Origin of the sequence: Puerhibacterium puerhi, assembly GCF_009846865.1 — a bacterium.
Classification (GTDB): Bacteria; Actinomycetota; Actinomycetes; order Actinomycetales; family Cellulomonadaceae; genus Puerhibacterium; species Puerhibacterium puerhi.
Genome location: NZ_WUWN01000019.1, coordinates 1 through 55,748 on the forward strand (window position 1 = coordinate 1; position 55,748 = coordinate 55,748).

At 74.2% G+C, this 55,748-nt stretch carries 50 protein-coding genes, 6 tRNA genes, 2 pseudogenes and 3 riboswitches (1 of these 61 running past the window's edge); of the genes and pseudogenes, 23 read left to right on the forward strand and 35 right to left on the reverse strand.

Going from position 1 to position 55,748, the window contains the following annotated elements:
• Together GSF02_RS11365 and GSF02_RS11370 are read left to right on the forward strand one after the other, a co-directional pair.
• Window positions 1-284 (forward strand): annotated as a pseudogene (locus GSF02_RS11365) (epoxyalkane--coenzyme M transferase); the annotation flags it as partial.
• A gap of 48 nt (window positions 285-332) precedes the next feature.
• Window positions 333-1,412 carry an LLM class flavin-dependent oxidoreductase gene (locus GSF02_RS11370; RefSeq protein WP_159796212.1) on the forward strand — a complete coding sequence of 360 codons (1,080 nt, stop codon included), beginning with the start codon at window positions 333-335 and terminating at the stop codon, window positions 1,410-1,412.
• A 192-nt stretch (window positions 1,413-1,604) separates the two neighbouring features.
• Here GSF02_RS11370 and GSF02_RS18880 read toward each other — a convergent pair whose 3' ends face one another.
• The 14 genes and pseudogenes from GSF02_RS18880 to GSF02_RS11435 all read right to left on the reverse strand — a co-directional run bounded on the left by GSF02_RS18880 (window position 1,605) and on the right by GSF02_RS11435 (window position 17,553).
• The gene (locus GSF02_RS18880) at window positions 1,605-2,126 is read right to left on the reverse strand and encodes a M20/M25/M40 family metallo-hydrolase (RefSeq protein ID WP_328799023.1); all 522 of its coding nucleotides are present in this window, start codon (window positions 2,124-2,126) and stop codon (window positions 1,605-1,607) included.
• 332 nt (window positions 2,127-2,458) lie between these two features.
• Window positions 2,459-3,001, reverse strand: a pseudogene (locus tag GSF02_RS18885) (M20/M25/M40 family metallo-hydrolase); the annotation flags it as partial.
• Window positions 2,998-4,707, reverse strand: a complete 1,710-nt coding sequence (locus GSF02_RS11380; protein ID WP_159796215.1) for a dipeptide ABC transporter ATP-binding protein — start codon at window positions 4,705-4,707, stop codon at window positions 2,998-3,000. The gene GSF02_RS11380 and the pseudogene GSF02_RS18885, both read right to left, overlap by 4 nt.
• Complete coding sequence (locus tag GSF02_RS11385; protein WP_159796218.1) at window positions 4,704-5,666, reverse strand: ABC transporter permease; 963 nt, start codon at window positions 5,664-5,666, stop codon at window positions 4,704-4,706. The genes GSF02_RS11380 and GSF02_RS11385 overlap by 4 nt, the downstream gene beginning before the upstream one ends.
• Entirely contained in the window at window positions 5,663-6,616 is a 954-nt protein-coding gene (locus GSF02_RS11390) for an ABC transporter permease (protein ID WP_235915508.1), read from the reverse strand. Before GSF02_RS11390 ends, GSF02_RS11385 begins: the two co-directional genes overlap by 4 nt.
• Window positions 6,617-6,705: 89 nt before the next feature.
• A complete protein-coding gene (locus GSF02_RS11395) occupies window positions 6,706-8,343 on the reverse strand; it encodes an ABC transporter substrate-binding protein (RefSeq protein ID WP_159796224.1) in 1,638 nt (545 codons plus the stop codon).
• 83 nt (window positions 8,344-8,426) lie between these two features.
• Window positions 8,427-8,540: riboswitch (SAM riboswitch) on the reverse strand.
• Window positions 8,541-8,623: 83 nt separating this feature from the next.
• Window positions 8,624-9,763: an LLM class flavin-dependent oxidoreductase gene (locus GSF02_RS11400; protein ID WP_159796227.1), complete on the reverse strand. Its 1,140-nt coding sequence runs from the start codon at window positions 9,761-9,763 to the stop codon at window positions 8,624-8,626.
• A 3-nt stretch (window positions 9,764-9,766) separates the two neighbouring features.
• Window positions 9,767-10,903, reverse strand: coding sequence for an LLM class flavin-dependent oxidoreductase (locus tag GSF02_RS11405; RefSeq protein ID WP_159796230.1), 1,137 nt, complete (start codon window positions 10,901-10,903; stop codon window positions 9,767-9,769).
• Between the two features lie 42 nt (window positions 10,904-10,945).
• Window positions 10,946-12,616, reverse strand: coding sequence for an LLM class flavin-dependent oxidoreductase (locus GSF02_RS11410; RefSeq protein ID WP_159796233.1), 1,671 nt, complete (start codon window positions 12,614-12,616; stop codon window positions 10,946-10,948).
• Entirely contained in the window at window positions 12,613-12,789 is a 177-nt protein-coding gene (locus tag GSF02_RS11415; RefSeq protein WP_159796236.1) for a hypothetical protein, read from the reverse strand. The genes GSF02_RS11410 and GSF02_RS11415 overlap by 4 nt, the downstream gene beginning before the upstream one ends.
• Window positions 12,786-13,436: a GNAT family N-acetyltransferase gene (locus tag GSF02_RS11420; RefSeq protein ID WP_159796239.1), complete on the reverse strand. Its 651-nt coding sequence runs from the start codon at window positions 13,434-13,436 to the stop codon at window positions 12,786-12,788. The genes GSF02_RS11415 and GSF02_RS11420 overlap by 4 nt, the downstream gene beginning before the upstream one ends.
• Entirely contained in the window at window positions 13,433-14,341 is a 909-nt protein-coding gene (locus tag GSF02_RS11425) for a DUF1684 domain-containing protein (RefSeq protein WP_159796241.1), read from the reverse strand. The genes GSF02_RS11420 and GSF02_RS11425 overlap by 4 nt, the downstream gene beginning before the upstream one ends.
• Before the next feature lie 34 nt (window positions 14,342-14,375).
• A complete protein-coding gene (locus GSF02_RS11430; RefSeq protein ID WP_159796244.1) occupies window positions 14,376-15,521 on the reverse strand; it encodes an LLM class flavin-dependent oxidoreductase in 1,146 nt (381 codons plus the stop codon).
• Between the two features lie 287 nt (window positions 15,522-15,808).
• A riboswitch (SAM riboswitch) is annotated at window positions 15,809-15,921 on the reverse strand.
• A 153-nt stretch (window positions 15,922-16,074) separates the two neighbouring features.
• Window positions 16,075-17,553, reverse strand: a complete 1,479-nt coding sequence (locus tag GSF02_RS11435; protein WP_159796247.1) for an aminotransferase class V-fold PLP-dependent enzyme — start codon at window positions 17,551-17,553, stop codon at window positions 16,075-16,077.
• Between the two features lie 37 nt (window positions 17,554-17,590).
• Window positions 17,591-17,709, reverse strand: a riboswitch (SAM riboswitch).
• 238 nt (window positions 17,710-17,947) lie between these two features.
• Between GSF02_RS11435 and GSF02_RS11440 the strand changes: the two genes are divergently transcribed.
• The 3 genes from GSF02_RS11440 to GSF02_RS11450 all read left to right on the forward strand — a co-directional run bounded on the left by GSF02_RS11440 (window position 17,948) and on the right by GSF02_RS11450 (window position 20,327).
• Complete coding sequence (locus GSF02_RS11440; RefSeq protein ID WP_159796250.1) at window positions 17,948-18,433, forward strand: rhodanese-like domain-containing protein; 486 nt, start codon at window positions 17,948-17,950, stop codon at window positions 18,431-18,433.
• Window positions 18,430-19,707, forward strand: coding sequence for an O-succinylhomoserine sulfhydrylase (locus GSF02_RS11445; protein ID WP_159796253.1), 1,278 nt, complete (start codon window positions 18,430-18,432; stop codon window positions 19,705-19,707). The genes GSF02_RS11440 and GSF02_RS11445 overlap by 4 nt, the downstream gene beginning before the upstream one ends.
• 422 nt (window positions 19,708-20,129) lie before the next feature.
• Complete coding sequence (locus GSF02_RS11450) at window positions 20,130-20,327, forward strand: hypothetical protein (RefSeq protein ID WP_159796256.1); 198 nt, start codon at window positions 20,130-20,132, stop codon at window positions 20,325-20,327.
• A gap of 37 nt (window positions 20,328-20,364) precedes the next feature.
• On the opposite strand, the gene GSF02_RS11455 is transcribed toward GSF02_RS11450, so the two are convergent.
• From GSF02_RS11455 to GSF02_RS11495, 9 genes are all read right to left on the reverse strand, one after another.
• Window positions 20,365-21,726, reverse strand: coding sequence for an AMP-binding protein (locus GSF02_RS11455; RefSeq protein ID WP_159796259.1), 1,362 nt, complete (start codon window positions 21,724-21,726; stop codon window positions 20,365-20,367).
• A 22-nt stretch (window positions 21,727-21,748) separates the two neighbouring features.
• On the reverse strand, window positions 21,749-22,930 hold the full coding sequence (locus tag GSF02_RS11460; protein WP_159796262.1) for an MSMEG_0565 family glycosyltransferase: 1,182 nt from the start codon (window positions 22,928-22,930) through the stop codon (window positions 21,749-21,751).
• A gap of 17 nt (window positions 22,931-22,947) precedes the next feature.
• Window positions 22,948-23,817, reverse strand: coding sequence for a carbon-nitrogen hydrolase family protein (locus GSF02_RS11465; protein WP_159796265.1), 870 nt, complete (start codon window positions 23,815-23,817; stop codon window positions 22,948-22,950).
• A 25-nt stretch (window positions 23,818-23,842) separates the two neighbouring features.
• Window positions 23,843-25,162, reverse strand: a complete 1,320-nt coding sequence (locus GSF02_RS11470) for an MSMEG_0569 family flavin-dependent oxidoreductase (RefSeq protein ID WP_159796268.1) — start codon at window positions 25,160-25,162, stop codon at window positions 23,843-23,845.
• Window positions 25,159-25,488, reverse strand: coding sequence for an MSMEG_0570 family nitrogen starvation response protein (locus tag GSF02_RS11475; RefSeq protein ID WP_159796271.1), 330 nt, complete (start codon window positions 25,486-25,488; stop codon window positions 25,159-25,161). Before GSF02_RS11475 ends, GSF02_RS11470 begins: the two co-directional genes overlap by 4 nt.
• Window positions 25,481-26,383, reverse strand: a complete 903-nt coding sequence (locus GSF02_RS11480) for a carbon-nitrogen hydrolase family protein (RefSeq protein ID WP_159796274.1) — start codon at window positions 26,381-26,383, stop codon at window positions 25,481-25,483. Before GSF02_RS11480 ends, GSF02_RS11475 begins: the two co-directional genes overlap by 8 nt.
• A 10-nt stretch (window positions 26,384-26,393) precedes the next feature.
• A complete protein-coding gene (locus GSF02_RS11485) occupies window positions 26,394-26,915 on the reverse strand; it encodes an MSMEG_0572/Sll0783 family nitrogen starvation response protein (RefSeq protein WP_159796277.1) in 522 nt (173 codons plus the stop codon).
• Window positions 26,916-26,994: 79 nt separating this feature from the next.
• The gene (locus GSF02_RS11490; protein WP_159796280.1) at window positions 26,995-28,455 is read right to left on the reverse strand and encodes an MSMEG_0567/sll0787 family protein; all 1,461 of its coding nucleotides are present in this window, start codon (window positions 28,453-28,455) and stop codon (window positions 26,995-26,997) included.
• Between the two features lies 1 nt (window position 28,456).
• Window positions 28,457-29,524, reverse strand: a complete 1,068-nt coding sequence (locus GSF02_RS11495) for an MSMEG_0568 family radical SAM protein (protein WP_159796283.1) — start codon at window positions 29,522-29,524, stop codon at window positions 28,457-28,459.
• Window positions 29,525-29,918: 394 nt separating this feature from the next.
• On the opposite strand from GSF02_RS11495, the gene GSF02_RS19160 reads away from it, so the two are divergent.
• The 5 genes from GSF02_RS19160 to GSF02_RS11520 all read left to right on the forward strand — a co-directional run bounded on the left by GSF02_RS19160 (window position 29,919) and on the right by GSF02_RS11520 (window position 34,224).
• A complete protein-coding gene (locus GSF02_RS19160) occupies window positions 29,919-30,518 on the forward strand; it encodes a TSUP family transporter (RefSeq protein ID WP_408003889.1) in 600 nt (199 codons plus the stop codon).
• 268 nt (window positions 30,519-30,786) lie between these two features.
• The gene (locus GSF02_RS11505) at window positions 30,787-31,809 is read left to right on the forward strand and encodes a cyclic nucleotide-binding domain-containing protein (RefSeq protein WP_159796289.1); all 1,023 of its coding nucleotides are present in this window, start codon (window positions 30,787-30,789) and stop codon (window positions 31,807-31,809) included.
• 24 nt (window positions 31,810-31,833) lie between these two features.
• Complete coding sequence (locus GSF02_RS11510; RefSeq protein WP_159796292.1) at window positions 31,834-32,364, forward strand: alpha/beta fold hydrolase; 531 nt, start codon at window positions 31,834-31,836, stop codon at window positions 32,362-32,364.
• 57 nt (window positions 32,365-32,421) lie between these two features.
• Entirely contained in the window at window positions 32,422-33,156 is a 735-nt protein-coding gene (locus GSF02_RS11515) for an adenylate/guanylate cyclase domain-containing protein (protein WP_159796295.1), read from the forward strand.
• A 684-nt stretch (window positions 33,157-33,840) separates the two neighbouring features.
• Complete coding sequence (locus GSF02_RS11520; RefSeq protein WP_159796298.1) at window positions 33,841-34,224, forward strand: DUF1801 domain-containing protein; 384 nt, start codon at window positions 33,841-33,843, stop codon at window positions 34,222-34,224.
• A 211-nt stretch (window positions 34,225-34,435) separates the two neighbouring features.
• Here the strand turns inward: GSF02_RS11520 and GSF02_RS11525 are convergent, their stop codons facing one another.
• Entirely contained in the window at window positions 34,436-35,323 is an 888-nt protein-coding gene (locus GSF02_RS11525) for an SDR family oxidoreductase (protein ID WP_159796301.1), read from the reverse strand.
• Window positions 35,324-35,407: 84 nt separating this feature from the next.
• On the opposite strand from GSF02_RS11525, the gene GSF02_RS11530 reads away from it, so the two are divergent.
• Window positions 35,408-38,020 carry a helix-turn-helix transcriptional regulator gene (locus tag GSF02_RS11530; RefSeq protein WP_159796304.1) on the forward strand — a complete coding sequence of 871 codons (2,613 nt, stop codon included), beginning with the start codon at window positions 35,408-35,410 and terminating at the stop codon, window positions 38,018-38,020.
• Window positions 38,021-38,459: 439 nt separating this feature from the next.
• Here the strand turns inward: GSF02_RS11530 and GSF02_RS11535 are convergent.
• From GSF02_RS11535 to GSF02_RS11550, 4 genes are all read right to left on the reverse strand, one after another.
• A tRNA-Val gene (locus GSF02_RS11535) sits at window positions 38,460-38,531 on the reverse strand.
• A gap of 134 nt (window positions 38,532-38,665) precedes the next feature.
• Complete coding sequence (locus GSF02_RS11540) at window positions 38,666-39,523, reverse strand: aminotransferase class IV (protein ID WP_159796307.1); 858 nt, start codon at window positions 39,521-39,523, stop codon at window positions 38,666-38,668.
• A gap of 22 nt (window positions 39,524-39,545) precedes the next feature.
• Window positions 39,546-40,139, reverse strand: coding sequence for a dihydrofolate reductase family protein (locus tag GSF02_RS11545; protein WP_159796310.1), 594 nt, complete (start codon window positions 40,137-40,139; stop codon window positions 39,546-39,548).
• A gap of 48 nt (window positions 40,140-40,187) precedes the next feature.
• Window positions 40,188-41,297 (reverse strand): chorismate-binding protein, encoded by a 1,110-nt coding sequence (locus tag GSF02_RS11550; protein WP_235915509.1) that lies wholly within the window; start codon window positions 41,295-41,297, stop codon window positions 40,188-40,190.
• Window positions 41,298-41,451: 154 nt separating this feature from the next.
• On the opposite strand from GSF02_RS11550, the gene GSF02_RS11555 reads away from it, so the two are divergent.
• From GSF02_RS11555 to GSF02_RS11565, 3 genes are all read left to right on the forward strand, one after another.
• Window positions 41,452-41,524 (forward strand) — tRNA-Gly (locus GSF02_RS11555).
• A 72-nt stretch (window positions 41,525-41,596) separates the two neighbouring features.
• Window positions 41,597-41,667 (forward strand) — tRNA-Cys (locus GSF02_RS11560).
• Window positions 41,668-41,691: 24 nt separating this feature from the next.
• Window positions 41,692-41,763, forward strand: a tRNA-Val gene (locus tag GSF02_RS11565).
• Between the two features lie 118 nt (window positions 41,764-41,881).
• Here GSF02_RS11565 and GSF02_RS11570 read toward each other — a convergent pair.
• Window positions 41,882-42,352 carry an ester cyclase gene (locus tag GSF02_RS11570; RefSeq protein ID WP_159796313.1) on the reverse strand — a complete coding sequence of 157 codons (471 nt, stop codon included), beginning with the start codon at window positions 42,350-42,352 and terminating at the stop codon, window positions 41,882-41,884.
• 214 nt (window positions 42,353-42,566) lie between these two features.
• Here GSF02_RS11570 and GSF02_RS11575 point away from each other — a divergent pair.
• The 4 genes from GSF02_RS11575 to GSF02_RS11590 all read left to right on the forward strand — a co-directional run bounded on the left by GSF02_RS11575 (window position 42,567) and on the right by GSF02_RS11590 (window position 43,500).
• A tRNA-Gly gene (locus GSF02_RS11575) sits at window positions 42,567-42,639 on the forward strand.
• Window positions 42,640-42,679: 40 nt separating this feature from the next.
• A tRNA-Val gene (locus GSF02_RS11580) sits at window positions 42,680-42,754 on the forward strand.
• Between the two features lie 73 nt (window positions 42,755-42,827).
• Window positions 42,828-43,154, forward strand: a complete 327-nt coding sequence (locus tag GSF02_RS11585) for a DUF2277 domain-containing protein (protein WP_159796316.1) — start codon at window positions 42,828-42,830, stop codon at window positions 43,152-43,154.
• Window positions 43,155-43,221: 67 nt separating this feature from the next.
• On the forward strand, window positions 43,222-43,500 hold the full coding sequence (locus GSF02_RS11590; RefSeq protein WP_235915510.1) for a hypothetical protein: 279 nt from the start codon (window positions 43,222-43,224) through the stop codon (window positions 43,498-43,500).
• A gap of 21 nt (window positions 43,501-43,521) precedes the next feature.
• On the opposite strand, the gene GSF02_RS11595 is transcribed toward GSF02_RS11590, so the two are convergent.
• Entirely contained in the window at window positions 43,522-43,830 is a 309-nt protein-coding gene (locus GSF02_RS11595; protein ID WP_159796319.1) for a hypothetical protein, read from the reverse strand.
• A gap of 137 nt (window positions 43,831-43,967) precedes the next feature.
• Between GSF02_RS11595 and glgX the strand changes: the two genes are divergently transcribed.
• The 3 genes from glgX to GSF02_RS11610 are packed head-to-tail and all read left to right on the forward strand — an operon-like array spanning window position 43,968 to window position 48,674.
• On the forward strand, window positions 43,968-46,145 hold the full coding sequence (gene glgX / locus GSF02_RS11600) for a glycogen debranching protein GlgX (protein WP_159796322.1): 2,178 nt from the start codon (window positions 43,968-43,970) through the stop codon (window positions 46,143-46,145).
• Window positions 46,142-47,710: an alpha-amylase family protein gene (locus GSF02_RS11605; RefSeq protein WP_159796325.1), complete on the forward strand. Its 1,569-nt coding sequence runs from the start codon at window positions 46,142-46,144 to the stop codon at window positions 47,708-47,710. The genes glgX and GSF02_RS11605 overlap by 4 nt, the downstream gene beginning before the upstream one ends.
• 55 nt (window positions 47,711-47,765) lie before the next feature.
• Window positions 47,766-48,674 carry a PPK2 family polyphosphate kinase gene (locus GSF02_RS11610; RefSeq protein WP_159796328.1) on the forward strand — a complete coding sequence of 303 codons (909 nt, stop codon included), beginning with the start codon at window positions 47,766-47,768 and terminating at the stop codon, window positions 48,672-48,674.
• Window positions 48,675-48,720: 46 nt separating this feature from the next.
• Here the strand turns inward: GSF02_RS11610 and zapE are convergent, their stop codons facing one another.
• Window positions 48,721-49,785, reverse strand: a complete 1,065-nt coding sequence (gene zapE / locus GSF02_RS11615; RefSeq protein ID WP_159796331.1) for a cell division protein ZapE — start codon at window positions 49,783-49,785, stop codon at window positions 48,721-48,723.
• An 89-nt stretch (window positions 49,786-49,874) separates the two neighbouring features.
• On the opposite strand from zapE, the gene GSF02_RS19030 reads away from it, so the two are divergent.
• Window positions 49,875-50,783 carry a dihydrofolate reductase family protein gene (locus GSF02_RS19030; RefSeq protein WP_159796334.1) on the forward strand — a complete coding sequence of 303 codons (909 nt, stop codon included), beginning with the start codon at window positions 49,875-49,877 and terminating at the stop codon, window positions 50,781-50,783.
• A gap of 9 nt (window positions 50,784-50,792) precedes the next feature.
• Window positions 50,793-51,344 (forward strand): hypothetical protein, encoded by a 552-nt coding sequence (locus GSF02_RS11625; protein ID WP_159796337.1) that lies wholly within the window; start codon window positions 50,793-50,795, stop codon window positions 51,342-51,344.
• 3 nt (window positions 51,345-51,347) lie between these two features.
• Here GSF02_RS11625 and cuyB read toward each other — a convergent pair whose 3' ends face one another.
• The 4 genes in view from cuyB to gndA are tightly spaced (at most 8 nt apart) and all read right to left on the reverse strand, a layout consistent with a single transcriptional unit that may run on beyond the window.
• A complete protein-coding gene (gene cuyB, locus GSF02_RS11630) occupies window positions 51,348-52,091 on the reverse strand; it encodes a cysteate racemase (RefSeq protein WP_159796340.1) in 744 nt (247 codons plus the stop codon).
• A complete protein-coding gene (locus tag GSF02_RS11635) occupies window positions 52,091-53,392 on the reverse strand; it encodes a carboxylate--amine ligase (RefSeq protein ID WP_159796343.1) in 1,302 nt (433 codons plus the stop codon). Before GSF02_RS11635 ends, cuyB begins: the two co-directional genes overlap by 1 nt.
• Window positions 53,389-54,675: a carboxylate--amine ligase gene (locus GSF02_RS11640; RefSeq protein WP_235915511.1), complete on the reverse strand. Its 1,287-nt coding sequence runs from the start codon at window positions 54,673-54,675 to the stop codon at window positions 53,389-53,391. The genes GSF02_RS11635 and GSF02_RS11640 overlap by 4 nt, the downstream gene beginning before the upstream one ends.
• Window positions 54,676-54,683: 8 nt before the next feature.
• Window positions 54,684-55,748, reverse strand: partial view of an NADP-dependent phosphogluconate dehydrogenase gene (gene gndA, locus GSF02_RS11645; RefSeq protein WP_159796349.1) — the 3' portion only. Its footprint extends 390 nt past the window's final position; only the last 1,065 of its 1,455 coding nucleotides appear in the window; the start codon falls outside the window, past its right edge; the stop codon is at window positions 54,684-54,686.

Here is a 55,748-nt window from a genome sequence, read left to right on the forward strand (position 1 = left end):
GCAACGTGCGCCACGAGCACGAGTGGCGCGTGTGGGCCGAGCGCACCCTGCCCGAGGGCAAGGTCATCCTGCCCGGCGTGGTCTCCCACGCGACCAACGTCGTGGAGCACCCCGAGCTGGTGGCCGACCGCATCGAGCGGTTCGCCCGCCTGGTCGGCCGCGAGAACGTCATCGCCTCCACCGACTGCGGCCTGGGCGGGCGCGTCCACCCCCAGATCGCCTGGGCCAAGCTCGAGACCCTCGCCCGCGGCGCCCAGATCGCCTCGCGCCGCCTGTGGGGCTGAGCGCGCCACCGGCCCGAACGGGCGGACGAGGCGCGAGGAGGCGGCCACGTGACCGACATCCTGTGGTACATCCCCAACCAGGCCCGCCCGGGGCACCGCGGCGAGGACGTCGTCGAGCACCACAACAGCCTCGACACCCTCACCGAGCACGCGCTCGAGCTCGAGCGCCTGGGGTGGGAGGGCGCGCTGCTGGGTACCGGGTGGGGGCGCCCGGACACCCTGACCGTGGCGACCGCCCTCACCGCGCGCACGACGACGTTCCAGCCGCTGGTCGCGACCCGCCCGGGGTACTGGCACCCGGCGAACTTCGCCTCGGCGGCCGCGACCCTCGACCGCCTCTCCGACGGCCGCGTCCGGGTGAACGTCGTCTCGGGCCAGGACGGCGGCGCGCAGTACGGGGACACCGCGACCGACCGCGGTGCCCGCTACCGCCGCACCCGGGAGTTCCTGCACCTCGTCCGTCGCCTGTGGACCGAGGACGACGTGACCCACCACGGCGAGCACTACCACGTCACCGGTGCCACGCTCCCCCTGCGCCCCGTGCCACGCGATGGCCGCCCCCACCCGACGCTCTACTTCGGGGGCGCCTCGCCCGAGGCCGAGGAGGTGGCGGCGGCCGAGGCCGACGTGCAGCTCTTCTGGGGCGAGCCGCTGGACGACGTCGCCGAGCGCATCGACAGACTGACCGCGCTGAGCGAGAAGGTCGGCCGCGGGCACCCACCGCTGCGGTTCGGGCTGCGGGTGACGACGTTCGTCCGCGCCACCACCGAGGAGGCATGGCGCGACGCCGAGGCCAAGGTCGCCCGGCTGGCTCGGACCGCAGGGCGCGACGGCTGGTTTCGCGACGCCGACCCCCGCACGAGCGCCCATCCCGTCGCGGTCGGGCAGCAGCGGCTGCTCGACCTCGCCGAGCGCGGCGTCGTGCTCGACGAGAACCTGTACACCGCTCCGGTGCGCGTCGGGGGCGGGGGCGCGGGCAGCACCTGGCTCGTGGGGTCGCCCGAGGACGTCGCCGGGGCTCTGCGCCGCTACCGGGAGCTGGGGATCACCCACTTCGTGCTCTCGGACACCCCGTACCTGTCGGAGATCCGCCGTCAGGGCGAGCACCTTCTCCCGCTGCTGCGCTGATCACCCCTTCCGAACCGACCGCGCACCCCGCGGGCAGGCGCGTCGTCGGGGCCGCGGGCGGACTGCCGCCAGACGTTCTGGCTGCGCCGCGGCCTGTCGCCGGCCCGCAGGGACGGCCGGGCCGCCTCGTGGCCGACCACGTCGGCCGCCCGGTCGAGGCGGCGCCAATGCCCGCGCAGGTGCGCCGGCACCTCAGCCCAGGAACGTGGTGACCACGTCGTGCAGTGCGGCCGTGGTCAGCCCCAGGGATGCCACGTCCACGCGCTCGTCGTTGCCGTGGAACAGCCCACGCCAGGTGCCCGGGTCCCAGCCCGAGGTCAGCAGCCCGAATCCGTAGGCGGGGATACCGCGGCGCCGGTAGAAGCGCCCGTCGGTGCCACCGGTGCCGAGCGTGGGCAGCAGCGGCGCCCCGCCGGCGTGCCGCGCGACCGCTTCCTCGATGACGCGGAACAGGTGGGTGTCGGTGGGCGACAGCGAGGGCTCGCCGAACCGGTCCCCCACCACCTCGACGTCCTCGGCCAGATCGCCCAGCGCCTCGGCGAGCAACGCCTCGACGTCGGCGGGCCGGGTGCCGGGCAGCACGCGGATGTCGAGCGTGACCTCGGCCAGGCCGGGGATGACGTTGGGCTTGGACCCGCCCGCGATGACGGTCGGCGCGAGCGTGGTGTGCGTGGTGGCGTGCGCGACCGCGCCCAGGGCGCCCAGCTGGGGCAGCGCGTCATCGAGGCGGTCCGGTCGAGCAGCGCCTCACGCAGCTCCGGGGCCGGGCCGAGCGCCTCGACGTAGCGCCGCCACAGGTCGCCGACGACGACGGGACCCCGCGCGGCGGCGATGCGCCGCACCGCCTCGGCGGCGATGACCACGGCGTTCTTCGCGCCCCACGGGCCGGACCCGTGGCCCGGCGTGCCGTGCACGCGCAGCAGCCTCCCGGCGCCGCCCTTCTCCCCGACCGCGAGGGTCCGGGCCCCGCGCGGGCCGATGGGCACCCCGCCGGACTCGGTCAGCACGTTATCGACGGCGACGAGGTCCCAGCGGTGGGTGGTCAGCCAGTCGACGCCCCACACCGAGCCGTGCTCCTCGTCCGCGACCGCGGCGAGCAGCAGGTCGCCGCGCGGCGGGCGGCCCGACGTCGCCATGGCCCGGGTCACCACGGCGTACGCGGCGGTCAGGCCCAGCATGTCGATGGCGCCGCGCCCCCAGACCCAGCCGTCGACGAGCTCGCCGCCGAACGGGTCGCGGGACCAGCCGTCCGGCTCGACCGGCACGACATCGGTGTGCCCGACCAGGCCCAGGCTCGGGGCGGTGGGATCCGTGCCGCGGACGCGGGTGATCAGCGAGGTGCGGCCGGGGCGCGGCTCGACCTGCTCGAGCTCCAGGCCGGACCCGTCGAGGAAGTCCGCGATGGTCTGGGCGTTGCGGTGCTCGTGGCCCGAGCCCTCGGTGCCGTCGTTGACGCAGGCGTTGCGGATGAGCGCCTGCAGCAGCTCGACGGTCTGCCCGGTCAGCTCCACCCGTGCGGCGTCGTCGAGGGCGAGGCCCGCGCGGGTGGCGGCCGACGTCGTCGCGCCGGCGGAAGTCGTGGCCGTCATGCCGTCTCCAGCTTCTCGAGGGCCCGGCGGCCGGGGATGGCCGCAACGAGCTCGCGCGTGTATGCCTCCTGCGGGTCGAGCAGGATGCACTCGGCGGGGCCGGACTCCACCAGCCGGCCGCGACTCATGACGCCGACCTGGTCGGCGACCTGTCGCACGACGGCCAGGTCGTGCGAGATGAACAGGTAGGTCAGGCCGTGCTCGGCCTGGAGGCGCACGAGCAGGTCGAGGATCTGCGCCTGTACGGACACGTCGAGGGCCGATACCGGCTCGTCGAGCACGACCAGGTCCGGGTTCAGGGCGAGCGCCCGGGCGATGGCCACCCGCTGGCGCTGGCCGCCGGACAGCTCGCGGGCGCCGCGGCGCAGCACGTCCCCCGGCAGCGCGACGTCCTCGACCAGGGCCCGGGCCCGGTCGGAACGCTCGGACGCCGAGCCGACGCCGAAGGCGCGCAAGGGCTCGGTGACGATGTCCTCGACCGTGAAGCGGGGGTCGAGCGACGCGTACGGGCTCTGGTAGACGACCTGGAAGCCGCGGCGTAGCCGTCGTAGCTCGCCGCCGCGCGCGCCGGTGATGTCGGTCCCCTGGAACAGGACGCGGCCGGCCGTCGGCTTCTCCAGTCGCAGTGCGAGCCGCGCGGTCGTGCTCTTGCCCGATCCGGACTCGCCGACCAGCGCGTAGGTCTGCCCGCGCCCGACGGCGAGGCTGACGCCGTCGACGGCGACGAGCCGCCGGGCCCCCGCCCCGCGCGGGAGGGCGAACTCCTTGCGGACGTCGTCGAGCTCGAGGACGGGGACCGTCTCGCGAGCCGCCCGGGCCGGCGGTTCCGCACCGAGCCCGGTCGTCGACCCTTCGTCGCCGCTCGTCGCGCCGTCTGTCGCGGCGTGGTGGCTCACCGTCAGCCGTGAGCTCGCCAGGCTCGGCGCGGCGGCGATGAGCTTGCGGGTGTACGGGTGCTGCGGGTCGGTGAGGATCCGTGCGGCCGGCCCTTCCTCGACCACGACGCCCTGCTCCAGCACGACGACGCGGTCGGCGCGGTCCGCGGCGACGCCCAGGTCGTGCGTGATGAGCAGGACCGCGGTGCCGGTCTCGCGCACGAGCGAGCCCAGGTGGTCGAGGATTCGCCGCTGCACGGTGACGTCCAGCGCGCTGGTGGGCTCGTCGGCCACGATCAAGCGGGGGCCGGCTGCGATCGCGATCGCGATGAGGGCGCGCTGGCGCAGCCCGCCGGAGAGCTGGTGCGGGTACTGCCGGGCCCGCGCCTCGGGGTCGTCGATGCCGGCCTGGGCCAGCAGCTCGACGGCGCGGCGGCGGGCTGCGGCTCGGCGCGCCAGGCCGTGGATGACGAGCACCTCGGCGACCTGGTCGCCCACGCGCACGACCGGGTTGAGTGAGACCGTCGGGTCCTGCGGAACGAGCCCGACGTGCCGGCCGCGCACGCCCTGCCAGTCCGAGCCGGTCAGCGCGGACAGGTCGCGCCCGTCCAGGCGCAGGGTGCCGGCGGTGACCCGGCCGCCGCGCGGCAGCAGGTGCAGCGCGGCGTGCGCCGTCGTGCTCTTGCCGGAGCCCGACTCTCCCACGAGGGCGACGACCTCCCCGGCCCGCACCTGCAGGTCGATGCCGCGCACGGCGCGGTACGTGCCACCGCCCGGTGTGCGGTAGCCGACCTCGAGGCCCTCGATCTCCAGCACGGGTGCTCCAGTCACTGGTCCTCTCCCGTCTTCTCCAGCGCCCGCGAGAGCCGGTTGGCCGCGAGGACGACGGCCACGATGACGAGGCCGGGCAGGGTGGTCAGCCACCAGGCGGTGGCGAGGTAGTCGCGTCCGCCGGAGACGAGCGCGCCCCACTCCGGGGCGGGCGGCGGGTTGCCGTAGCCGAGGAAGCTCAGCGCGGAGACCGCCAGGACGGCCGTGCCGAAGTCGAGCGCGACCAGGGCCAGCACGGGTCCGGAGGAGTTCGGCAGCACGTGCCGGGCCAGTACCGCGGGCCAGCGCAGGCCCGATGCGCGGGCCGCCTCGACGTACACCGACGTCGAGACGCGCAGCACCTCCGCGCGCATGACGCGCGCGAACGTGGCCACCGAGCCGACGCCGACGGCGATCGCGACCTTGACCGGCCCGAAGCCGAGGGCGGTGATGATCGCGAGCGACAGCAGGATGCTCGGGATCGCGAGCAGCACGTCCACGACCCGGCCGACGAGGTCGTCGACCCAGCCGCGCAGGAAGCCCGCGAGCAGCCCGAGGAGCGACCCCACGACGACGCCGACGACGACGGCCAGCGCCGTGGTCCGCAGCGTCAGCGAGGCGCCGTGCACCGCGCGGGTCCAGACGTCGCGGCCCAGGTGGTCGGTGCCGAACCAGTGCGCGGCCGACGGCGGCTGCAGGCGGTCGGCGGGCACGCCGTTGAGCGGGTCCTGCGCCGTGAAGGCGTGCGGGGCCACCGCCCAGGCGGTGACGAGCAGGAGCACGAGCCCGGCCAGCACGAGCCCGGGGCGGCGGGACAGGTGGCCCGCCGCCCGCCGGGCGCGGCCGGCGGCGCGGTCCTTGTCGCGCGGCACCCGCGTGAGGCCGTGGCGCTGCAGGAGGCGGGCGTCCTCGCGGTCGGTGACCCCGGACGCACCGCTCGCGTGCTCGGTCGTCGCCCGGGCGTCCGTCGTCGCGCTCATGCCGCCACCGCCGTCGATCGTCGGGACTCGGTGATGCCGCTGGACTCGATCCGGGGGTCGAGCAGCGGGTAGACCAGGTCGACCACGAGGGTGACCACCACGAAGACGAGCGCCGAGAACACGACGATCGCAAGGACCACGGGCACGTCCTGCTGGTTCACCGACTGCACCGTGAGGCGCCCGAGGCCGACGCGGGAGAACACGGTCTCGGTCACGACCGCGCCGCCCAGCAGGCCGCCGACCATGATGCCCAGCACCGTGAAGGCGGGGATCGCGGCGTTGCGCAGGGCGTGTGCGAGGAACACGCGCCCGCGCCCGGCCCCCTTGGCCCACGCTGTCTCGACGTAGGGCTCGCCGAGCGTCCCGCGCAGGGAGCGGGACAGCACCTGGGCGAGCTGGGCGCCGGCGGGCACGGCGAGGGTGACCGCCGGCAGCACGAGGCTGATCGCGCCCTCGTTGCCGATGGCCGGGAAGACCGGGACGCGGAACGACAGCCACTGCAGGAGCAGCAGGCCGACGAAGAACGTCGGCAACGCCACCCCCAGCGGCGGCAGCGCCGAGAGCGCCTGGCGCAGGGCCCGGGCGCGCGGGAAGACGCTCGCGACGGCGAGCAGCGCGCCGCCTGCCACGGCGAGCGCCAGGGCGACCCCGGTGAGCTTGAGGGTCTCGGGCAGGGCCTGTGCGACGAGGGAGGTGGCCGGGGCCCCGCTGAGGTAGGAGGCGCCGAAGTCGCCCCGCACGGCCTGCCACAGGGCGTCGCCGTACTGCACGATCACGGGCCGGTCGAGGCCGTGCTGCGCGCGCAGCTCCTCGAGCAGCGCCGGGTCGATCTGGTCGACCTCGCCGCCGCCGCCGGCCGCGATCAGCGCCGCCGGGTCGCTGGGCAGCAGGTAGAGCACGAAGAACGCGATGGTGAACGTGGCCCACAGGACGAAGACGCCCTGTCCCACGCGTCGCAGGATGTACCGCGCCACGGCGGTCCTCCCTTCCGTCGGGGTCCGGCGCCCGGTCACCCGGGTGCCGGACCGTGCGGGCGTCGTCAGGCCGCGTCGACCCAGGCGTCGTAGAAGTCGAGGCGCGAGGAGGCCTCGAACTTCAGGTCGTGGACCTTTTCGGAGGCGGCGATCGTGGTCGACAGCTCGTAGACCGGGATCGCGTGCGCCTTCTCCACGAGCAGCTGCGAGGCCTGCGTCACGAGCTCCTGGCGCTCGGCCTGGTCGGTGGTGGCGGCGGACCGGTCGAGCAGGTCGTCGACCTCCTCGGCGTCGCGCTGGTTGATGTTGCGGGCGTTCGCCGAGAAGATCGTGCGCAGCACGTCGGGGTCCGACCGCGTGAGGTTGTAGTAGTCGAAGTCGAAGTCACCCGACTCCTTGGCGGCCTGCGACTCGGCGACCGTGACGAAGTTGAGCTGCAGGTCGAACCCGATCTGGCGCAGCTGCTGCTGCACGAGCTCCAGCGCGTCCGGCGTCTGCCAGAAGGTGACGGTCGTCGTGAGCTTCTTGCCGTCCTTCTCGCGGATGCCGTCGGCGCCCTCGACCCAGCCGGCATCCTCCAGCAGCTTCTTCGCGCCCTCGGGGTCGTAGGCGAGCGCGTCGCCGAGCGACTCGTACAGGGGCGTCGAGTGCGACAGCACGGCCGTCGCCGGTGCGTCCTGCGCCGACAGGACGGTGTCGACGATCTGCTGTCGGTCGATCCCCTTGAGGATCGCCCTGCGCACGGCCTCGTCGGCGGCGAGCTCGCTCGACTCGTTGGGGAACAGGTTGTACACGACGCCGGGGTTGGCGCGCTGGTTCAGCGAGAAGCCGTTGCCGTCGAACTGCGGCAGGTCGACCGTGCTGATCGCCGCGGTCGCGTCGATCTGCCCGGACTGCAGCGCGCCGGTGCGCACGCTGGCCTCGGGGATGACCTTGAACGTCACCGTGTCGAGGTAGGCCTCGCCGGTGTGGCTGTTGGCCTGCGAGCCCCAGGCGTACCCGGCGACCTTCTCCAGGACGACCTCCTGGTCCTGGGTGTAGGACTGCACGGCGAACGGCCCGGAGCCGACGAACTTGCCGGCGCAGCGCTCCTCGGCGCTGAGGCTCGCGGACTCCGGCGCAAGCAGGCCGAGGGAGAACGTCGACGTGGCCTGGAGGAACTGGGCGCTCGGGGCGGAGAAGTCGACTCGCACGGTGCGGTCGTCGACGACGGTGGTGCCCTCATAGCCCACGAGGTACTGCGAGCCGAGGGACGCGGTGGCGCCGAGCGCGACGATCGCGTCGAAGTTGGTCTTGACCGACTCCGCGTCGATGGGTGTGCCGTCCGCGAAGGTGGCGTCCTCGCGCAGGTGGAAGGTGTAGCTGGACGCGTCGTCGTTGACCTCCCAGGACTCGGCGAGCCACGGGACGATCTCGGCCGTCTCGGGGTCCTGGGCGGTCAGGGAGGCGACGGTCTGGCGGGCGACGGCGATGGCGTCGTTGTTGCCGACCTGCTGCGGGTCGATGCAGTGCGAGTCGACGGTGATCGCGAAGGTGAGGTTGCCCCCAGCAACGGGCTCGCCGGCGGCTCCGCCTGCTCCGGCGGCGGAGCCGCCGGCGGCTCCGCCGCCGGAGCAGGCGGACAGCAGCAGCGCGGCGGTGGCGGCGAGGGCACCGCCGGCGGCGGTGTGACGGCGGCGATGGGAGTGTGATGTCGTGGTCATGCGGGATGGGTCCTCATGGCTCGCGGCGTGCCGGGCGTGGGCCGCGCCACCGGGCGCACCGGTGGCACGGGCACGCGCGACCGGTGCCGTGCTTACCCCGCCGCGGTCGCGGCGGGGTCAGGTCGATCCCGGAGCACCCCGTCACGTCGAAGGGTTGCTGGCCAGCGAGCCGGGCCTTGGCGCTGGCACTCGTCACCTGGGCGGCAGGGAAGCCTGCCGTGACGGCCCCGTCAAGGAAAGAGACGGGGGTCTTGCATCCTGGACACCGCTGTCTCCGGCGTCACGCCGGCGCGGCGACGACGGCGTCCGTCCGCTGCGTGGCAGAGGCCGTGAAGCCCTTCGCCCGCCGCTCGTCCGCCTCGGACCACAGGTCGGTGGTCACCTCCTGCTTCACGAGCGGGATCACCTCCGCGGCGAAGCGGCGCACCACGTCCTCCTGCTGCGCGGGCGGCAGCAGGTGGTTGACGGACACCGACTGCAGCACGTGGCCGAAGTCCCGGTGGTAGTCGAGGATCTTCGCCGCGACCCGCTCCGGGGACCCCACGAGCGCCGGCCCGCGCTCCACCGCCTCCTCGATCGTCTCGAAGGCGAGCGCCTTGCCGACGTGCGTCGCCGGGTCGTACCCCCGCCGGCGCATCGCGGCGACCTGCCCCTCGTACAGAGGCCGGTACTCCTCGATCGCGGCCTCGGTGGTGTCCGCGAGGAACAGCCCGCCCGACCCCGAGCCCACGAACCCGTACCGGGGATCGTGCCCGTGCGCCGCGTACAGCGCCCGGTAGCGGTCGATGAGGACCTGGTAGTTCTCCCGCGGCTGCAGCGCGTTCGCGCTGACGATCGGGTCCCCGTACCGGGCGGCCAGTTCGACGGCGAACTGCGAGGTCGCCGACCCGTGCCAGACGCGGAACGGTCCGGCGTAGGGCCGCGGCAGCGTGGTGGCGTGCTCGAGGCGGTGGCGGTGCCGTCCCTCCCAGGTCACCTCCTCCTCGCTGAGCAGGAGCCGCAGCAGCGCGTAGTTCTCCTCGAGGTACTCGTACTGCTTGGTGATGTCGAGGCCCATCAGCGGGTACTGCAGCTCCTCGTTGCCCTTGCCGATGGTGATCTCGAGCCGGCCGCGGGAGAGCTGGTCCACCGTGGCGAGGTCCTCCGCGACCCGGACCGGGTCGAGCAGCGAGAGCACCGTGACGCCGGTGCCGAGCAGGATGCGCTCGGTGGCCTGCGCGCCCGCGCCGAGGATCACGGTGGGCGCCGACGACAGCACGTCACCGGCATGCCGCTCCCCCACCGCGAACGAGTCGAAGCCGAGCTCCTCCGCCAGCACGGCGTGCTCCACCACGCGCGCGAGGCGGTCCGCCGGGGGGACGGCCTCGCCCGTGACCGGGTGCGGCGGGTTGAAGACGATGTCGAGCAGCTGGAAGCGCACGGCTCAGGCCGCCTGCTCGCCCGCGCCGGCCGCGCCGGCCGTCGTCGCGGCCGCGTCCCGCTTGGCGACCTCCTCGCGCACGATCGGGATGACGTAGCGGCCGAAGTCGATCGCATCGTCGAGCAGGTCGTAGCCGCGGGCCGAGATCACGCGCACGCCGAGGTCGTAGTACCGCAGCAGCGCCTCGGCGATCTGCTCGGGGGTCCCCACCAGGGCGTTGGAGTTGCCCGCACCGCCGGTGGCCTTCGCCGTGGCCGTCCAGAGCACCTCGTCGAACCGCTCGCCCTGGGCAGCGATCTCCAGCAGCCGCTGGGAGCCGGCGTTCTCGGGGTTGGTGATCGGGTGCCGCCTGGAGAGCTGGCCGCCCGACGCGGCTTTGCGTGCCTCGATCCGTTCGAGGACCCGGTGGGCCTTCTCCCAGGCCAGCTCCTCTGTCGGGGCGACGATCGGGCGGAACGCCGCGTGGATGCGCGGCGGCGTCGCGCGCCCGGCGGCGGCGGCCTCGGCGTGTACGCGCGCGATCTGCTCGGCGGTCCGGTCGCGCGGCTCGCCCCACACGGCGTAGATGTCCGCCTCGGCGGCCCCGACCCGGAAGGCGGCGTCGGACGACCCGCCGAAGGAGATCGTGGGCACGTGCCCCTCGACCGGCTTGGTGTCGAGCACGAAGTCCTCGAAGTCGTAGAACTGACCGTGGTGGTCGAACGCGTCGGGGCTGGTCCAGGCCTTCTTGACGATCCGGATGTACTCGTGGGTGCGGGCGTACCGCTCGTCCTTGGTGAGGCGGTCGCCCTCGCGGCCCTGCTCGTGGTCGTTGCCGCCGGTGATGAAGTGGACGCTCAGCCGGCCGCCGGAGAGCTGGTCGAGCGTGGCGAAGGTCTTGGCCGCGTACGTGGGGTAGCTGACGTTGGGGCGGTGCGCCAGCAGCAGCTCGATGCTCTGCAGGCGGGCGGCGGTGTACGCCGCGAGCGCCGCCGGCTCGGGGCCGGAGGACCCGTAGGCGAAGAGCACACGGGTCCAGCCGTTGTCCTCGTGGGCGCGGACGATCCGCTCGAGGTAGGCGGGGTCGAAGGCGGCGGTGGTGCGGGCCGACGCCTCCGAGGCGTCGTTGGTGGTGGCGATGCCGAGGAACTCGACGGGCATGGGACTCTCCTTGGGGGTGGTGAAGGGGCGAGGTGCTGTGGTTCACGCCGGCGACCGGGGCGACTGCTCCGGCCCGGTCGCCGGCAGGCCCGCGGCCTTCCACGCCGGGAAGCCGCCGTCGACGTGCGAGACGTTCGTGTAGCCGCGGGCCGCGAGCGCCTCGGCCACGGGGCCCGAGCCGTCGACGGACCCGCACACGACCACGACCGGTGTGTCGAGGGCCACCGCGGGGTGGTCGGCGGGGCCGAACAGCGCGTCGAGGTCGCCGCGGTCGGCGTGGGTCGCGCCGGGGATCTCACCGGCGGACGCCCGGCCCCCGGCCGAGCGGACGTCGATCAGCAGCGCACCGTCGGCCACCTTGTCGGCTGCGGCCTGGGGCGTCTGGAGCTCGGGGGTCTGCGAGGTGGCGGTCATGGTGGATGCCCTTCGGGTTGTCGTTGCCGGGTGAAGTTCGGGATGGGGTCGGGTCCTGCCGGCCTCGGTAAGGTCGAGACCGTGCGGGCGCCGTCTGGCGAGGGCCGGGGTCGCCCGGACGGACGAGGTGGGCGACGGCACGCCCGTCCATGCCTCGGCGAGGAGGGCGAACGAGCGGCGGACGTCGGCTGGGTCGTGGGCGGCGGTCGTGACGAGCAGCTCGTCGGCTCCGGTGGCCCGCTGCAGCGTCTCGAGCCGCTCGACGACGGTGGCGGGGTCTCCGACGATCCGGGTGTCGACGCGGTCGGCCACCACGGCGCGCTCGTCCTCCGGGCGCCGGGCCCACGGCGTCGCGTCCTGCGGGCGCGGGTAGGCGATCGCCCCGTCGGCCCCGCGCCGGATGGACAGCACCCAGTCGGCGAACGGCGTCGCCAGCTCGCGCGCGCGGTCCAGGGTGTCGGCCACGAGCACGTCGGCGGAGACGACGACGTACGGCTCGGCCAGCACGCCCGGGCGGAACGCGTCGCGGTAGGCCGCGACGGTGTCGAGCGTGGTGTGCGGGCTGACGTGGAAGTTCGCGGCGATCGGCAGGCCGAGCTCGCCGGCCACGCGCGCCGACTCTCCGCCGGAGGAGGCGAGCACGAACAGGTCGAACGCGGCGTCCTGCACGGGTGGGGACACATAGCGGGTGCCGGCGGCATCGGCGTACGTCCCGGCACGCAGCCCGAGCACCAGCTCGAGCTCCTCGCGGAAGCTCGACGGCGTGCGCGCCGCCCCGACGACCCGCTTCTGCGCCAGGATCCGCTCGCGCAGCGCGGAGTCGGTCAGGTCGACCGGCGGGGCGGGCGGCACGAGGAGGCCGTCGACGACGCGGGCGCTCGCCGCTGCAGGCCTCGGCCGCGGGTCACCGAGGAGCCCCGGCTCCTCGCCCGGTTTGCTCGGCGTCGTGAACGCCCGGCCCAGGCCCAGGTCGACGCGGCCGGGGTGCAGCGCGGCGATCGTGCCGAACTGCTCGGCGGCGATCAACGGGCTGGTGGTGCTCAGCAGCACGGCCCCCGACCCGACGCGGATCTGCGTCGTGCGCGCCGCCACCGCCGCGGCCAGCACGGCCGGCGATGCCGAGGCCACGCCCGGCGACAGGTGGTGCTCGGCGTACCAGATGCGCCGGTAGCCGAGCCGGTCGAGCTCCACGGCGAGCCCGACGGCGTCGCGGATCGCCTGCGCGCCGGTGCCGCCGTCGGGCACCAGGGCGAGGTCCAGCACGGACAGGGGTGCGCGGGCTGCGGTGGGGTGCGTCATCGTGCGTCTCTCCAGTCGTGCGGACGGTGTTGGGTGCCCTCGGCCTCCACGACCCAGCGTTGGAGCACCTCGCGGTACGCCCGGTCGGCGGATGCGTGCTCGACGACGTCCGGCCGGGCCGGCGGAGGCTGCAGCAGGAGGGACTCGTCCTGGTGCGGGACCCACGGGGTCATGGCGTCACCAACCACTTCTCGAAGGCGTGCGGACCGATCGACCCGGGATCCGCGGAGGGGTTGAACAAGGGCGTGTAACCGGTCGCCAGGTACAGGCGGACCGCCTCCGGCTGCCGAGGACCCGTGGTCAGGTACACCCGGCGATAGCCGCGCTCGCGGGCGCGCTGCTCGAGCTCGGTCAGCACGATCCGGGCGAGACCGCGGCGGCGGTGCGCCGAGTGCGTCCAGATCCGCTTCAGCTCGGCCGTCGGCACGGCGGGCGCACCGTCGTCGCGGCGGGTGCCGGGACGGGACAGGCGCGCGGGGTCGCCGAGCTCGGCCTCGGTCCGGTGGCGGAACGCGCCGCCCGCGACGGGGTGGCCTGCGTCCGCGCCGTCCTCGCCCGCGCCCTCGAGCAGCAGGAGCAGCTCGCCGTGCGGCGGGGAGAACTCCCGCTCGCCGTAGTGGTCCATCTCGTGGCGCAGCTCCTCCTCGGACAGCACCTTCCGGTAGCGCGTCCAGTACTCGTGGGCGAGCTCGTCGAGCAGGGGGCGGACCAGAGGATCGCGCAGGTGGACCGACCGGATCTGCAGCGGCCACGTCGTCGCGCCGGCGGAGGCGCCGGCGGGCTGGTCGTGCGTCGTCGTGGTGGCGGGCGAGGACGTCATCGTGGCGCCTTCTCCCCCGCCGCGACCGCGAACGGGACGTGGTTGCCGGGCGCCGGCGCCGGGCACGTGCCGTGGTCGCTGAAGGCGTAGGGCAGGTTGAGCACCCGGTTGAGGTCGAGGCGGAGCGTGCCGGAGGCGCCGGGCGGCACGTCGTCGGGCAGGTCGACCCACAGTGCTCGCCACGGCGCGACGCCGTCGGCCTCGTCGCTGAAGAGCAGTGTCGCGGCGCCGCCCTTGCCGGTCAGCGTCAAGGTGGCGGTGCGCCGCCCGTCGGCGTCGGCGAGGTCGATCTCGCCGATCGCCTGCACGCGGTGGACGAGGCCCGCACGAGCGGCGCCGACGACGAGGTCGCTCGGCTCGGCGTGACGGCGCAGCGGCACGTCGCGCACCCAGGCCTCGTCGTACCCGAAGGTCGGCACACCGGTGAAGCCCAGGCGTGCGGGGGCGAGCGGGTCGCGCAGCCGGATCGCGTAGCGGCCGGTGCGCCGGACCAGCTCGACGGCGACGGCGGCCGTCTCGCCGCCTGCCTCGCCGTCGACAGCGCCGCCCTCCGGCGCCCGTCCGAGCGGCAGGTACGTGCCGACGACGCTGCTTCGCCCCTCCTCGAGCAGGGTGTCCGTCGCACCGTGCCGCAGCGCCTCGCCGACCAGGGTCGGCGCGCCGTGCCTGCCCGGGTCACCGCCTCGCACGTGCGCCCCCTCGGTGTCCGCCCACCACACGCCGGGCACGCCGGGCAATGTGCCCGGCTCGGCGGGCAACCAGTGATAGCCGACGAGGGTGAGCCAGCCGTGCGGGGCGGCCAGGTCGCGCTCGCGACCGGCGCGCCAGGCGGACCACGCTTCCGCAGCGTGGCCGCCCGCCGCGGCCGGGAGCGACGTCGCATGGGTAGGGGTGTCGGTGGTCATGGTCACCTCGGATCTCGTGGGGAGGGCGGTCGGGTCAGGCGTCGACGAGCTGGTCCGGGGCGCGCCGCTCGAGCGGCGGCCGCGGGATCGTCGTGGCACGCCGCGGCCGCCCTTCACCGTCGGCGCCCGCACGGGCACGCGGTGCGCCGCGCAGGCCGAGGCTCTCGCGCAGGGTGCCGGCGCTGCGTCCCGTCCGGAACAGTCCGGCACGCTGCAGCTCCGGCACCAGGTGGTGAGCGATCGCGTCGAGGTCCGGGCCCAGTGCCGACGGCCGCAGCACGAACCCGTCGGCGGCGCCCGCCGCGTGCCAGTCGGCGATCACCGTGGCCAGCCGCCCGGGGGTGCCGGCGACCATGAGCGCGCCGGTGGCGCCGGAGCCCTCGGCCTCGACCAGCTCGAGCCGCGCCTGCGCGCTCTCGCGGTCGGACGACAGCACCACGACGGCGTCCACGACCACGCGCACGGCGTCCGGGGCACGAGCCGCCGCGACGGCGGCCGCGCGCACCGCCGTGCGCAGCTGCGCGGCCTGCGCGGCGTCAGCCGCCGCGACGCGCGCGACGTCGGCGACGCGACCGGCGAGCACGGTGCAGGCCTCGGAGCGGACGCGCACGACCACGGGCGGGCGGCACTGCGGCGGCACCCCGCCACCTCCCGCGGCGGCGTCGCCGGCCGCCACGCTCTCGCCGCCCCAGGCCCGGGCCACGGCCACGACCGCCGGCTCGGCTCGCGCCGCCCAGGCCTCGTCGGGCTCGGCCGTCGCTGAAGGCGCCGCGACCTGCCAGCCGGCCCGGCCGGCGCTGGCGCGGTCGATCCTGGCCACTGCCGCGGCCACGTGCGCCGCATCGAGTGCGAACGGGTCCACGGCGGCGACCAGACCGATGCTCCGGGTGTGCGGCACCGCCCGAGCGGCGGCGACGGCGGCGTCGAGCCGCCCGGCTGCCCGGGGGCGACCGGGATGCAGCACGAAGCCCTCGTCGAGGGCGACGAGGTCGAGGAGGGCCCGGTCGGCGGTGCGCACGAGACCGACGAAGCGCTGGCCGTCGAAGGGACGGGGGCCGACGGCGCCGCGGGCGCGGTGGCCGGCCGAGCCGGCGCCGGCAGCGGTGAGGTCGACACCGAGGATGACGCGGCGGGTGGCCCCGAGGGACGTCCGGTGCGGCGTCGAGGCGGGCAGAGGCATGGAAGGGGCTCCGTTCGGGGCGGCCGACGGCCGCCCCCGCGCGTCGAGGCGGCGGGAGCGGTCAGACGGCCGCAAGGCTGAGCGGGTCGAGAAGGGCCCAGGGCGGGCTAGCGGTCACCGGGCCAGGTCGGGTCGGGTCGCGGTCAGCGACAACACTCGAGCGGGCGCGCGACGTCGCGCGGCGTCCGCGTCGTGGCCGTCCCCGCACCCTGGGAGGACTCGGCCGCAAGGCCGTCGAGCGTCTCGCTCGGGCTCATCGTCGTCTCCTGGTGTGCCCGCTCGGCGGGCGTCGCGTCTTGCCCGGCGCCGGACGGCGACGAGCCTGGTCCTCACCCGGGGCACCCGCCCACGCGGGGGTTGCCGTCCGACCAGCCGGGGCTTCGCGTCGGAGCTCATGACCTACCGAGGCGGCGGGCGCGCCGATGTGAAGGACCGCTCACCGCGCCTCGGTGCGGTGGAAGGTACGAAGCGAGCGTGCCGGCGTCAACGGATCGCAGCTGCGTCTCACACTGCGAGAACCGCTTCTCGACGCGGAGCCGCCGACGCTTCGCGGTCAGGCGTCCGGCGCGCAGCCGAACGTCTCGTCGCTCGCCGCGGCTGTCGCGAGCAGGCCGGTCAGGCCCACGCCCTCGGGCACCGGCCGCGGGTCGTCGGTGACCACCCACAGGCCGTCGACCACGTCGTACCCCGCCCGGGGTCCGTCCGTCACGAGGGCGCGGACGGCGTCGAGCAGCCGCTCGACGTCGGACCCGGGCGTGCTCAGGCCCACGGAGACGCGCACGGCGCCGGCGTCGAACCCGAGCCGGCCGAGCAGCGGGTGGGCGCAGAACCGCCCGTCGCGCACGCCGATGCCGTGCTCGGCCGAGAGGTAGGCGGCCACCAGGCCGGGGTCGTAGCCGGCGACGGTGAACGTCACGACGCCGATCGGGTCGGCGGCGTCGTCCCAGATCCGCAGCACCCGGACGCGGTCGACCTCCTCGAGCCCGGTCACGAGCCGGCGGCGCAGCGTCCCCTCGTGGGCGCGCACGAGGGCCGGGTCCAGGGCGGCGAGCGCCTCGCACGCCGCGGCGAGCGCCGCCGCGCCGAGCACGTTGGGCGACCCGCCCTCGTGGCGCGCCGGACCGTCGAGCCACTGGGTGCCCGAGGTGCGTACCCGACGCACCGCCCCGCCGCCGGCCAGGTAGGGCGTGCCGGCGTCGAGCCAGTCGCGACGGCCGACCAGGGCGCCGGCTCCGAAAGGCGCGTACACCTTGTGGCCGGAGAACGCGACGTAGTCCACGCCGGTCCGCTCGAGCGAGAAGCGCCGGTGGGCCACGAGCTGGGCGCCGTCGAGCGCCACCCGTGCCCCGGCCGCGTGGGCCGCCGCGACGACCTGCTCCACCGGGAGGGACTCCCCCGTGACGTTCGAGGCGCCGGTGAGCGCGACGAGCGCGTAGGGCACGCCGGCCGCGGCGGCGTCGGCGAGCTCGGCACGCAGCTGGGCCAGCGTCCCGGCGACGGTGCGCGCCCCGGTGAGCGCTGTGACGTCGGTGCCGCGCTGCCAGGGCAGCAGGTTCGCGTGGTGCTCGACGTCGAGCACCAGCACGCGCCCCGGCGCGCCGGTGGCCGGGTCGGCGGGGACGCACCCGGCCAGGAGGTTGAGCGCGTCCGTCGTGTTGCGCACCACGACGGTGAGGTCGTCGGCGCGGGCGCCGACGAAGTCGCCGATCGTGCGGCGGGAGTCCTCGTACAGGGCGGTGGAGACCTGCGAGAGGTAGCCCGCGCCCCGGTGGACGCTGGCGTACAGGGGCAGCAGCCGCCCCACCCGCTCGGCGACCACCGCGAGCGCCGGGGCCGAGGCCGCCAGATCGAGGTTGGCGTACGGGACGCGGCGCCCGTCGACCAGCGGCACGTGCGTGTCGGCCCCGACGACCGGCAGCAGCGGGTCCAGGTCCGCCACCCGGGCGACGGCGTCGGCCGGGCCGGCCTCGCCGCGGTCGTCAGCCGGGGCCGACGGCCGCGCGTCGGAGCGGGGGTCTGTCAGCGTCGTCATGCGTGTCCTCCTCGGTCACCGGGGAGGCCGGACGCCGTCCCCGCGCTTGCCGCGCGCGGACGGCCCGGGCGCGGCCAGGTCGTCACCCGGGGCACCCCGCCGCGAGGGGAGGGTTGCCGTCCAGCCAGCCGGGGCTTCGCGCTGGAGCTCATGACCTGCGCACACCGTGCGACGGTCGGTCACGACCGTCAACCGCCCGCTCGAGGCGTCTCGGCATGCAAGACGCGCTCCTGGCACGCGGTGAGCGGCCGGCCCGCCGTGCCTACGATCACGCCGACCCATCCCGAGCGGCCGAGTGACGTGGCACGACGACGCCGCAGCAACCCGCCGAGCGCCACCCCCGCACCAGGAGCGGCGCCGGCAGGGTGCTCCCGCCACGACCGATGGAGGAACGATGAGCACCGAGTCCAGGGCCGCCGACGGCTACACCGGCGACATCACGCCCGAGCAGGCGTGGCAGCTGCTCGCCGACGACCCGGGCGCCGTCCTCGTGGACGTGCGCACCGAGGACGAGTGGCGGCGCGTCGGCGTGCCCGACGTCGCCGCGACCGGCCGCCCCGCCGTCTTCGCGCAGTGGGTGCTGGCCGACGGCACACCCAACCCCACCTTCCTCGCCGACCTGCGCGCCGCGCTCGCGCGGGTCGGCGCCGACCGGCCGTCCGCGCTCGTGCTCCTGTGCCGCTCGGGCCAGCGGTCCGTCGCCGCCGCCCGCCTCGCGTCCGCCGCCGGCCTCGGGCCCGCCTACAACGTGCTCACGGGCTTCGAGGGTGCGCCCGGGCCGGACGGCGTCCGCGACCGCGAGGGCTGGAAGGTCGCCGGCCTGCCGTGGCGGGCCACGTGGGACGGGCGCGCCGTCGTCGTCCCGGAGCCGGCCGCGTGACCGACATCCCCATCCCCACCGGCCCCGCCGGCACCGACTCGCCCTACGGCGGCGCGGGCCGCCGGCCCCTGCCGCAGGGCGTCCGGCCGCGCACCCTCGCGGTGCGCGGGGGCCACCGGCGCTCCGACCACCTGGAGACCGCCGAGCCCGTCTACCTCACCCAGGGGTACGTCTACGAGTCGGCAGCCGAGGCGGAGGCCGCGTTCGCCGGCGAGCGCTCGCGGTTCGTCTACTCCCGGTACGGCAACCCGACGGTGCGGACCTTTGAGGAGCGGCTGCGGCTGATCGAGGGGCCCGAGGCCGAGGCGTGCTTCGCGACCGCCACCGGCATGAGCGCCGTCTTCACCGCGCTGGCCGCGCTGGTCCGCTCCGGCTCGCGGATCGTCTCGGCGCGCGCGCTGTTCGGGTCCACCACCGTGATCTACGAGGAGATCCTCGCCAAGTGGGGCGTGACCGTCGACTACGTCGACGGCCACGTCGTCGAGCAGTGGGAGGCGGCCCTCGCCCGGCCGGCGGACGTCGTCTTCTTCGAGACGCCGTCGAACCCCATGCAGGACCTCGTCGACGTCCGCCGGGTGGCGCAGCTCGCGCACGCCGCCGGCGCGGTGGTGGTCGTGGACAACGTGTTCGCCACGCCCGTGCTGCAGAGGCCGCTGCAGCTGGGCGCCGACGTCGTCGTGTACTCCGCGACGAAGCACATCGACGGCCAGGGGCGCGTGCTGGGCGGGGCGATCCTCGGCCCGCGCGACTTCCTCGAGGGCCCCGTGCAGACGTTCGTGCGCAACACCGGGCCGTCGCTCAGCCCCTTCAACGCCTGGGTGCTGCTCAAGGGGCTCGAGACGCTCGATCTGCGGGTGCGGGCCCAGGCCGCCGCCGCGCTGGAAGTGGCGACGGCCCTGGAGCACATGCCCGGCATCGCCGCGGTGCGCTACCCGTTCCTGGCCAGCCACCCGCAGCACGCGTTGGCCCGAGCCCAGCAGGAGGGGGGCGGCACCGTGGTGACCTTCGAGCTCGCCGTCCCCCCGGGCACCGACCCCGACACCGCGAAGAAGCGAGCATTCGCGTTCCTCGACGCGCTCCGCCTCATCGACATCTCCAACAACCTGGGCGACGCCAAGTCGCTCGTCACCCACCCGGCGACGACGACGCACCGCAAGCTCGGCCCGCAGGGCCGAGCCGCAGTCGGCATCGCCGAGACCACCGTGCGCCTGAGCGTCGGGCTCGAGGACCCGCAGGACCTGATCGACGACGTCGAGCAAGCGCTCACCCGATGACCAGACGCGTGCGGTGATCACCCGGCCTCGTCGGGACTCGCGAGCGAGTCGGCGGCGGACGCCTCCGGGGAGGCCGCGCCGGCGCGTCGCGAGGACGGTCAGCGCGGCGACGACGACCACGCCGACCGCGCCGAGGACCTCGCCGGCACTGGTCGTCACCCCGCGCGCGCTGCCCGCCGAGGACGCGGGCATCGCCGCCGGGGACCGGACGTGGACGACAGCACCGAGGCAGGGGAGCCCCAGAGCAGGTCGGCGGTGATCGACCTCGCCTGGCGCTCGCCCAGCCCAGCGCCGCCCCCGCCCCGACGACGAGTCCGCAGGCCACGGTGAGGACGAGCGCGGCGAGCCCGCCGCGCACGGCTGCCCTCCGACGCAGGCGGCGCAGGCGGCGCTCCGGCCCGACGGACAGCATGAACATCTGGGTGCCCCTCCCTACCGACGCCGAACCAGTGGTGGCCTCCATGCAGGCCAAGGGCTGGATCGTGCGCCTCGGCAGCGTCTTCAGCTCCAGCGGGGGCACGCCGGCCGCGATTCGTGTCACCGTGGCGGCGTTCGACGACGAACGATCGGCGACGTTCGCCAAGGACCTCGTCGACACGCTGGCATCGCTCGAGGCCTGACCTGTCGGTCGACGCGCCAGCCCGCCCGGCCGCCGTGCTACCGCAACCCGGCGAACGACCGCCGGCGCACCTTTCCCGCGTCATCGCGCACCGGCTCGCGTACTACCCGTACGCGAGCCGGACGTCTCGGCCGGTCGAGCAGGGCCGAGGCAAAGGCGCGCAGCGTCTCCGCGTCCACGTCAGCGTCCCCGATGTCGACCACGGCCTCGATGCGTTGGCCGTGCACCTCGTCCGGGACGCCGAAGGCCACCGCCGACCGCACGGACGGGTGCTCCTCGAGCACCCGCTCGACCTCGACGGGGTAGACCTTCTCCCCGCCTCGGACAATGACGTCGTCGTCGCGGTCGGTGATCCAGAGGTAGCCGTCGGCGTCGAGGTGTCCGACGTCGCCGAGCGTGTCCCACCCGTCGTGGGTGCGTCGGGTCGGCGCCCCGAGGTACCGGTAGGTCGAGGAGTCGCCGCGTCGCATCCAGACGAGCCCTGGCTCGCCCGGCTCGGCCTCGGTGCCGTCGGGACGCCGTACGCGGATCTGGGTGCCGCCGATGGGCCGCCCGACGCTGCCGGGCTTGCGCAGCCACTCGTCGCCGCGGATCATCGTCAGCCCGTTGGACTCTGACCCGGCGTACACCTCGACCACACGCTCGGCGCCGACCCACGCGAGGAAGCGCCTCTTCAGCCCCGGCGGGCACGGGGCACCGAGGTGCAGCAGCGTCTCGAGCGACTCGAGGCGGTCGGCGCCGCGCTCGGTCTCTGGGAGGCGCAGGAGCCGGTGCATCATCGTGGGCACGACCAGGCTCCACGTGACCCGGTGCTGCTCGACCGCGTCGAGCCAGGCGTGCTCGCCGAACCGCGGAAGCAGCACGAGCCGGTGCCCGGTGAGCAGTCCGCGGAAGGCGTAGGTGAAGGGGGCCGAGTGGGTCAGCGGCCCGCTGACGAGCTGCGTGGCCCGCGGAGGCAGGAACGCGGCGACGGGGGCGTCCGGGTCGAGCAGTGCCGGCGCGGTGGCGACCACGACCTTCGGGCGGCCGGTGCTGCCGGAGGACGTGGGCGCCTTCCACGAGCGCGCCCAGGCATCGGGCAAGGTGCTGTCGTCGAGATCCGCGCCGGGTTCGTGGCCTTCGAGCAGCGCGGGCACGCCGTCGACGGCCAGGCCGATGGTGAGCGCGGGGCGCGCGGTCGCCACGACGGCTCGTTGCTCGTCGGGCGTCAGCCCCCGCGACACAGGTTGCGGCGTCGCGCCGGCCTTCCAGATGGCGACGCAGACGATCAGCATCTCGAAGCCGTTGGGCAGCGACACCGTGACGAGGTCGTGCCGGTGCACGCCGCGGGCCAGCAGCTCGCGCGCGTAGCGGTTGCTGGCCCGGTCGAGCGCGCCGGCGGTCAGGGTGTGCGGTCCCATGACGGCGACGACGCGGTCCGGGTCAGCGTGCGCCGACCGGGTGACGATCCGTGAGATCGACTGCCGCGCCACCGTCGCCTCCCTCCCGCACGACGTGCTCGTAGAACCGCTCGTGCGCTGCGGCGGCACCGTCCCAGGAGTGGCGCGCGGCTAGCGCCCGTCCTGCGGCGGCGTCGGCACCCGACCCGCCGTCGACGGCCGAGGCGAGGGCCGCCGCGATCGAGGGGACGTCGTGTGCGTACCGCACGCAGTCGCCGAAGACCTCCCGGGTGACGGGAAGATCGCGGGCCACCACGGGCACCCCGGCGGCCAAGGCTTCCATCGCCGCCAGCCCGAAGCCCTCCTTCGTGGACACCATGCCCAGCACCGATGCCGCGGCGACCAGCGGCGGGACGTCGTCGTCGTCGAGAGTACCGAGGATGACCGGCTGGATGCCGAGCTCGGCGGCGCGCTCCTCGAACCGGGCGCGGTAGGGGCGGTAGTCGAAGAGGGTCTCGCCGCCGCCGAACACGAGCGACAGCCCCGGGTGGTCGCGGCGCAGCCGCGCGAAGGCCTCGAGCAGATCGATGGACCCCTTGCGCGGTTCGATGCCGCCGAGCGCGAGCACGTAGGAGCCGAGCCGGTCCCGCCAGGCGGTTCGGGCGGCCGCACCGGCGGGCGAGGCGGCGCGGACGAACCGCGCGGCGTCGACCCCGTTCGGGATGACCGTGGGCTCGAGCCGGTAGGCCGCGCTCACTTCGTGGGCGACCGCCTGGGAGACGCACAGCCGGGCGACGGGCTCGGTGATCGCCAGGCGGTGGCACTCCACCAGGCGTGGGGTGGTGAACTCGTCGAGGTGGTGGATCGTGCGCACGCACCGGGCGCCGGCGGCCACGACTGCGTTGGCGGAGATGCAGTCCTGGGCGTGGACGACGTCGAACGCGGGTCCGCGCTCCGGTCGGAAGGCCTCCTGGAAGGCGGCGGTCATGGTTCGGATGGAGCGTTCGATCCGCTGGCCTACCGTCTCGTCGTCGCGCGCCTCGAACGGCACCACCCGCACCTCGACGGCGGGGTCGACGGGGCGGAAGAATGCCTGGTCCCCGCCGCGCCCGAGCGTCCAGACGGTCACCTCGTGGCCGCGTCGCGCCAGGGCCTCCGCCAGGGCGAGGGTGTGCACCACTCCCCCGCGCGGTTTGGTCGAGTAGGTGATCTGGGCGATGTGCACGCTCGGCCTCCACAGTGTCAGGCGTCGGCGAGCGCGCCGAGGGCGTAGGAGCCGACGACGCGGTCTCGCAGGTGGTTCATGGTGCGACGGGCCCGGGCGACGTCCGACTCGACGTCGGCGGTGGCGACAGCGAGCCCACCCTTGGCCCAGGTCTTGGCCAGGATCTCGCCGGCGGGGTCGACGACCTTCGCCTGCCCGAGGAACCGCAGGTCTCCCAGCACGCCGGTCTGGTTGGACGAGACCAGGTACAGCTGGTTCTCCGCGGCTCGCGCGCAGTCGTACAGGTCGAACAGGTGGGCCTGCCGGTCGTTGCGGATGCGGTCGGAACGGTCGGTCACGCTGGCCGGCCAGGCGCTCAGGCAGGCGAGCACCACGGCGCCGTCGAGCGCGAGCGTCCGCGCCGCCTCCGGGAACGTCTTGTCGAAGTCGATGAGCATGCCCAGCCGTCCCAGCGGGGTGTCGAAGGCGGCGAACGAGCCTCCCGCGCGGTAGGCCTCGTTCTCCGCCAGCGGCAGGTGCACCTTGCGGTGCACCCCGAGCACGCCGTCACCATGCACGGCGACCGCCGTGTTGTACCGGACCTCGTGCCCCTCCTCGACGGCCCGCTCGGCGATGCCGAAGCAGACCACCATGTCGCCGGCCATGCGGGCGATGGCTGCCACCTCGGGCCCGTCGAGGTCGACGACGGGCGGCAGCGCCTCCGCGCCCGGTCCGTCGGTCGGGTGGTACAGGTCGTGCAGATACCCCCCGATGGTGGCATCGGGCAGCACCAGGAGGTCGACGCCGCGTCCGCGGGCCTGCTCGACGATGCCGGGCAGCTTGGCGAGGGTGCGGTCGATATCACGCCCGAAGTGAGCGGCGACCGCACCCATCGTCATCGTGGACATGGCGCCCAGGGTATGCGCGATGCCCTCACGCGCCCCCCGCCACGGCGGTCGCGAGCGCGACGCCCGGGCCCTCCCACGCGCCGGCCAGGCGATGGGCGGCCAGGGCTCCCGCCAGGTGCGCGGCATCGTCCGCCACCCCGAGGAAGCGGCCCGAGCCCCACGTGTGCAGCCAGGGCAGCCCGAGAAACGCCAGCCCCGGGACCGGGCTGAGCCCGCGCACGTGGCGCGGGTGGCCCTCCCCGTCCAGGACGTCCGGCGCGTGCGGGCCGAGCCACGACCAGTCGGCCCGGAAGCCCACGGACCACACGACGGCGCCGATCTCGTCGAACGACAGTCGTTCCGGCTGGACCTGCGGCCGCCACACCGGGACGTACCGTTCCTCGGGCGGCGCGTCGATGCCGTGCGCGTCGATGTAGCGGTCGATGTCGTTCTTGATCGACTCGGCCACCGAGTCGGCATGATCCAGGTCCGCCTCGAGCGTCGGCGCGAACGTGATCGCGCCCCCGCCCGCCCCACCGACCTCGACACCCGTGGCACGCCCGTACAGGTGCATGCCCCGGCGGGCGAAGTCGCGCAGGTCGATGTCCCGCCCGCCGTCGCGCCCGGTCACGTAGTGGTTGGTCGACTCGCGCTTGGCCAGCCCGCGGGCCGCCACGGGGATGTCGTACACGCCCATCTCCGCCAGCCAGGTCATGCAGTCCTTGCCGCGGTAGCGGCGTGCCACGCGCGGCGCGCGGCCGGCGGCGAGGTGGACCTCACGGCCGGCGAGGAACAGGTCCTCGGCGATCTGCGTGCCGGACTGTCCGGTGCCGACCACGAGGACCGGCCCGTCCGGCAGCTGGTTGGCGTTGCGGTAGGTGTGGGAGTGGATCTGCGCGACGTGGTCGGGCAGGCCGGACGCCCACGCCGGCACCACCGGTCGGTGGTACCCCCCGACCGCGGCGACCACCGCGTCCGCCGAGATCGTCCCCGCCGTGGTCGTCACGTCGAAACCACCGCCCTCGCGCGGAGCGAGGTGGGTGACCGCCACGCCTTCGGCGACCGGGGCGTCGAACGAGTCGGCGTAGCGGCGCACCCACGCATAGACCTCGTCGCGCTTCATGAAGCCGTCGGGGTCGGGTCCGTCGTACGGGTAGCCCGGCAGACGGCAGTGCCAGTTCGGGGTGACCAGGGTGAACGCGTCCCAGCGCCCGTCGCGCCACTCGTGGGCGACGGTGTCTCGTTCCAGCACGAGGTGGTCCACGCCGGCGGCCACCAGGTGGTGGGACAGCGACAGGCCGGCCTGCCCGCCGCCCACGACGACGACCTCGTGGTGGGCCCCGTCCACGACACCGGCGCGGATCATGCGGCACCCCCCGTTGCGGCCGTGGCGGCCTGCGCCGCGGGCAGCGGCGGGGCCATCCGCAGCACCTGCACCTCGCCGTCGTCGGCGTACCGGGCGGCGACCTCGCGGATCTCGGCCTCCTGCGCCATGGCGGAGGTGCAGGCCACGCCGTACCGGGCACGCACCCGCTCGCTCGCCTGGCCGAGCGCGCGGGCGGACCGCTCGACGAAGTCGCTCACGGGGTAGCGCGCGCCGACCTCCAGGTGGTCCCACATGACCAGGCTGGGTGAGTAGCAGACGGTGTCGGTGCCGTCGGGCCAGCGCACCTCGAACGTCATCTCAGGCATGGGCCAGCTCCCGCCACCCCTGGGCCTGCGGGGAGTCGGCCTCGGTCACCGGGCCGTAGGCGTCCGGCCGGCGGTCGCGCAGGTGGAACATGCCGCCCCGCATGGTGCGGAAGGTGCCCTCGACGTCGATCTCGGCCACGGCCAGCCCGGCGCCCAGAAGGGTGGTGGCCAGCACGTTGCCGCCCGGGTCCACGACCTTCGCGTTGCCGACGTACCGCAGCGACCCGAAGGTGCCCGACTGGTTCGAGGCGATCCAGAAGACCTGGTTGTCGAGTGCCCGGGCGGTGTCGAACAAGTTGAACCGGTAGGTCCATCGGTCGTCCTGGAGGTTCTCCGCGGTCGCGGTGCGCGCGGCCGGCCACGCCGACAGCGACACCACGATCTCCGCCCCGTCGAGCGCCAGCACCCGAGCCGCCTCCGGGAACGCCTTGTCGTAGCAGATCTGCAGGCCGATCCGGCCCAGCGGGGTGTCGAACGCGTGGTAGCCCGGTCCGGCCGCGTAGGACATGGCCTCCCCCAGCGGCTGGTGCACCTTGCGGTAGGAGCCGTAGATCCGTTGCCCGTCGAGGCAGACGGCGGCGTTGTAGCGGGTCTCGCCATCATCGTCGAGCTCGCAGAACCCGATGACGACGACGGTCTCGCCCGCCAGCTCCTGGACGCGGCGGATCTCGGGGCCGTCCAGGCGGATCGCCGGCGGCAGGGAGCGGGTGGTGGTGCGCACGGTGTCCCCGTGGTTGCCGAGCGACGAGAGGTACCCGCCGATCGACGCCTCGGGGAAGGCGACCAGCTGGGCGCCCTGGGCCCGCGCGTCCTCGAGCAGCTGCTCGATCAGCGCGTAGTTCTGCTCCAGGTCGCGCGTGAAGTTCGCCGATACGGCGGCAACGGTGATGCTCACGACGGCGCTCCTACAGGTTGTAGGTGGAGTTGATGATGGCGCCCTTGCGGGCGTAGTGGATCAGGGCGTCCTGGACGTCCAGCGGGTGGGCGGGGATCACCCCGGCGATGAGGTCCTCCTCGCGCATGCCGTGCAGCGCCATGCCGAACCGGCAGCAGAAGACGGTGCCGCCCTCGGCGATGAACGTCTCCAGCGAGCCGTTCATGTTGAGCTCGCCCGGGAAGCCGGAGTCGCCCGTGGTGGGGAAGCCGCGGTTGGCCGCGCAGGCGAGCGCGCCAGGGCCGTAGAAGTAGATGGCCGACTCGAAGCCCTTCCGCAGGGCGCGCGTGGCCTGCAGGATCGCCACGAAGCTCACCGACGACTCGTGCGGGATGCCGTGGACCAGCGTGAAGTATGACTCGCCGTTCTCGGCCTTGTAGTCCGGGAAGATCTTGGTGGAGCCGTACAGGTTCGTGCCCTTGGGCAGCGAGGGGTGCGGGATCTCCGCGAGGGACGCCTCGATGTTGGCCTGGATCTGCTCGTCGAACGGCATTCTTCGTGCTCCTTCTCGTTGGGGTCGTGCGGGTCGTGGGGCGCCGGTCGCTCCGGCGGGTCTTGGGGCGCGGGGGCGGTCAGCCGGCGGAGGGGCCGGCGGCGCCGAGGCCGGTAGCAGGATCGACGACGGCGTTGGTGGTGACGCCGTCGGGCCAGCGCAGGCGCACCCCGGGCTCTGCGGTCAGCCGGCCGCACTCGGCCGATGTCGCCAAGGGGCCGACGGCGGCAGGCAGGCGTGACCGCCCGGGGGCGTCCGCGGTGAGCATCGCGTAGCCGGGGAAGCAGGTCAGCCAGTCGCCTGTCGCGGCGGTCGACGGGGTCGGCACGTGCGCCACGTCGATGACGGCCCCAGTTCCCGATGCCTCGGCGAGCATCGCGGTCGTCCCGACGACGCCGGCCATGGACACGTCCTTGGCCGCGCGGGGGGCCGCGGTCGCGACGGCGCCGGCCAGGTGGCGCAGCTCGGCCGACGTGCGGGCGGACGTCGAGTCCCACTGGCGGCCTTGGAACCCGCGCCGCCAGCGCCCGGAGAGATCTGCCGTCAGGGACAGCGCGTCACCCGGCCGCCCTCCGCCGCCCGGGACGGGGCGATGGGTGCGGCCGAGGGCCGTGACGGACAACGCGGCCGGTACTCCGAGCTGTGTGTGGCCGCCCAGCACCGGCAGGCCCCAAGCCTGGGCCGCGCTGTGCAGACCGTTCATCATCCGGCGGGCGAACGACAGGGTCGGCGCGCCGAGGGCGTCCAGGAGCCCGACCGGCCGGGCCCCCATCGCGGTGAGGTCGTTGACGTTGACCAGCACGGCGCACCAGCCGGCCCACTCGGGGTCCCGGTCGAGCAGGGCCGGCAGGATCGCGTCGCACGCGGCGACCATGTCGGTGCCGGGTACGGGTGCGCCGTCGTCGCCGACAAACCCGGCGCCACCGAGCGTCCCGCCGGGCACCAGGGTGCCGGCGTCCTCGAGCAGCGGCCCGACCAGCGCGGCCAGCGCCGTCTTGGTCGAGGTCACCAGGTCGGCGATCCGCGTGACAGGCCAGCGCATGCGCACGTGCGGAGTCCCCTGCACGTCGCACGAGTCCCACGCCTGCCAGCCGAGCCGCTCGAACAGGATGCGGTTGCGGGCCTGGACCGTCGCTTCGAACCGCAGGACGCCGAGCTCGGCGGCCCGGGCGCACGCCGCGCGGACCAACGCCGCGCCGATCCCCCCGGCATGCCGCGCCGAGCGCGCGACGACGAGACGGCTTCCAGTCCACCAACCGATGTCGCGGCCTGCGGCGTCCAGGGCCTCGGGTGCCGGGGCGAGGCGCACGCCGCCCAGCACCCGGTCCTCGCCGTCCACCGCGACCAGCACCTCGGTGCGCGGGTCGTCGTCGACGCGGTCGTGGTCGTCACCGGCGAACAGGCCCTGCTCCCCGACGAACACGTCGCGTCGCAGCGCCCGGTAGTCGGCCACGTGCCGAGGGCCGGCCGGGCGGACGGTCCACGGTCGGGGCGCGCCCGGCACGGCCACCGTCCCGGTGAGGGCGGGGACGTCGAGCATGTCAGCCCCCGACCGCGGCCAACGCGCTGCACGCCCCGCAGGCGGCGCAGCCAGCGGCCTGGTCGGCGCCCCGCATCCCGGCGTTCCGCAACAGCACCCCCACCCGGCGGGTGATGTCCGCAACGGTGCCACGGTGCGGCGCCGGCACGTGGTCGACGTCGGTGGCGAGCGTGCCGGCCAGAGGCCGGAACGGGACCACGAACGGGTACACGCCCATCTCGATGAGCTCACCAGCCGCCGCGACGAGCTCGTCGGGGTGCTCGCCGAGGCCGACCAGCAGGTAGGTGGAGACCTGGTTGCGGCCGAAGACGCGCACCGCCTCGCGCCACGCCGCCCGGTACTCGTCGAGCGAGACGGTCGACTTGCCCGGCATCCACCGGCGTCGCACCTCGTCGTCCATGGACTCGACGTGGATGCCGATGGACCGGGCGCCGGCCTCGTACAGGTCGGTGATCGCCTGCAGGTCAGCCGGTGGCTCGCACTGCACCTGGATCTGCAGCTCGGGCACCGCCTTCTTCACGGCGCGGACGCAGCGGGCCAGGTGCTTGGCCCCGCGGTCCCAGCCGTTGGAGGTGCCGGTGGTCATGACCATCTGCGAGACGCCGTCGAGGTCGCGCGCAGCCCGCGCCACCTCGGCGAGCATCGCCGGCGTCTTGACCGCGATGGTGGTGCCGGACCGCAGCGAGGACTCGATCGCACAGAACCGGCAGCGCTCGCTCTCGTCGTAGCGCACGCAGGTCTGCACCACGGTGGTCGCGAGAACGTCACGGCCGTGCAGCTTGGCGATCTTGTCGTACGGGGTCCCGTCCGCGGTGGTCAGGTCGTAGAATCGCGGGCGGGTGACCGGCTGCACGTCCATCCCGAGGTCCGCACCGTCGAGCGTCAGGCGACCCTGGCGCACGAGGTAAGGACTGTCGGGGTTGAGCGGGATGGCGGCACCCGTACCGCCGATGACGAAGTGTCCGTCGTCGCTCGGCCCCGCGCCGCCGTTGCGGCGGACCGGAGCGTCGCTGCGCACGCCGAGGAGGGCAAGGCTCACTCGGGTCGAGAGCTGGTCGGTGGGCGACATGGCTCAAGTTAAGGCGCCCGTTCTTTCCGAGTGGTTTCTGGCGGAATAAGAACGTGTGACAGCACTCACGACTTTCTACGACGATCTGGCCACACCATATGGGCTGGGTCTCGCTGTCACGGAAGTGGTCGGTGGGCTGGGAATACGCCTCTACCTCCGTGATCCCGGACGCTTCCGGTGACCGGTCGGTTCCGCGTGGCTCCATCTAGTTCGTGACAGGAACGTGCGATCGCGGGCCATTCAACGCAACGGATTCGCCCGTCAGGCATCAATGACCACGGGTCTTTGGTCGGAGGAGGGCCAACTCCGGCCACCTCGCGGGACCGCTGACAGGGGCACGCCGACCTGGCCAGGACTGGCCCAGCTGCCCTCGCGGACCTGCATGGGCTTGGCGATGGTCGTGGCGCCGTTCGTCACCATCGCCTTCGGCCCGCTCGAAGGCGTGGTGCTCGCGAACGTCTGGAGCGAAGTGGCAGCTGCCCTCACGTGGTGGCAAGTGCGCCAGCACGTCGACTGGAGAGCGTTCGCGGTGCTCACCGGAACAAGCCTGGTCGGGGTCGGCCTCGGGACCGTCGTGGCCCGTTCCGGGCCGGAGGCGCCGTTGCAGGTCGTGCTTGGCGTCGTGCTTGGCGTCGCGCTTGCCGCTGCGGTGCCGGCTTCGATCGCCGTCGCGCGTACCGAGATCCACGGGGCGGGCAGAGGTTGGCAGGCCGTCACGGGTGCCGCGACGGGGACCCTCGTAGCTTCGGCTGGCATCGGCGGCCGCAGTGCTTTCCCGCTGGGATCGCCGTCGCAACCGCCGTCGGGATCTCCCCTGACAGCTGGCCTCAGATCGACGCGGTCGCATGGGGGCGCTCACCGGTGCTTTCGCTCTCGGACTCGTCGCCGGAGCACTCCTTGCTCGCCGAGTCCCGCCGGCGGACGATTCACCGTGATCGCCCTGGCGCTTATCGGGTCGGCACTGAGCGTCGCCCACGGGCTCTTGCACTGGTGACGTGCGGTCGAAACCTCTCGCCGCGACGCCGATCGGGCGCGCCCCTGCGTCAACGCTGTCGGACAAGGCGGCGAAGCCCTGAACGTTTACCAGCGTCCTGAGTGACCCCGCACCTCGGTGCGCGCAAAGGTGGTCGGCCACCATGCCTGCCCGCGCCCGCGGCCGCGACGTCATGTGGCGTTGGCGCGGGTGACCCTTTCGTCGGAGGCCGCGCGGGTCGATGATGGTGTAGCAGTTGGTTCGGCAGCGCGGCCGGAAGGGCGGAACGATGCGCGTCGAGTCAAGGGTGATGTCGCTGTCGTGGATCCCGTCGGAGTCGTTGAGCGGGTATCTGCGACTGGGATTCGAGATCGGCCTGGGCAGGTACGACGACCCACCACCAGAGACGGCGCCAGGCCACGAGCACATCGATCGAATGTGTCGCGAGAGCCGCTTCCGCTTCGCCAACGTCCTGCATGGTTGGGCCGACTTCGAAGATGGCGGACGGCCCGTCGCATGGGGCTTCGGCGACGAGTCGTTGGGATACGTGAGTTCGAGCACTGTGCACATCTCCGTGGCGCGCGCGAGGGTCACGTTCGACGGGTTCGCCCTACCGACTTTGCGCCCCGACCCGGAAGTAAGCGCCGACGGCGTGCGCTTCACTCAGACGGTGGGAGGCCGTACCGGCTCGCCTCTACCTCGTCCCGTGCCACACCCTCCGTTCGTCCGCTGGCACGCGCCCATCGTCTGGACGACGCTGGCGCTCACGCTCCGCCCCGACGGGAGCACCATCGTCGAGCTGCCCGGCGCCAGCGCGTTCCCTCGCCACTGGGTGTACGGAAGCGACGGGCAACTTCTCCTTAAGAGCGGCGTGACCGACTTGGAGGCCTGGCAGTCGCACTCCTTCGGCTCCAACACTCCCTGGGGCGCCCACGATTCACCGACCTTGGTTAGCGGGTTTGAGAGTGCTTTGGAGCGACGGTTGTCCACCCGGGTGATGCGCGGCGAGCGCGTCCCCGAGTACCGGCGCCTTTCCCCGGGGACCACGGTCACGCGCCAAGGAGACCGGGCCGCGGAGCTGTACTTGGTCTTGGACGGAATACTGCGCGTTGACGTCGATGATGTTCCCGTGGCAGAGCTTGGCCCCGGAGCCGTGCTGGGCGAGCGCGCCATCCTGGAAGGCGGCGAGCGCACCGCAACCGTCGAGTGCCTCACTCCGACGCGCATCGCGGTCGTGCCCGTCGATGCGATCGACATCGAAGCACTGCGGGCTTTGTCACAGCTGCACCAGCGCGAACACTCCACCGGGTGACAGCCACGCGGCGAGGAGCCAACCGTGCCGCCACGGACCTACTACGCGCGTAACGACGGCCTGTACATCGCGTACCAGGTGGTCGGCTCCGGGGACGCGTGCATCGTGCAGTCCTTCGCCGGCCCCACTCATCTGGAGGCGCTGTGGGACCTACCCGAGCTTGCCGGCGGCGTGGAGCAGCTGGCCCGCGTCGCCCGGGTGATCATCTACGACAAGCGGGGGGCCGGGCTCTCCGACCATCAAGGATCACCCGTCACGCTCGAAGAACGTGCCGCTGACCTTCTCGCGGTGATGGACGCTGCTGACGCTCCACGCGCGATGCTGACCGGGGCAGCAGACGGCGCGGCCGCCTCGCTCGTAGCCGCGGCGCTGGCGCCGGACCGGGTCACAGGCATGGTCGTCACGGAGATCATGGCGACCTTGACGGCTCGTCCTGGCCACCCGTGGGGGCTCACCGAGGCGGCGAGCAGGATGCTGACGCAGTCGCGATGGGGCGAGGCGGATGTCCTCTCCTACCTTGGTCTCGCTGCCGACCCGCGCCTAAGTGAGCTCTGAAGCCGTTGGGAACGCATGGCCGGCACACCCACGATGGCGATGCAGTCCTTGCGTTCCATGCTCCAGATGGACCTGCGCCCGTACCTGTCCGGAGTCTCGGCGCCCGTAATCGTCGTGCGCCCGAAAGACGGCAGCCTGGTGCCCCTAGAGGGCGTCCGGTGGCTCGTCGACCACCTGCCCGACGCGCGGCTCATCGAGGTCGACGGCAGCCTCGCTGACGCCGCCCTACCAGGGGGCCCGGTGCTGGCAGAGCTCGAAGAGCTCGTCGCCGGCACCCGCACCGCCACACCGGCGCGACGCGAGCTGCGGGCCATCCTAGTCACCGACCTCGTCGGGTCAACAGCACTGCTCAGACAGCTTGGTGACGAGGGATGGCGCCGCCTCCTGGCCAGTCATCGCGCCGTGGTCCGAACCGCGCTCGCCCGATATCAGGGAACTGAGATCGACACTGCCGGTGACGAGTTCCTGGCGACGTTCACGCTCCCTAGCAACGCGCTGCGGTGTGCGATGGAGATCCGCGACGTCTCGCGAACACAGGGCGTTGCCGTGCGGCAGGGTCTTCACGCGGGCGAGGTCTCCGTCCTGTCCGACGGCATCGCGGGAGGCACGGTTCACGCCGCAGCCCGCGTATCGGCCCTCGCGGGAGCCGGAGAAATACTGCTGACCGAGACCATCCTGCAGATGTTCGCCGGTGATACCCCATCGTGCGAGCCGGCCGGGAGCAGGGTCCTGCGCGGCCTGCCTGGGCGCTGGCGACTGCACCGAGTTGCGGACGCTTCACACACCAACTGACGTTTTCGCCGTGGGCTCGGGATGGCACGGCCGCAGGCGACTGCCCACTTGACCGCGGTCGGGATGGCCGCCCCGCAGTCGCTCACCGATGGCAGCGGGGCACCAGGGACCACGGAACGCTCCTACCGCTGCCATCGACCTGTGGGGACCCAGAGCGCGGGTTCCTTCGGCATCGGGCACGGGCTTGCAACTAGCAGCCGCAGACCACGGACGTGTGCGGACGCCGGCTTCATCAACGCTTTGGGACCGTGGTGGGTCACGACGCTCGAACGAGCCGCGCGACCGATCGCCGCGATCGTTCTCGCACCGCGTGCAGATCCGCGGCCGATACGCCCAGTGCCCTTCCCTCGACCGCTCCAGCGCCTGGCCGTACCGCGCTTGGCACACTATTGCTTGGACCGCGTCGCCGGTTATGAACCAGCAACGCCGAACTCCGTGCGCCGCGCCGACGCCCTCGATTTCAAGCCATGGGCCTGAGGTGGCGCTAAGAGCCCAAGGGACGGCGAAGTCGTTCGGTGACCCCCGCTGAGCGCGCACCTCGCAACCGGCGCTCAGCAGGGACTGTCATGGCAGGCTGCATCCCACTGGGGACCGACGTTGAGGCACATCGCGTACGTCGAACCGACCCGCCCCCCTTACGGTGAGGGGAAAGCCAGGAGCCACACCGATCAGAGAGGCCGCCCGATGGCACGAAGCTCGCGGACTGTCGACGCCTACATGTCTCAGTTGCGGCACCCGCTCAAGGCGGGGATCGAGCAGCTGCGTTCCGCGATCCTGGCGTCCAACGACCAGATCACCGAGCAGGTGAAGTGGAATGCCCCGAGCTTCTGCTACGGCGGCGTCGACCGCGCCACATTCCGGCTACAGCCAGGCGATCGGTTCCAACTGATCCTGCACCGCGGCGCCAAGCCACGGGACGACAGCGCGGAGTTCCAGTTCGAGGACACCACGGGCCTGCTGGATTGGCGCGGCCCCGATCGTGCGGTCGTCACCTTCCGTGACGTCGCCGACGTCGAGGCACGCCAGACCGCGGTCGTGCGCCTCGTCAATCGCTGGATGAGCACGTGAATCGTCCGGTCTCGGGGCCGGCTGAGGGCACACCGGCCGCGTGCTGATGCCGTTCGTGATTGCACCAAGATGACGATGCGGGGCGACTCCTCAGGCCTCAACGGAGCTTAGTAGGAGCGCGCCGCCGTCCCACCGGATCAGCGCATCTGTCCGGTCACCGGCTTGCACCCAGTCCCGCCCATGATGCTGCGGTGCAGCGATGCCGGGTCCCTCAGCGTCGTGGGACTGCGGTGGGCCCTGCCCCGCTCGCCTGCTGGGCGGAAGTGCTGGGCAGGTGAAGGCCTCGGGCCCAGATGTTGTCCAGTCGCCTAGCGGGCAACAGGGTTTTCATGCCGAGGATGATTCGGGCGTCGCGCCCCACCATCGCGCGCGGGCGCGGCCGACGGCGACCGAGCGCCCGCTCGACCGCTTGCGCCGCCCGGTCTGCCGGCAACGCGCCCTTGCGGATCTTTGCGACCAAGAGCCGCTCGCCGGTGAAGTGGTTGGTGTAGAGCGCACGCATCTCAGGGGCGAGCGCGGCCTCGAGGTGGTCGATCAGCGCGTCCATCCGGTGCCATGGCTCGGTGTCGATGACGCCGGGCTCGACGAGCGCGACCGATACGCCGAAGGGCCGCAGCTCCACCCGCAGGCAGTCGGCGATTGCCTCGACGGCGTACTTGGACGCGTTGTACATCCCAGTGAATGGGAAGGACACACGCCCGTTGATCGAGGAGATGAACACGATCCGGCCGTGAGCCCGGCGCAACCGCGGCAGCACCGCGCGGGTAACCTCGAGGGGACCGGCGAGGTTGACGTCGAACTGGTGGTGCACCTCCGCCCGGGACAGCGTCTCGACGGGGCCTGCCACCGCGATCCCGGTGTTGTTGACGAGGCCGTCGAGGTGGTCGGGCAGGACGTCGTCGAGTGCGGCCACGTGCTCGGGGACGGTGACGTCGAGCTCCACGGGCACGATCTGGTCGGACTCCGTCGTGAGCTCCTTGGCGGCGACGTCGGAGCGGACGCCGCCGTAGACGGTCCAGCCCGAGCGGGCCAGGCGCATTGCGGTGGCGCGGCCGATACCGCGGCTGGCGCCGGTGATGAGGACTGATCGAGTAGTCATGGGCCCACGCTCGCCTGCTTGTGCCGCACGGTTGCAAGTAGCGCACTACTCGTCTCCTGGCGCCGGCCTACCTAGGCTGCTGTCATGGAGCGGCCGTGGTCGCTCACCGGGCGCGACGAGGAGCTGCGGGCGATCGCGGCGGCCCTCCGGCCCGGTGCGGCAGGAGTGCACGTGGCGGGCCCGCCCGGGGTGGGCAAGACCCGCCTGGTCCGTGAGGCCCTCACGCGCGGCCCCGCCCGGCAAAGGCGGGTGGTCTGGGCGCACGGAAGCACGGCGGCTCGTCAATACCCGCTTGGGGCCTTCGCCGGGGTCGTGGCCGAGCGCGTCTCCGTCGAGCCTCAGGGACCGGCGCACGCCGTGGCCGACACGATCCAACGTCTCGTCGAGCCGGGGCCGGTTGTGCTCGTCGTCGACGACGCGCATCTTCTCGACGAGCTCTCCGCCATCGTCGTCCACCGCGTCGTCGTCCAGCGGCTCGCCCCCGTGATCGCCACCGTCCGCACCGGCGAACCGGCGCCCGACCCCGTGACGGCGCTGTGGAAGGACGACCACTTGCCCCGGATGGACCTCGGGCCGCTCGACCTGGGCGCCACCGCGACGCTGCTCGCGCGCGTCCTCGGTGGGCCCGTGGAATCTGTGTCCGCGCGCCGGCTGTGGGCGCTGACCGAGGGCAGTCCCCTGTACCTGCGCCACCTCGTCGCCGGCGAGCTCGACGCGGGCCGGCTCGCCCCCTCCGCGGGGATCTGGCGCTGGACCGACCAACCGACGATCTCTGCTGGCCTCGCCGCGCTCCTCCAGCACCAGATCGGAGCACTACCGCCCGCCGTACGCGACGTCGTTGACATCCTCGCCCTCGCCGAGCCCGTCGCGGCGCCCGCGCTCACCCGCCTAACGGCCGCGAATGCGGTGGAGGGCGCCGAGTCGCGCGGCCTGGTCCGTGCCGATGCGGTGCGCGGAACGCTCGTCCTGCGCCTGGCGCATCCCCTGTACGGGGAGGTCCGCCGAGCCGTCATGGGCAGGCTGCGGGCGCGGCGTCTCCGCGGCCTGGTCGCCGTAACACTCGTCGAGCCCGCCGACCTGATCCCCCGAGCGGTGCTCGTGCTCGATTCGGACCTCGACCCTGACCCACCGCTCTTCCTCCGTGCCGCCGAGGCCGCGCTCCGGCTCCACGACCTGCCCCTCGCTGAGCGGCTGGCGCGAGCCGCCGCCACGACCGGCGACCGGGCGGCGCTGCTCCTCCATGCCTCAGCGCTGTCATGGCTCAGCAGGGGCGAGGAGGCAGAGGCGATCCTCCGTGTGCTCGCCGACGGCGCGCTCGATCCCGCGACCCGGTCGATGGCGCACCTCTATCGCGCCGGCAACCTTTTCTTCACGCTGGCCCGGCCGGGCGACGCGCGCGCGGCGCTTGCCGCGGCACACCATGCTGGCGGTGCGCCGGTCCACACCGCGGCCATGTCCGCCGCGTTGTCCGTCGGGCTGGACGACATCCGCGAAGTGCTGGATCACGCCTCGACGCTGCTCGACGCGGACCATCCCGACGAGCTGTCACGGCTGCTCGCCGCCTCGGCCGTCTCGGGGGCGGCCGCCGTCACGGGCTGCGCCGACCTGCTCGCAGGTGCGGCGGCGCTCGGCGGGCTCACCTCCGACCACGTACCGACCGCCATCCCCGGCTTCGGGTTGGCGGACTTCCAGATCCTCGGTCACCGCCTGGCCGGAGACTTAGGCGCCGCCGACGAGGTCGCCCGGCACATGCAGGTCGCCTCGGCCGACCTACCGGGCCCCGCGCGCCTGATGGGACAGGTCCTCGCCGGGCACGCCGCGCTCGCCCGTGGTCTCGTCCGGGAGGCGCTCGAGCAGCTGCGCGAGGCCTGGGCAGGCCTGGCGCCTACCGGCCACGAGTTCCGCTACCGCGCCCGGACACTGCTGGCCGCGGCCCTGTCGCTCTCGGGTCGCGCGCAGGAGGCCGGTCTCCTGCTCGACGGCGTCACCACGGACCAGCATCCGGCCTACCGGCTCTACGCCCCCGACGACCTGCTCGCCCGCGCCTGGGGCGCCGCCGCGGACGGTGCCCCCACCGAGGGCGCGCGGCTCGCAGCTGCCGCCGCGCACCTGGCTCGCCGGCAGCAGTCGCCGGCCTACGAGGTGCTCGCATGGCAGACCTGGGTCCAGCTCGCCCCCGCGCCGCAGACGCCGGCACGGCTCGCGGAGCTCGCAGCCTCCAGCCACCGAGCCGAGTGCGCGCTCACCCACGCCCTCGCGCTCGCGGAACGTGACGCCGACGGACTCCTCGCAGCAAGCGGCGCATGGGCGCGCCTCGGCGACCTCATTGCCGCCGGGGATGCCGCCGCCCAGGCCGCTACCATGCACCGCAGGGCCGGACGCCCAGGAGCCGCCCTGACCGCCGCCGCCGAGGCCGGGCGGCTGGCGCAGCGTTCCGGTGCACACACCCCCGCCCTCGCCGCCGCGACACGGCCGCTCCCCCTCACCGCCCGGGAACGGGAGATCGCCACCCTCGCCGCGCACGGACTCTCCAACCGCGCCATCGCGACCCGCCTGACGGTGTCCGTGCGGACGGTCGAGGGCCACCTCTACCGCGCCAGCCACAAGCTCGGCGTGTCCGACCGCAGCGAGCTCGGAACAATCCTGGCGTCTGGCGCACCCGGTCTTGAAGTGCCAGCGAGACACAGTCCGATCTGAGGAAGTCCCCGGCCGTCGGAGCAGTTGCGCGCATCGCTCACCGACGGACACGGCGGTCAGGCGCGCCTTCACGGCACCCGGGCGCCTCGCGCGATCAAGGCCTCCTCGCCGCGCAGGAATGCCTCGGCGTCCGCCTTCGTGGTGAAGGTGAAGGAGTATCGGAACCCGTCGGGCCCCTCGTACCGGGCTCGCCAGCCCGCGGTCCTGCCAGACCTGCCGTTCTTGCGGCGTTCGGTCTGGCCGAATCCGCGCCTCGTTCCAGCCATCGTGCTGGTACCTCCCCGGTGGTCAGGTGTTCGTCTGGCACCGACCTGTGGGTCTCTGGTGGGTCTTAGGAAGACCCACAGGGGCCATATCTGGCCCCTTCCGTCCATCTGCATGGACAAACAGAAAGGCCCCTGACCTGCGTAAACGCTGGTCAGGGGCCTTCTCGGGAAGGTGGGCGATACTGGGTTCGAACCAGTGACCTCTTCGGTGTGAACGAAGCGCGCTACCACTGCGCCAATCGCCCGAGTGCGTGGACGATATTAGCCACAGATCGGACGCGAACTCAAACCGGCTCTCGACGCACCACCCGAACCATCCCGATCACCGCCGTCGGCGGAGCCGCAGGTCAGCCCTCCGCACCGCGACAGCGCGGGAGGTTCAGGGATCCACGCGCTCCCGGTGCAGCCTGTCGAACAGCTCCCGCGCGGCGCGCGAGACCTCTCCGACCGCCACGTCCACACCGTCGAGCCACGTCACCGGCTGCACGTTGCGGCCCGAGCTGGTCAGCACCAGCTGCGCGTCGCCGCGCGTCACCTCGTCGAGCACCGTGAACGGCAGCTCGCCCTCCTTGGCCTCGCGCACCGGCAGGCCGGCCTCGGCCCCCCACTCGAGCACCAGGGCGCGCGTGATGCCGGCGAGGCAGCCCGACGCGAGCGTCGGCGTCACCAGCTCGCCGCCGCGCTCGACGAAGACGTTGGTGCCGGTGCCCTCGCACAGGTCCCCGAGCGTGTTGGCGAACAGCGCCTCGTCGCCGCCCTTGGCCACCGCGTCCGCGAGCGCCACCACGTTCTCCGCGTACGACGTCGTCTTGAGCCCGGCGATCGCGGAGCGCTCGTTGCGTGTCCACGGCGAGCGCACCGCGCGCCCCTCGGGCGCCATGGCGCCCGCCGCCGCGGCGACGACGACGGTCTGCGCGGCCGGCGCGCGGTTCGAGCCCAGCGGCCCGGGCCCGGCCGTCACGGTGATGCGCAGGCGCCCGTCGACCCGGCCGAGGCGGCCCAGCACGGCGGACACCCCGTCGCGCACCTGCTGCTCGTCGGGCAGGTCCAGGCCCAGCCCGGTCACGGACCGCTCGAGCCGGCGCAGGTGGCGGGTCAGCGCGAACGCCTGCCCGTCGACCACCGTGCACGTCTCGAACGCGCCGTCGCCCACGGTGATGCCGTGGTCCACCGCGCTCAGCGCCCGCTCGTCCTCGCCGACGAACGCGCCGGCCACCCAGATCACCGTCCCGGTCATGAGGGCCAGTGTGCCGGAGGTCTCACCTGCGGTACACCAGGTGCGTGACCTCGGGGGTCCACCGCCCCGAGACCGCCGTCCAGCCGACGGGTCCGACGCCGTCGAACAGCCGCACGCCGGGCACGCCGGCGACGTGCGGCACCACGTGCAGCCGCAGCTCGTCGATCTGCCCGGCCGCCAGGTACTCGTTGACAGTGGTTGCGCCGCCGGCGACGGCGACGTCCCGCTCCCCCGCCGCCTCGCGGGCGCGGGCCAGCGCCGCCTCCGGCCCGTCGGTGACGAAGTGGAAGGTGGTGCCGCCGGCCATCTCGAGCGGCTCCCGCTCGTGGTGGGTGAGCACGAAGACCGGCGCGCGGTACGGCGGCTCCGGGCCCCACCAGCCCTTCCACGACAGGTCGAAGGGTCCGCGGCCGGGGTCGAACATGTTGCGCCCCATCACGAACGCCCCGGCGGCGGTGATGGCGTCGGACTCGGCGCGGTGCTCGGCGGCGTGCTCGAGGTGCCAGCCGTGCAGCGTCTCGGCGTCGAGCGCCCCGAACGGCCGCTCGAGCGACTGGTCGGCCGTGGCGGAGAGGCCGTCGAGGGTGACGGCGAGGTCGCAGGTGACGATGCCCATGCCCCTGCGACGACGCCGGCGCCACGTTCTCATCGGCGCCCGTGCCGGTCAGCCGCTCGCCAGGGCGACCAGCCGCTCGGCCTTGAGCTCGGTCTCCCGCCACTCCGCCGCAGGGTCCGAGCCCCAGGTGATGCCCGCGCCGGTGCCGAACCGCAGCACGCCGTCGGCCCACCAGAACGTGCGGATCCCCACGGCCAGCTCGGCCCGCCCCGCGTCGCCGTCGACCCAGCCGACCGCGCCGCAGTACGGCCCGCGCGGGACCGGCTCGAGCTCGGCGACGACCCGCAGCGCCGACGACTTCGGCGCCCCGGACACCGACCCGGGCGGGAACGTGCCCGCCAGGAGCCGCGCCCACAGGTCGGGCGCGGCGGCGACGTCGTCGGCGAGCACGCCGCGCACGCGGGAGACCAGGTGCACCAGGCCGGGGTGCTGCTCGACGGCGAGCAGGTCCGTGACCGCCACCGTCCCCGGCCGGCACACCCGTTGCAGGTCGTTGCGGACCAGGTCGGTGATCATCACGTTCTCGGCGCGGTCCTTGGCGCCCAGGCCGGCGGCCGTGCGGGCCGTGCCCTTGATCGGGCCCGAGCGCACCACCGTGCCCCCGGGCCCGGGCCCGAGCGCGAGGTAGAGCTCGGGCGAGGCGCTCACCACCCACACCGGGGCGACGCCCGGCAGGCCGGCCGACACGTGCACCGCGGCGGCGTGCGGCGCGGGGTTGCCGGCCGCCAGGCGCGCGGCCAGCGCGTCGGCCGCCGGCTCCGCCCCGTCGCCGGCCACGGCCAGCGGCGCCGCCAGCACCCGGCACACGTTCACCTGGTAGACGTCGCCCTCGCGCACGTGGGCCCGCACGCGCTCGACGGCGGCGAGGTACGCGTCCCGGTCCATCGAGCTGCGCCAGGCCGACGGCGCGGGGCCGCGCCACGGCCCGCCCGGGGCGCCGCCCCGCGCGCCGCCGTCGTCGGGCCGCACGTCCGCGAACCGCCACGCGTGCGCCCGGCCGCCCGCCCCGGCCTCGAAGTCGGCGACCACGAACCAGAGGCCGGCGCGCAGCCGCTCGGGCTCGCGCAGCACGTCGACGCTCTCGACGACGCCGGTGGCGAGGCGGCCGGCGAACCGGGCCCACGCCGAGGCCGCCACGGGACGGTGTCGTTGGCGCACGGCGGCACGCTATCGGTCCGGCCCCGCCGCCCGGGGGCGCACCCTCGCGGCGGATCGCCGCCGCGAGCAGGGGCGATTGGACGCCGCGGCCCCGGGACGGCTAATGTTTGGGACGCGCCGGAGCGCGGGGCCACCGCCCCGAGTCACCGGCCGCGCGGATGTGGCTCAGTTGGTAGAGCATCACCTTGCCAAGGTGAGGGTCGCGGGTTCGAGTCCCGTCATCCGCTCGGAGGCCCACTCTCTGATCGTCTCCCTCGGTGCAGCACCGCACGCGGAGCGGAGGGAGAGAACGTCTCGCTGGTGGGTTGGCCGAGAGGCGAGGCAGCGGCCTGCAAAGCCGTATACACGGGTTCGAATCCCGTACCCACCTCTCAGCCTGGCTCTGCTCAGGCACGGGCGATTGGCGCAGCGGTAGCGCGCTTCCCTGACACGGAAGAGGTCACTGGTTCGATCCCAGTATCGCCCACGCGGACGCACGAAGGCCCCGGACCACGCGGTCCGGGGCCTTTCGCGCACCACCGAGGGGCGACCGCGAAGGCGGACCGCACGCCCGCCTCCGTCGTCGACGGACGCAGGATGCTGCCCTACGGGGCTCCCTGCTGACCCACCCCCAGCTGCGCCATCATGCTCATCACGTCGTAGTAGCGCCGCTCCTCGGCGATGAGCCCCCGATCGTCGAGCGTGTCGAAGACCGCGAAGGCGAACCGGACGCTCCGGCCCGTCGGCGGGATCTCGCCGGCGGGCAGCACCAGCGCCCCGGTGTGCGTGCCGGTGCCCACCGCCTCCACGGCGACCTCCGCGCCGCCGACGACGGTGCGCGTGACCTCCATCCGCAGGTCAGGGAACGCCCCGAGGAAGCTCGTCATGTCCTCCTCGATCGCGGCGCGGCCGCGCAGCGGCTCGGGGTACGACGGGTCGACGAGGACCGTGTCCTCGCTGAAGAAGGCGGCGAAGCGTGGCGCGTCGTGCGCGTTGAGGGCGGCGATCTGGTCCGCCACGGACCGGAGGGTGGTCTCTCGGGGGACGGCGTCTCCCCCGCTCGTCTGCGTCGACATGAGCGACTCCTTCCTCGTCGGACGAAGACGTCCGTCCAGTGTCCGCCGCCGGCGCGGCCGCCGGACAGGGGCCTTGGTCCTGGTCACGACGGTCAGGTCACGACGGTCACGGCGGCGCAGGTCACAGCCCTCCGGATTGGACCTCCGGGCCGCGGGTCCAGTAATGTTCCTCAGGCGCCGGGAGCGCGGGAGAGATCCCGAAGAACCCGGTCGCGCGGATGTGGCTCAGTTGGTAGAGCATCACCTTGCCAAGGTGAGGGTCGCGGGTTCGAGTCCCGTCATCCGCTCCGGAACCGCCCGGGGGCTGTCCCCGCAGGGCAGTGCCTCGGGCGATTGGCGCAGCGGTAGCGCGCTTCCCTGACACGGAAGAGGTCACTGGTTCGATCCCAGTATCGCCCACCAGCATCACCGCAAGGCCCCGGACCACCCGGTCCGGGGCCTTCCGCGTGCCCGGGCCGGCACGTAGCGTCGAGGCATGTGCCGGAACATCACCACCCTGCGGGGGCTCGAGCCGCCCGCGACCGACGAGGAGATCCGCGCCGCGGCGGAGCAGTTCGTCCGCAAGGTGACGGGGGTGCAGCGCTCGGCGTCCGAGGCCGTCCGCGAGCCGTGCGACGAGGCGACGGAGCAGGTCGCGGCGATCGTGACGCGGCTGCTGGCCGAGCTGCCGGCCCGCCGACGGCCGCCCCAGACGGTGCCCCCGCTGCGCCGCGCCGAGGTCCAGGAGCGCATCGCCGCGCGCATGGCGGCGCGCGAGGAGCACGAGCGGCTGCACGAGCTCGGCATCGCCCACACGCACTGAGGTCCGCCGCAGCGCGGGGCCGACGGCCGCGGCGCCCGCGGCGCCCCGCGACCGCTAGGCTCGCGGCGTGGATCTCGCAGAAACCGCCGTCAGCGCGAGCATGCACCGGGCGAAGGCCAGCGCTCGCGCCTCCCACGTCACGGTCGGCCAGGTCCGGCGCGCGGCGGGCGGCGTCGTCGAGATCGACTGCTCGTGCGGCATGGTGCTGACCAACGGGCCCGACTGGTCGCTCGACGAGCACATCCGCCTGCACCGCGCCGAGGCGCGCTACCTGGCCCTCAGCGAGGTCGCCCCCGCGGGCATGCCCCGCCTCATCCCCGTCGGGCTCGACCGGCGCCCGCGCTGACCGGGAGACCCGGCCTGGGCGTCACAGCTCCTCGGGGTCGTCCCAGGCCACGCCGCTCGAGTCGAGGTCGGTCCAGTCGCGCTCGGCGTCGGTGAGCGACCGGGGCGCCCGCGTCGCGTCACCCCCGGACCGGGGGTCGGCGTCGGGCGACGGCCGGTACTGCGGCGGCGCCACCCGAGCGCTCGACGCCATCGACTCGTCCAGCAGGTGCCGCGCGCGGTACCGCCGCTCGCCGGTGCCCGTGGTGTCCGTGCCCGCGGTGTCCGCGCCGGTGCCGTCGGTGCCACCGGCAGGGGGCTCGACCTGGGTGGTGGTGCTGTCCTCGCTCATGCGGCCATTGTCCGCCGGACCCGCCTCGTTCGCCCGGGCGCGCTTGGCACACTATTCCCTGCCGAGGTGGTCGGGGCGCCGGCGGCCGCCGGACCCACCGCGCGCCTGCAGCGCCCGTCGGTGTGATGATTCGGCGCATGCAGACCTGGCCCGGCCGCGCCTATCCCCTGGGCGCCACCTTCGACGGCACCGGCACGAACTTCGCGATCTACTCCTCCGCGGCCGAGCGGGTGGAGCTGTGCATCCTCGACGACGACGGCGGTGAGCAGCGCTACGAGGTGCGCGAGGTCGACGCCTTCGTGTGGCACGTCTACCTGCCGGGCGTCGTGCCCGGCACCCGGTACGGCTACCGGGTGCACGGCCCGTACGACCCGGCGTCCGGCCACCGCTGCGACCCCTCGAAGCTGCTGCTGGACCCGTACGCCAAGGCGATCGACGGGCAGGTCGACGGCGACCAGGCGCTGTTCTCCTACCCGTTCGACGACCCGGACGCCTCCGTGACGGGCACCGAGCCGCACGCCGAGGACTCCGCCGGGCACACGATGACCTCCGTGGTCGTCAACCCGTTCTTCGACTGGGGTCACGACCGCCCGCCGCAGATCGACTACCACGACACGGTGCTGTACGAGGCGCACGTCAAGGGCATGACGATGCTGCACCCGGACATCCCCGAGGAGCAGCGCGGCACGTACGCGGGCATGGGCCACCCGGCGATGGTGGAGCACCTCGTGCAGCTCGGCGTCACCGCCGTCGAGCTGATGCCCGTGCACCAGTTCGTCCAGGACCCCGTGCTGCAGGACCGCGGGCTGGCGAACTACTGGGGCTACAACACCATCGGCTTCTTCGCCCCGCACAACGCCTACGCGAGCACCGGCACGCGCGGCGAGCAGGTGCTGGAGTTCAAGGCGATGGTCAAGGCGCTGCACGAGGCGGGCATCGAGGTCATCCTCGACGTCGTCTACAACCACACCGCCGAGGGCAACCACCTGGGCCCCACGCTGTCGTTCCGGGGCATCGACAACGCCGCGTACTACCGGCTGGTCGACGGCGACGAGGCGCACTACTTCGACACCACGGGCACGGGCAACTCGCTGCTCATGCGCTCCCCCGCCGTGCTGCAGCTGATCATGGACTCGCTGCGGTACTGGGTCGAGGAGATGCACGTCGACGGGTTCCGCTTCGACCTCGCCGCGACTCTGGCCCGGCAGTTCCACGAGGTCGACCGGCTGAGCGCGTTCTTCGACATCGTCCACCAGGACCCGGTGATCTCCCAGGTCAAGCTCATCGCCGAGCCGTGGGACGTGGGCGACGGCGGCTACCAGGTGGGCGGCTTCCCCCCGCTGTGGACCGAGTGGAACGGCCGCTACCGCGACACCGTGCGCGACTTCTGGCGCGGCGAGCCGGCCACGCTGCCCGAGCTCGCCTCGCGCCTGACCGGGTCCAGCGACCTGTACGAGCACTCCGGCCGCAAGCCCATCGCGTCGATCAACTTCGTCACCGCCCACGACGGCTTCACGCTGCACGACCTCGTGTCGTACAACGAGAAGCACAACGAGGCCAACGGCGAGGACAACAACGACGGCGAGAGCTTCAACCGCTCCTGGAACTGCGGCGCCGAGGGCCCCACCGACGACCCGGAGGTCCTGGAGCTGCGCCGGCGCCAGCGCCGCAACTTCCTGACCACGCTGCTGCTGAGCCAGGGCGTGCCGATGATCGCCCACGGCGACGAGCTCGGCCGCACGCAGGGCGGCAACAACAACGGCTACTGCCAGGACAACGAGACCACCTGGGTGGACTGGGACCTGCAGCCCGACGAGACGGAGCTGCTCGAGTTCACCCGCCGGCTCGTGCGCCTGCGCCTGGAGCACCCGGTGCTGCACCGGCGCGGGTTCGTCGGCGGGCACACCTCCCCCGCGGCCGACGGCGACGGCGAGCTGCCGGAGATCGGCTGGTTCGACCTCACCGGCGCCACCATGGACGGCCAGGACTGGGAGAACACCTACGCCCGCTCGCTGATGGTCTTCCTCAACGGTGACGCGATCTCCGAGGAGGACCGGCGCGGCGAGCCCATCGTCGACGACTCGTTCCTGCTGCTGTTCAACGCCCACTACGAGAAGCTCGACTTCACCCTGCCGGCCGCCCGGTACGGCGCCGCCTGGACGACGGTGCTCGACACGGACGGCTCGAGCGAGCCCGGCACCGAGCACGCCGCCGGGACCACGCTCACGGTGATGTCGCGGTCCGTCGTCGTGCTGACGCGGCCTCCGCTGCGGGACGGCGCCTCCGACGCCGGCTCCGCGGCGCAGGCGCCGTGACGGCCGGCGCTCCCGCCCTGCGCCCCGGCCCCGCGACGCCGTGGCCGGACCTCCGGCCCCGCGTCTGGGCGCCGCGCGCCGCCACGGTCGACGTCGTCGTCCTCGGCCCCGGCGGCGCGGCCGAGCGCCGCCCGCTGCGGCTGCTCGGCGCGGACCGCCCCGGCTGGTGGAGCGCCGACCACGAGCTGGCGCCCGGCACCGACTACGGCTTCTCGGTCGACGGCGGGCCCGTGGTGCCCGACCCGGCCGCCGCGTGGCTGCCGCGCGGCGTCCACGGACCGTCGCGCGTGCTCGACCCCCGGTTCGCCTGGAGCGACGCGGCCTGGGAGCCGCCCGCGCTCGAGACGGGCGTGCTGCTGCACGTGGACGTGGCGACGTTCACCCCCGCCGGGACGCTCGACGCCGCCGCGGCGCACCTGCCGGCGATCGCCGCCACCGGCGTCCAGGGCGTCGAGCTGGCGCCGCTGGCCGCGCACGACCCGGACACCGGGCCGGCGGCCGGGGTCCGGCTGTTCGCCGTGCACGAGCCGTACGGCGGCCCCGACGCGCTGCGCCGCTTCGTCGACGCCGCCCACGGCGTGGGCCTGGCCGTCGTCCTCGGGCTGCCGCACCGGTGGGCGGTGGAGCCCGCGCTGGGCCTCGAGGCGTTCGGGCCGTACGCGGGTCCGGGCGGGCCGCCGGCCCGGATCAACCTGTCCGGGACCGGCAGCCGGGGCCCGCGCGACGTCCTGCTCGCCGACGCGGCGCGGTGGTTCGTCCAGTTCCACGTCGACGGCCTCATGCTCGACGTCGAGGCGCTCAGCGACGGCGCCGGGCCGCCGCTGCTGTCGGAGCTCGCCGAGCAGGCTGCGGCCGCCTCCGCGGAGCTGGGCCGCCGGCTCGCGCTGCTGGTCGACGGGCCCGGCCGCAGCGACCGGCTGACCACGGCGGTCGCCGCGGCCCTGGCCGCCGGCCGCGCGGGCGCGCCCGTCGACGTCGGCGGGCTGCGCGTGCTCGCCCGCACGGTGACTCCGCTGACCCGGCTGCCGCTGGTCGGCGACCGCACCGCGCGCCGCGCCTACCCGGCCACGCCCCGGGCCGCGTCCCTGGTCGTCGGCGACCTCACCCGCCTCCCCGGCGCGACGCGGTCCGTGCCGTGGCCGGCCACCGCGCCGCTCGCGCACGACGAGGACGAGCGCGCGAGCCTGCTGGCGTTCGCCGTCCTCGCCGGGACCCCGCTGGTCCTCGACGACGACCACCTGCCGGTCGGCGGCGCCGGCACGCCCGGCGGGCGGCTCGTCGCCTGGTGCACCAGGCTGCTGGCCCTGCGCCGCGCCGTCACCGCCCAGATGGGCTCGCCCGTCGACGTGCAGGTGCACGGCACGGCGCTCGTCGTCCGCCGCGGCGACGCCGCCCTCGTCCTCGCCACCCGCGCGGCGCCCGCCGCCGTGTCCCTGGGCGACGCGCTGCCCGGCGGGGCGGGCGCCTGGGAGCTCGTGGCGGCCTGGTCGCCCGCGACGCGGCGCGACGACGACGTCGTGACCGTGCCCGGCCGCTGCACAGCGGTGCTGCGCGCCGCGGGCTGAGGCGCCGGCCGCGGCTGGCCGCGCGCACGCGGCGGGGCCTGGCTAGTCTCCGGCCATGAGCGGCAAGCACACCCGGCGCGGCGACGAGGCCGACGCCCAGGACCGGCTCGGGCGGCTCGTCCGGCGCTGGCAGGTCCCGGCCACCGAGGCGCTGCGCTGGCGCCCGGGCACCGACGTGCGCTCGCTGGACTGCTCCGCCACCCCCGGCTGGGACGGCGGCCGCGACGCGGGCGAGGAGCTGTTCGAGGGCCAGGCCGTCGAGCTCGCCGACCTGCAGGAGCGGCTCTTCGCCGACGGGCGCACGGGCGGGACCCGCAGCGTGCTGCTCGTCCTCCAGGGCCTCGACACGGCGGGCAAGGGCGGCGTGGTGCGGCACGTCGTGGGGCTCGTGGACCCGCAGGGCGTCATGCACCGGTCCTTCGGTCCGCCGACCGCCGAGGAGGCGGCGCACGGATACCTGTGGCGCGTGCGGAACGCCCTGCCGCGCCCCGGCTACATCGGGGTGTTCGACCGGTCGCACCACGAGCAGGTGCTCGTCGTGCGCGTGGCCGGGCTCGAGCCCGAGCCCACCTGGCGGGCGCACTACGACGAGATCAACGAGTTCGAGGCCGAGGTGGCCGCGGCCGGCACGACGATCGTCAAGTGCGCCCTCTTCGTGTCCGCCGACGAGCAGCGCTCCCGCCTCGCGCAGCGGCTGGAGCGCCCCGACAAGTACTGGAAGTACGACCCGGGCGACGTCGACACCCGCAAGCGGCTGCCGGAGTACCTCGACGCCTACCAGGAGATGCTCGAGCGCACCTCGACCGACGTGGCCCCGTGGTACGTCGTCCCCGCGGACCGGAAGTGGTTCACGCGCCTGGCCGTGGGCGAGCTGCTGCTCGACGCGCTGCGCTCCCTCGACCTCGGCTGGCCGGAGCCGGCGTTCGACGTCGAGGAGGAGCGGCGCCGGCTCGCGGCGACCTGACGCCCCGGGCGCCCCGGGCGACCCGGCGCTCCGGGCGCCCCGGCGCTCAGCCGGCCGGGGTCCCGGCCGCCAGCGTGCGGCCCTCCTCCGCGAGGGCGCCCAGCCGGGACAGGGCACGGAAGTACTTCTTGCGGTAGCCGCCGCGCAGCATCTCCTCCGAGAACAGCCCCGCCTCGCCGGCGCCCGCCAGCAGCACGGGCACGTCCCGGTCGTAGAGGCGGTCGACGAGCACCACCAGCCGCAGCGCGACCTCCTGGCGCGTCACCGGGTGCACGTTCGTGAGCCCCACCATGCCGACGCCGTCGAGCAGCGCGCCGTAGCGGCTCGGGTGCACGGTGGCGAGGTGGTCGAGCAGCGCGTCGAAGTCGTCCAGCGTCGCGTCCGCCCGGGCGGTCGCGACGCGCTCGACGGTCGCGGCAGGCAGCGGCTCGGACGCGGTGACGACGGCGCGGTGCCGGTAGTCCTCGCCGTCGACGCGCAGCACCTCGAACCGCTCGGCGAGCGCCTGGATCTCGCGCAGGAAGTCCTCCGCGGCGAACCGGCCCTCGCCGAGGGCCTCGGGCAGCGTGTTCGACGTGGCCGCGAGCGCCACGCCCCGGTCGGTCAGCTCGCGCAGCAGCCGGGACATCAGGGTGGTGTCACCGGCGTCGTCGAGCTCGAACTCGTCGATGCACACCAGCTTCCTGGTGGCGAGCGCGTCGACCGTGGGCAGGAAGCCGAGCGCGCCGACCAGGTTGGTGTACTCCACGAAGGTGCCGTACGCGGCGACGTCGGTGCCCACGGCGTGCACCAGCGACGTCAGCAGGTGCGTCTTGCCGACGCCGAAGCCGCCGTCCATGTACACGGCGGGCGGCGCGGCCCGCCGGCGCGCGAACAGCCCCTTGAGCCCCGACGGCGCGGGCGCGGCGATCTCCCGGGCCACCTCCTCCAGGCGCGCGAGCGTCGCGGCCTGGCTCGGGTAGGCGGGGTTGGCGCGGTAGGTCGCGAAGCGGGCCTGCGCGAAGTGCCGCGGCGGCACGAGGTCGTCCAGCAGGCGCTGCGGCGAGACGGCGGGGCGCACCGACGTCAGGGACGTCGGGGCGGTGGTGCTGCGGGTGGGCGCGCTCGTCACGGGGCACCACCCTACGCTCGCGGCCGCCGCCCCACCGCCCGCGCGGGGGCGGCGGGGCACGCCCGCCGGCGGCGTGCGAGGGTGACGCCATGACCGCTCCCGCCCCGCCGCCCGGCCCCGCGACGCACCCGGAACCGCAGCCCGAGCCCCGCCCGGCGGCCCTGCCCGACCTCGACCTGCTCCTGCCCGCGGCGCGCCCGGTGCCGCTCGCCGAGCGCGAGGTGGACCTCGCCGCGCTGTACGCGCACCCGGCCGGCCTGGTGCGCGCCAACATGGTCGCCTCGGTCGACGGCGCGGCGTGGGGTGCCGACCACCGCTCCGGCACCATCAACGACGCGGCGGACTTCCGGGTCTTCCGCGTGCTGCGGGCGCTCGCCGACGTCGTGGTGGTCGGCGCGGGCACCGCGCGGGCGGAGGGGTACACGCCGCTGGAGCGGCCCGCGGGGCTCGCGCACCTCGCGCCGCGCACGGCCGACGGCTCCCCCGCCCCGCTCGAGCTGGCCCTCGTCTCGCGCACCGGCGCCGTGCCGCCCGCCCTCGCCGACGCCGACCGCCCGCCGCTGGTCGTCACCGGGGACGCCGGCGCCGCCGCCGCGCGCGCCGCGCTGCCCGCCGACCGGGTGGTCGTCGCGCCGAGCCTCGAGGCGGGCGAGGTCGACCTGGGGGCAGCCCTCGCCGCCCTGGCCGAGCGGGGGCTGGCGCGGGTCCTCACCGAGGGCGGGCCGCGGCTGCTCGCCTCGCTGCTCGCCGCGGGCCTCGTGGACGAGGTCTGCCTGACCACCACCGCCCGGCTGGAGGGGCCGGGGGCCGGCCGGATCGTCGCCGGCGCCGCCGGGGGCCCGGCCGGGCGCACGCGGCTCGGGCACCTGCTCGCCGACCGGGCGACGGGGACGCTGCTGGCCCGCTGGGTCGTGGACCGGGGACCGGACCCGGGACCGGACCAGGGACCGGACCCGGCGCCGGAGCCTCGGACGGCGGCGGGCGGGCAGGCTGGCTAGGTTGGTCGCATGCCGAACCTGCCAGTGGTCCTCGTGCTGACCGAGGACACCCTGACCTCCGCCGACGTCGACCACATCACGCGGCTGCACGCCGAGGACCCGGTCGCCTACCGGGTGCTCGTTCCGGCCGACACCGAGCGCAACGTCGTCACGTCGATCATCGACCACCTGGGCATGGGCGAGCTGCGCCGGGCGTGGGACGACCTGCTCGGCAGGGAGCCCGACGCGCGGCAGGCCACGGCCACCGCCGCCGAGCAGCTCGAGGGGTCGGTCAAGGCGCTGCGCGCGACCGGCGCCGAGGCGGACGGGTTCGTCACCGCCGACGACCCGCTGCCCGCGCTGCGCGCGGAGGTGGAGCGGCTGGGCGGCGAGGCCGCCGCACCGGGCGCGGCGGCCGGGCCGGCGGCGGGCGACGCGCCGGCCGGCGTGCGGGAGGCGGTCGTGGTCACCTACCCGCACGCGGTGGAGGACACGTTCCACTCCGACTGGGCGTCGCGGGCGCGCGACGAGCTGCACGTGCCGGTGCTGCACCTCTACCTGGGCACGAGCGAGCTGGGCTGAGGCTCAGCGCACCTCGTGGCCGGCGGTGACGATCGTCGCCTTGACCAGCTCGTCCATGGAGTCCAGGAAGGGCGGCTCGTCGAGCAGGCCGTGGTCCACGGCCGCCACCGACAGCTCGGTGCAGCCGAGGACCACCACCGACGCCCCGCGCTCCACGAGCCGCGCCGCCACGGCGCGCAGGGCGTCCACGTCGGCCGGGCGCCCGGCCTTGACCTGGTCGTAGATGACGGCGTTGACGACGTCCTGGTCCTGCGGCGTCGGGGTGAGCACCTCCACGCCGTGCGCCGCGAACGCGTCGTCGTAGACCCGGGAGGCGACGGTGCCGGCCGTGGCCAGCAGGCCGACGCGTTCCAGGCCGGGCACGCGCTCGCGCGCCGCGGCGACCGTCACGTCGATGATCGACAGGAACGGCGTGCTGACCGCGTCCAGCACCTGCTGGGTGAAGTAGTGGGCGGTGTTGCACGGCATGACCAGGAAGCTCACGCCGAACGCCTCGAGCCGCCGGGCGTCGCGCGCCAGCACGGGGCCCGGGTCCTCGTCGGAGCGGTCGAGCACGAAGGCCGTGCGGTCTGGGATCGTCGCGTGGTTGAGCACCACCATGTCGACGTGGTCCTGGTCCCGCTCCGCCCGCGTGCGCTGCACCACCCGCTGCAGGAAGTACGCGGTGGCCAGCGGGCCGACGCCGCCGATGACGCCGACCGGCGGCCGCTCGGCGCCCTCGGTGCCCCTCGCCTCCGGCGCCGTCATCAGCGGCCCGTCCAGGCCAGGGCTCGCGCCGCGGACACCGGGTAGAACCGGGCGTACTTGCGGTAGTGGTTGAGCTGTGCCACCACCAGGTACGCCACGCGTCGCGGGTCCCACTCGTGGCGGTACCACAGCGGGTTCGTGGCCCGGCGGCGCAGCAGCAGCCCGCGGGTGCGGGCGCGCAGACCGGGGTCGAGCACGTAGCGCAGCAGCAGCGGCCCCGGCAGCACGGTGTACAGGTGCTCCGCGGCGAGCTCGCCGTCGGCGGTCAGCGGCACGTCGGCGCCGAGCACGGCGCGCGGCTCCGGGTCGAGGCCGCGCAGGTGCTCGTGCACGTAGAACCGCACGGCGTTCGCCCCGGCGCCGGTGATGTAGAAGTTCGAGCGCCCCAGGCGCGGGTTGAGCTCGAAGAACACGTACCGCCCGTCGCGCGGGTCGTACTTGAGGTCGAAGTTCGCGTACCCCGTCCAGCCGACGTGCTCCAGCAGGCGGCGCGCCTGCTCGACGACCTCGTGCTGGACGCCGGTGATGATGCCGGCCGGGTTGCCGAGCGCGCCGGGCGCGTGCTCCTCGAGCAGCACGTGGCCGAACGAGGCGAACCGCACCTTGCCCTGGGCGTCGCTGTAGCAGGTCAGGATCCGCATGCCCGAGTCGTCGCCCGGGATGAAGTCCTGGATGACGAACGTCCCGGTGTAGCCGGCGTCGCGCACCCGCCCCAGCAGCTCCAGCAGCTCCGGGCGCGAGCCCACGGTGAAGACCTTCTTCTTCCCCGGGAACTCGACGTCGTGGTACGCGGCGGTGCTGGCCGCCTTGGCGATCACCGGGAAGGTCAGGCCGCTGGTGTCCGGCTCGCCGCCCGCGGCGACGTCGTGCACCACCGTGGTGGGGTGCGCGATGCCGAGCTCGGCGCACAGCCGGCCGAACTCCTCCTTGTCCGTCAGGCGCACCAGCAGGTCCCGCGGCACGTACGGGATCGTGTACCGGTCCTCGAGGCGGTCGCGGTTCTCGACCAGGGCGCGCACGAGCCAGTCCGCCGAGCCGACGGCGATCAGGTCGGCGTCCGCGTGCCGGTCGGCGATCGCGCGCAGCCGCGCCACGAGCGCGTCGGCCTCGTCGATGCGCGGCTCGGCCACGTGCTCGAGGATGCGCGAGTGCCGCACCAGGCCCGTCGCCACGCTCGAGACGACGACCGGGCGCACGCCGTAGGCCTCGTGGAACGCGCGGGCGAGGCTGTAGGCGCCGATGTCGCCGCCCAGGACGACGGGCTGCAGGCGGCGGGCGGGGGCGCTGGCGGGCGCGCTCACAGGGCCTCCTTCACGGCCGCCGCGCGCGCCGCGTCGTGGTTGCGGCGCAGCTCGGCCGGCGGGTAGTAGGTGCGGTACTTGCGCCGGTGGTTGGTCAGCGCGGTGAGCACGTACACGGCGCGCTTGAGCGTCCGGTCGGCCTTGTAGCGCAGGGGGTGCACCACCTTCCCGGCCCGCATCAGCCCGACGACGCGGGCCCGCAGCGCCGGGTCCAGCACGTAGCGGCGCAGCAGGCCGTGCGGCACCACGGCGTAGAGGACCTCGCGGTCGGCCACGGCCGGCTCGCGCCGCACGCCGCGCACGACGTCGTCCACCAGCACCTCGGCCACGTTCACGCCGCCGGCGGTCACGTAGTAGTTGTTGCGGCCGATGCGCGGGTTCTGCTCGAAGAACCGGTATACGCCGTCGCGCGGGTCGAGCTTGACGTCGAAGTTCGCGAAGCCGCGCCACCCGGTGTGCTCGTGCAGGCGGCGGGCCGCCTCGAGCAGCTCGGGCACCGGCTCGACGATCATCGCCGAGGGGTTGCCGCGCGCCGCCGGCGTGCGCTCCTCGAGCAGCACCCGCGCCGAGGCCACGAGCGTGACGCGGCCCGAGGTGTCGGTGTACGTGGTGACCGAGCGCATCTGGGTGTCGTCGCCCGGCACCATGTCCTGCACCAGGAACCGCCCGCGGTAGCCGGCCTCGCGCAGGCTGGCGTACAGCCGGTCGAGCTCCGCCTGCGAGCCGATCTCGTAGATCTTCTTCTTCCCGGCGAACCGCACCGCGTGGTAGTCCGCGCTCGAGGCCGCCTTGGCGATCACCGGGAACGCGAACGGCACGGGCTCGGGCTGCCAGCCCGGCTCCTGGGCGCCGGCGAAGTCCTGGACCACCGTCGCCGGCACCGGCACGCCGATCTCCGTGCACGCCGCCAGGAACTCCGCCTTGTCGGAGATCCGGTCGATCAGCGCGGCGTCGGCGAACGGCACGACGTAGCCGGCGGCCTCCAGGACCTCGCGGTGGTGGACGAGGATGCGCACCACCCAGTCCATGTTGGTCAGCAGCACGAGCGTCTCGGCGCCGGTGTGCTCGGCCGCCAGCTGCAGCAGCGCGGCGACGATCTCCTCGTCCGCCGAGCCGCACAGGCGCAGGTCGATGATCCGCGACCCCGCGATCGGGCCCGGCTCGGCGAACGCCACCACGGTGGTGCGCACGCCGTAGCGCTCGTGGAACGCGCGGGCGAGGCCGTACACGCCGATGTCGGAGCCGACGATGACTGGCCGCACGGCGGCGTCGGTGGTGCTCACGGGGTGACTCATGCCTCGCTCTCGGTGCGGTCGCCGGACCACTCGGTGTGGAAGGTGCCCTCGGCGTCGACGCGCTTGTAGGTGTGCGCGCCGAAGAAGTCGCGCTGGGCCTGCACGAGGGCGGCGGGCAGGCGCTCGGCGCGCACGCCGTCGTAGTAGGCCAGCGACGAGCTGAACGCCGGGGTGGGCACGCCGTGCAGCGCGGCCTGGGCCACGACGCGGCGCCAGGCGGCCACGCCCTCGCTCACCGCGGCGGTGAAGTACTCGTCGGCCAGCAGCAGCGGCAGGTTCGGGTCGCGCTCGTAGGCCTCGGTGATGCGGTCGAGGAACCGGGCGCGGATGATGCACCCGCCGCGCCAGATGCGGGCCATGGCGCCGCGGTCGATGTCCCAGCCGTTCTCGGCCGAGGCGGCAGCGATCTGGTCGAAGCCCTGGGAGTAGGCCACGACCTTCGAGGCGTAGAGCGCCTTGCGCACGTCCTCGACGAACGCGTCGCGGTCGGTGACGTCCCAGGGCTGGGCCTCGGCCGGCAGGGCGGCGCGGGCGGCCTCGCGCTGCGGCACCGAGCCGGACAGCGAGCGGGCGAACGTGGCCTCGGCGATCCCGGTGATCGGCACGCCGAGGTCCAGGCCGTTCTGCACCGTCCAGCGGCCGGTGCCCTTCTGCTCGGCCTGGTCGAGCACGACGTCGACGAACGCGGACCCCGTCCTGGCGTCCGTGTGGCCGAGCACCTCGGCGGTGATCTCGATGAGGAACGACTCCAGGTCGCCGGTGTTCCAGCGCGCGAAGATCTCGCCGATCTCCTTGGCCGAGGCGCCGAGCCCCTGGCGCAGCAGGTCGTACGCCTCGGCGATGAGCTGCATGTCGGCGTACTCGATGCCGTTGTGCACCATCTTGACGAAGTGGCCGGCACCGTCGGGGCCGACGTAGGTGCAGCACGGGACGCCCCCGACCTTGGCCGAGATGTCCTCGAGGATCGGGCCGAGGGAGGCGTAGGCCTCGCGGGTGCCGCCGGGCATGATGGACGGGCCGTTCAGCGCGCCCTCCTCGCCGCCGGACACGCCGGTGCCCAC

Coding starts and splice junctions, on each gene's coding strand:
- GSF02_RS11425 (WP_159796241.1), bottom strand. CDS start 14,341: ATGACCACCGACACCCCTACCCATGCGACGTCGCTCCCGGCCGCGGCG.
- GSF02_RS11420 (WP_159796239.1), bottom strand. CDS start 13,436: ATGACGTCCTCGCCCGCCACCACGACGACGCACGACCAGCCCGCCGGC.
- GSF02_RS11595 (WP_159796319.1), bottom strand. CDS start 43,830: ATGAGCGAGGACAGCACCACCACCCAGGTCGAGCCCCCTGCCGGTGGC.
- GSF02_RS11470 (WP_159796268.1), bottom strand. CDS start 25,162: ATGATCCGCGCCGGTGTCGTGGACGGGGCCCACCACGAGGTCGTCGTC.
- GSF02_RS11415 (WP_159796236.1), bottom strand. CDS start 12,789: ATGACCCCGTGGGTCCCGCACCAGGACGAGTCCCTCCTGCTGCAGCCT.
- GSF02_RS11455 (WP_159796259.1), bottom strand. CDS start 21,726: ATGGGACCGCACACCCTGACCGCCGGCGCGCTCGACCGGGCCAGCAAC.
- cuyB (WP_159796340.1), bottom strand. CDS start 52,091: ATGACGGCGCCGGAGGCGAGGGGCACCGAGGGCGCCGAGCGGCCGCCG.
- GSF02_RS11395 (WP_159796224.1), bottom strand. CDS start 8,343: ATGACCACGACATCACACTCCCATCGCCGCCGTCACACCGCCGCCGGC.
- GSF02_RS11485 (WP_159796277.1), bottom strand. CDS start 26,915: ATGCCGTTCGACGAGCAGATCCAGGCCAACATCGAGGCGTCCCTCGCG.
- GSF02_RS11495 (WP_159796283.1), bottom strand. CDS start 29,524: ATGTCGCCCACCGACCAGCTCTCGACCCGAGTGAGCCTTGCCCTCCTC.
- GSF02_RS11410 (WP_159796233.1), bottom strand. CDS start 12,616: ATGACGCACCCCACCGCAGCCCGCGCACCCCTGTCCGTGCTGGACCTC.
- GSF02_RS11625 (WP_159796337.1), top strand. CDS start 50,793: ATGCCGAACCTGCCAGTGGTCCTCGTGCTGACCGAGGACACCCTGACC.
- GSF02_RS11385 (WP_159796218.1), bottom strand. CDS start 5,666: ATGAGCGCGACGACGGACGCCCGGGCGACGACCGAGCACGCGAGCGGT.
- GSF02_RS11515 (WP_159796295.1), top strand. CDS start 32,422: ATGCTCCAGATGGACCTGCGCCCGTACCTGTCCGGAGTCTCGGCGCCC.
- GSF02_RS11545 (WP_159796310.1), bottom strand. CDS start 40,139: ATGGGCATCGTCACCTGCGACCTCGCCGTCACCCTCGACGGCCTCTCC.
- GSF02_RS11525 (WP_159796301.1), bottom strand. CDS start 35,323: ATGACTACTCGATCAGTCCTCATCACCGGCGCCAGCCGCGGTATCGGC.
- GSF02_RS11505 (WP_159796289.1), top strand. CDS start 30,787: ATGCGCGTCGAGTCAAGGGTGATGTCGCTGTCGTGGATCCCGTCGGAG.
- GSF02_RS11610 (WP_159796328.1), top strand. CDS start 47,766: ATGAGCGGCAAGCACACCCGGCGCGGCGACGAGGCCGACGCCCAGGAC.
- GSF02_RS11540 (WP_159796307.1), bottom strand. CDS start 39,523: ATGACCGGGACGGTGATCTGGGTGGCCGGCGCGTTCGTCGGCGAGGAC.
- glgX (WP_159796322.1), top strand. CDS start 43,968: ATGCAGACCTGGCCCGGCCGCGCCTATCCCCTGGGCGCCACCTTCGAC.
- GSF02_RS11490 (WP_159796280.1), bottom strand. CDS start 28,455: ATGCTCGACGTCCCCGCCCTCACCGGGACGGTGGCCGTGCCGGGCGCG.
- GSF02_RS11440 (WP_159796250.1), top strand. CDS start 17,948: ATGAGCACCGAGTCCAGGGCCGCCGACGGCTACACCGGCGACATCACG.
- GSF02_RS11585 (WP_159796316.1), top strand. CDS start 42,828: ATGTGCCGGAACATCACCACCCTGCGGGGGCTCGAGCCGCCCGCGACC.
- GSF02_RS11475 (WP_159796271.1), bottom strand. CDS start 25,488: ATGCCTGAGATGACGTTCGAGGTGCGCTGGCCCGACGGCACCGACACC.
- GSF02_RS11430 (WP_159796244.1), bottom strand. CDS start 15,521: ATGCCTCTGCCCGCCTCGACGCCGCACCGGACGTCCCTCGGGGCCACC.
- GSF02_RS19160 (WP_408003889.1), top strand. CDS start 29,919: ATGGTCGTGGCGCCGTTCGTCACCATCGCCTTCGGCCCGCTCGAAGGC.
- GSF02_RS19030 (WP_159796334.1), top strand. CDS start 49,875: ATGACCGCTCCCGCCCCGCCGCCCGGCCCCGCGACGCACCCGGAACCG.
- GSF02_RS11405 (WP_159796230.1), bottom strand. CDS start 10,903: ATGCCCGTCGAGTTCCTCGGCATCGCCACCACCAACGACGCCTCGGAG.
- GSF02_RS11530 (WP_159796304.1), top strand. CDS start 35,408: ATGGAGCGGCCGTGGTCGCTCACCGGGCGCGACGAGGAGCTGCGGGCG.
- GSF02_RS11465 (WP_159796265.1), bottom strand. CDS start 23,817: ATGTCCACGATGACGATGGGTGCGGTCGCCGCTCACTTCGGGCGTGAT.
- GSF02_RS11520 (WP_159796298.1), top strand. CDS start 33,841: ATGGCACGAAGCTCGCGGACTGTCGACGCCTACATGTCTCAGTTGCGG.
- GSF02_RS11570 (WP_159796313.1), bottom strand. CDS start 42,352: ATGTCGACGCAGACGAGCGGGGGAGACGCCGTCCCCCGAGAGACCACC.
- GSF02_RS11435 (WP_159796247.1), bottom strand. CDS start 17,553: ATGACGACGCTGACAGACCCCCGCTCCGACGCGCGGCCGTCGGCCCCG.